This is a genomic window from Desmonostoc vinosum, from assembly GCF_059505385.1.
This window is the reverse complement of the sequence record NZ_JCACKM010000024.1, coordinates 1-57,671: the sequence shown is the minus strand read 5'-3', so window position 1 is coordinate 57,671 and position 57,671 is coordinate 1. Positions and strand designations below refer to the sequence as shown.

General features: G+C 41.4%; 49 protein-coding genes and 3 pseudogenes (1 of these 52 running past the window's edge). 34 read left to right on the top strand and 18 right to left on the bottom strand.

The genetic code is table 11. From position 1 onward, the window contains the following. From AC5JMF_RS02935 to AC5JMF_RS02895, 9 genes are all read left to right on the top strand, one after another. Positions 1 to 176, top strand: partial view of a glycosyltransferase family 4 protein gene (locus AC5JMF_RS02935; protein WP_495794229.1) — the 3' portion only. The gene continues 1,039 nt to the left of window position 1, outside the view; the window shows 176 of its 1,215 coding nt (coding positions 1,040-1,215); the start codon falls outside the window, past its left edge; it ends in the stop codon at positions 174 to 176. Positions 177 to 214: 38 nt separating this feature from the next. Then, complete coding sequence (locus tag AC5JMF_RS02930) at positions 215 to 1,405, top strand: glycosyltransferase family 4 protein (protein ID WP_495794228.1); 1,191 nt, start codon at positions 215 to 217, stop codon at positions 1,403 to 1,405. A 79-nt stretch (positions 1,406 to 1,484) separates the two neighbouring features. Next, positions 1,485 to 3,629, top strand: coding sequence for a GumC family protein (locus AC5JMF_RS02925; RefSeq protein ID WP_495794227.1), 2,145 nt, complete (start codon positions 1,485 to 1,487; stop codon positions 3,627 to 3,629). Positions 3,630 to 3,631: 2 nt separating this feature from the next. Then, positions 3,632 to 5,065 carry an O-antigen ligase family protein gene (locus AC5JMF_RS02920; RefSeq protein ID WP_495794226.1) on the top strand — a complete coding sequence of 478 codons (1,434 nt, stop codon included), beginning with the start codon at positions 3,632 to 3,634 and terminating at the stop codon, positions 5,063 to 5,065. A gap of 28 nt (positions 5,066 to 5,093) precedes the next feature. Continuing rightward, the gene (locus AC5JMF_RS02915) at positions 5,094 to 6,320 is read left to right on the top strand and encodes a glycosyltransferase (protein ID WP_495794225.1); all 1,227 of its coding nucleotides are present in this window, start codon (positions 5,094 to 5,096) and stop codon (positions 6,318 to 6,320) included. Between the two features lie 45 nt (positions 6,321 to 6,365). Then, on the top strand, positions 6,366 to 7,304 hold the full coding sequence (locus AC5JMF_RS02910; RefSeq protein WP_495794230.1) for a glycosyltransferase family 2 protein: 939 nt from the start codon (positions 6,366 to 6,368) through the stop codon (positions 7,302 to 7,304). A gap of 214 nt (positions 7,305 to 7,518) precedes the next feature. Then, positions 7,519 to 8,904 carry an oligosaccharide flippase family protein gene (locus AC5JMF_RS02905; protein WP_495794224.1) on the top strand — a complete coding sequence of 462 codons (1,386 nt, stop codon included), beginning with the start codon at positions 7,519 to 7,521 and terminating at the stop codon, positions 8,902 to 8,904. Between the two features lie 203 nt (positions 8,905 to 9,107). Beyond that, complete coding sequence (locus tag AC5JMF_RS02900; protein WP_495794223.1) at positions 9,108 to 9,917, top strand: hypothetical protein; 810 nt, start codon at positions 9,108 to 9,110, stop codon at positions 9,915 to 9,917. Positions 9,918 to 9,948: 31 nt separating this feature from the next. Next, positions 9,949 to 10,152, top strand: a complete 204-nt coding sequence (locus AC5JMF_RS02895; RefSeq protein ID WP_495794222.1) for a hypothetical protein — start codon at positions 9,949 to 9,951, stop codon at positions 10,150 to 10,152. Positions 10,153 to 10,171: 19 nt separating this feature from the next. Here the strand turns inward: AC5JMF_RS02895 and AC5JMF_RS02890 are convergent, their stop codons facing one another. Beyond that, positions 10,172 to 10,459, bottom strand: a complete 288-nt coding sequence (locus AC5JMF_RS02890; RefSeq protein WP_495794221.1) for a hypothetical protein — start codon at positions 10,457 to 10,459, stop codon at positions 10,172 to 10,174. Between the two features lie 63 nt (positions 10,460 to 10,522). On the opposite strand from AC5JMF_RS02890, the gene AC5JMF_RS02885 reads away from it, so the two are divergent. From AC5JMF_RS02885 to AC5JMF_RS02865, 5 genes are all read left to right on the top strand, one after another. Then, complete coding sequence (locus tag AC5JMF_RS02885) at positions 10,523 to 10,684, top strand: hypothetical protein (protein WP_495794220.1); 162 nt, start codon at positions 10,523 to 10,525, stop codon at positions 10,682 to 10,684. A gap of 94 nt (positions 10,685 to 10,778) precedes the next feature. Further along, positions 10,779 to 12,635: a tetratricopeptide repeat protein gene (locus AC5JMF_RS02880; protein WP_495794219.1), complete on the top strand. Its 1,857-nt coding sequence runs from the start codon at positions 10,779 to 10,781 to the stop codon at positions 12,633 to 12,635. 555 nt (positions 12,636 to 13,190) lie between these two features. Further along, positions 13,191 to 15,044: a tetratricopeptide repeat protein gene (locus AC5JMF_RS02875; RefSeq protein ID WP_495794218.1), complete on the top strand. Its 1,854-nt coding sequence runs from the start codon at positions 13,191 to 13,193 to the stop codon at positions 15,042 to 15,044. Positions 15,045 to 15,165: 121 nt separating this feature from the next. After that, positions 15,166 to 15,414, top strand: a complete 249-nt coding sequence (locus tag AC5JMF_RS02870; protein ID WP_495794217.1) for a hypothetical protein — start codon at positions 15,166 to 15,168, stop codon at positions 15,412 to 15,414. Next, positions 15,404 to 16,021, top strand: coding sequence for a hypothetical protein (locus tag AC5JMF_RS02865; RefSeq protein ID WP_495794216.1), 618 nt, complete (start codon positions 15,404 to 15,406; stop codon positions 16,019 to 16,021). Before AC5JMF_RS02870 ends, AC5JMF_RS02865 begins: the two co-directional genes overlap by 11 nt. Positions 16,022 to 16,161: 140 nt before the next feature. On the opposite strand, the gene AC5JMF_RS02860 is transcribed toward AC5JMF_RS02865, so the two are convergent. Continuing rightward, the gene (locus AC5JMF_RS02860) at positions 16,162 to 17,907 is read right to left on the bottom strand and encodes an ATP-binding protein (protein WP_495794215.1); all 1,746 of its coding nucleotides are present in this window, start codon (positions 17,905 to 17,907) and stop codon (positions 16,162 to 16,164) included. 211 nt (positions 17,908 to 18,118) lie between these two features. Next, positions 18,119 to 18,559 carry a response regulator gene (locus AC5JMF_RS02855; protein ID WP_495794214.1) on the bottom strand — a complete coding sequence of 147 codons (441 nt, stop codon included), beginning with the start codon at positions 18,557 to 18,559 and terminating at the stop codon, positions 18,119 to 18,121. Between the two features lie 385 nt (positions 18,560 to 18,944). Between AC5JMF_RS02855 and AC5JMF_RS02850 the strand changes: the two genes are divergently transcribed. Beyond that, a complete protein-coding gene (locus AC5JMF_RS02850) occupies positions 18,945 to 19,313 on the top strand; it encodes a hypothetical protein (protein ID WP_495794213.1) in 369 nt (122 codons plus the stop codon). A 156-nt stretch (positions 19,314 to 19,469) separates the two neighbouring features. Here the strand turns inward: AC5JMF_RS02850 and AC5JMF_RS02845 are convergent, their stop codons facing one another. After that, entirely contained in the window at positions 19,470 to 20,198 is a 729-nt protein-coding gene (locus tag AC5JMF_RS02845) for a phycocyanobilin:ferredoxin oxidoreductase (RefSeq protein WP_495794212.1), read from the bottom strand. Between the two features lie 706 nt (positions 20,199 to 20,904). Here AC5JMF_RS02845 and AC5JMF_RS02840 point away from each other — a divergent pair. Beyond that, a complete protein-coding gene (locus tag AC5JMF_RS02840) occupies positions 20,905 to 22,494 on the top strand; it encodes a pentapeptide repeat-containing protein (RefSeq protein WP_495794211.1) in 1,590 nt (529 codons plus the stop codon). Between the two features lie 67 nt (positions 22,495 to 22,561). Here AC5JMF_RS02840 and AC5JMF_RS02835 read toward each other — a convergent pair whose 3' ends face one another. The 4 genes from AC5JMF_RS02835 to AC5JMF_RS02820 all read right to left on the bottom strand — a co-directional run bounded on the left by AC5JMF_RS02835 (position 22,562) and on the right by AC5JMF_RS02820 (position 29,069). Next, complete coding sequence (locus AC5JMF_RS02835) at positions 22,562 to 24,511, bottom strand: response regulator (RefSeq protein ID WP_495794210.1); 1,950 nt, start codon at positions 24,509 to 24,511, stop codon at positions 22,562 to 22,564. Between the two features lie 489 nt (positions 24,512 to 25,000). Next, positions 25,001 to 25,378, bottom strand: coding sequence for a response regulator (locus AC5JMF_RS02830; protein ID WP_495794209.1), 378 nt, complete (start codon positions 25,376 to 25,378; stop codon positions 25,001 to 25,003). Between the two features lie 54 nt (positions 25,379 to 25,432). Then, positions 25,433 to 27,658 (bottom strand): PAS domain S-box protein, encoded by a 2,226-nt coding sequence (locus tag AC5JMF_RS02825; RefSeq protein ID WP_495794208.1) that lies wholly within the window; start codon positions 27,656 to 27,658, stop codon positions 25,433 to 25,435. 799 nt (positions 27,659 to 28,457) lie between these two features. Next, a complete protein-coding gene (locus tag AC5JMF_RS02820; protein ID WP_495794207.1) occupies positions 28,458 to 29,069 on the bottom strand; it encodes a TetR/AcrR family transcriptional regulator in 612 nt (203 codons plus the stop codon). A gap of 611 nt (positions 29,070 to 29,680) precedes the next feature. Here AC5JMF_RS02820 and AC5JMF_RS02815 point away from each other — a divergent pair. After that, positions 29,681 to 29,797: pseudogene (locus AC5JMF_RS02815) on the top strand (GNAT family N-acetyltransferase); the annotation flags it as partial. Positions 29,798 to 29,837: 40 nt separating this feature from the next. Beyond that, the gene (locus tag AC5JMF_RS02810) at positions 29,838 to 31,031 is read left to right on the top strand and encodes an NAD(P)/FAD-dependent oxidoreductase (RefSeq protein WP_495794206.1); all 1,194 of its coding nucleotides are present in this window, start codon (positions 29,838 to 29,840) and stop codon (positions 31,029 to 31,031) included. Positions 31,032 to 31,084: 53 nt separating this feature from the next. Here AC5JMF_RS02810 and AC5JMF_RS02805 read toward each other — a convergent pair. Then, positions 31,085 to 31,453: pseudogene (locus tag AC5JMF_RS02805) on the bottom strand (precorrin-8X methylmutase); the annotation flags it as partial. Between the two features lie 124 nt (positions 31,454 to 31,577). Here AC5JMF_RS02805 and AC5JMF_RS02800 point away from each other — a divergent pair. Continuing rightward, positions 31,578 to 32,459, top strand: a complete 882-nt coding sequence (locus tag AC5JMF_RS02800) for an Rpn family recombination-promoting nuclease/putative transposase (protein WP_495794205.1) — start codon at positions 31,578 to 31,580, stop codon at positions 32,457 to 32,459. Positions 32,460 to 32,591: 132 nt separating this feature from the next. Here the strand turns inward: AC5JMF_RS02800 and AC5JMF_RS02795 are convergent, their stop codons facing one another. Further along, positions 32,592 to 33,824: an FAD-dependent oxidoreductase gene (locus tag AC5JMF_RS02795; protein ID WP_495794204.1), complete on the bottom strand. Its 1,233-nt coding sequence runs from the start codon at positions 33,822 to 33,824 to the stop codon at positions 32,592 to 32,594. Positions 33,825 to 34,232: 408 nt separating this feature from the next. On the opposite strand from AC5JMF_RS02795, the gene AC5JMF_RS02790 reads away from it, so the two are divergent. The 5 genes and pseudogenes from AC5JMF_RS02790 to AC5JMF_RS02770 all read left to right on the top strand — a co-directional run bounded on the left by AC5JMF_RS02790 (position 34,233) and on the right by AC5JMF_RS02770 (position 39,747). After that, a complete protein-coding gene (locus AC5JMF_RS02790; RefSeq protein WP_495794203.1) occupies positions 34,233 to 34,943 on the top strand; it encodes a pentapeptide repeat-containing protein in 711 nt (236 codons plus the stop codon). A gap of 204 nt (positions 34,944 to 35,147) precedes the next feature. Next, complete coding sequence (locus AC5JMF_RS02785) at positions 35,148 to 36,623, top strand: pentapeptide repeat-containing protein (RefSeq protein WP_495794202.1); 1,476 nt, start codon at positions 35,148 to 35,150, stop codon at positions 36,621 to 36,623. A 422-nt stretch (positions 36,624 to 37,045) separates the two neighbouring features. Next, positions 37,046 to 38,350, top strand: coding sequence for a pentapeptide repeat-containing protein (locus AC5JMF_RS02780; RefSeq protein ID WP_495794201.1), 1,305 nt, complete (start codon positions 37,046 to 37,048; stop codon positions 38,348 to 38,350). Between the two features lie 87 nt (positions 38,351 to 38,437). Then, a pseudogene (locus AC5JMF_RS02775) lies at positions 38,438 to 38,572 on the top strand (Uma2 family endonuclease); the annotation flags it as partial. A 71-nt stretch (positions 38,573 to 38,643) separates the two neighbouring features. Beyond that, positions 38,644 to 39,747, top strand: a complete 1,104-nt coding sequence (locus AC5JMF_RS02770) for a TRAP transporter substrate-binding protein (protein ID WP_495794200.1) — start codon at positions 38,644 to 38,646, stop codon at positions 39,745 to 39,747. Positions 39,748 to 40,025: 278 nt separating this feature from the next. Here the strand turns inward: AC5JMF_RS02770 and AC5JMF_RS02765 are convergent, their stop codons facing one another. Both AC5JMF_RS02765 and AC5JMF_RS02760 read right to left on the bottom strand, forming a co-directional pair. Then, positions 40,026 to 40,787, bottom strand: a complete 762-nt coding sequence (locus AC5JMF_RS02765; RefSeq protein ID WP_495794199.1) for a PEP-CTERM sorting domain-containing protein — start codon at positions 40,785 to 40,787, stop codon at positions 40,026 to 40,028. Between the two features lie 152 nt (positions 40,788 to 40,939). Continuing rightward, positions 40,940 to 42,364: a cobyrinic acid a,c-diamide synthase CobB gene (locus AC5JMF_RS02760; RefSeq protein WP_495794198.1), complete on the bottom strand. Its 1,425-nt coding sequence runs from the start codon at positions 42,362 to 42,364 to the stop codon at positions 40,940 to 40,942. Between the two features lie 264 nt (positions 42,365 to 42,628). Here AC5JMF_RS02760 and bioB point away from each other — a divergent pair, with 264 nt between their 5' ends. Beyond that, positions 42,629 to 43,624 carry a biotin synthase BioB gene (gene bioB / locus AC5JMF_RS02755; RefSeq protein WP_495794197.1) on the top strand — a complete coding sequence of 332 codons (996 nt, stop codon included), beginning with the start codon at positions 42,629 to 42,631 and terminating at the stop codon, positions 43,622 to 43,624. A 133-nt stretch (positions 43,625 to 43,757) separates the two neighbouring features. Here bioB and AC5JMF_RS02750 read toward each other — a convergent pair whose 3' ends face one another. Next, complete coding sequence (locus AC5JMF_RS02750) at positions 43,758 to 44,552, bottom strand: alpha/beta fold hydrolase (protein WP_495794196.1); 795 nt, start codon at positions 44,550 to 44,552, stop codon at positions 43,758 to 43,760. 71 nt (positions 44,553 to 44,623) lie between these two features. Further along, positions 44,624 to 44,971, bottom strand: a complete 348-nt coding sequence (locus AC5JMF_RS02745; protein WP_495794195.1) for an ArsR/SmtB family transcription factor — start codon at positions 44,969 to 44,971, stop codon at positions 44,624 to 44,626. An 80-nt stretch (positions 44,972 to 45,051) separates the two neighbouring features. On the opposite strand from AC5JMF_RS02745, the gene trxA reads away from it, so the two are divergent. From trxA to AC5JMF_RS02720, 5 genes are all read left to right on the top strand, one after another. Further along, on the top strand, positions 45,052 to 45,381 hold the full coding sequence (trxA, locus tag AC5JMF_RS02740; RefSeq protein ID WP_495794194.1) for a thioredoxin: 330 nt from the start codon (positions 45,052 to 45,054) through the stop codon (positions 45,379 to 45,381). A gap of 119 nt (positions 45,382 to 45,500) precedes the next feature. Further along, positions 45,501 to 46,310, top strand: coding sequence for an SDR family NAD(P)-dependent oxidoreductase (locus AC5JMF_RS02735; RefSeq protein ID WP_495794193.1), 810 nt, complete (start codon positions 45,501 to 45,503; stop codon positions 46,308 to 46,310). Positions 46,311 to 46,393: 83 nt separating this feature from the next. Beyond that, the gene (locus AC5JMF_RS02730; protein WP_495794192.1) at positions 46,394 to 47,059 is read left to right on the top strand and encodes a nitroreductase family protein; all 666 of its coding nucleotides are present in this window, start codon (positions 46,394 to 46,396) and stop codon (positions 47,057 to 47,059) included. A gap of 66 nt (positions 47,060 to 47,125) precedes the next feature. Then, positions 47,126 to 47,893, top strand: a complete 768-nt coding sequence (locus AC5JMF_RS02725; protein WP_495794191.1) for a class I SAM-dependent methyltransferase — start codon at positions 47,126 to 47,128, stop codon at positions 47,891 to 47,893. A 171-nt stretch (positions 47,894 to 48,064) separates the two neighbouring features. Continuing rightward, the gene (locus AC5JMF_RS02720) at positions 48,065 to 48,760 is read left to right on the top strand and encodes a glutathione binding-like protein (RefSeq protein WP_495794190.1); all 696 of its coding nucleotides are present in this window, start codon (positions 48,065 to 48,067) and stop codon (positions 48,758 to 48,760) included. Positions 48,761 to 48,878: 118 nt separating this feature from the next. Here AC5JMF_RS02720 and AC5JMF_RS02715 read toward each other — a convergent pair whose 3' ends face one another. Further along, the gene (locus tag AC5JMF_RS02715; RefSeq protein WP_495794189.1) at positions 48,879 to 50,129 is read right to left on the bottom strand and encodes a protein kinase domain-containing protein; all 1,251 of its coding nucleotides are present in this window, start codon (positions 50,127 to 50,129) and stop codon (positions 48,879 to 48,881) included. Positions 50,130 to 50,745: 616 nt separating this feature from the next. Here AC5JMF_RS02715 and AC5JMF_RS02710 point away from each other — a divergent pair. From AC5JMF_RS02710 to AC5JMF_RS02700, 3 genes are all read left to right on the top strand, one after another. After that, entirely contained in the window at positions 50,746 to 51,294 is a 549-nt protein-coding gene (locus AC5JMF_RS02710) for a PM0630 family protein (protein WP_495794188.1), read from the top strand. Positions 51,295 to 51,479: 185 nt separating this feature from the next. Then, the gene (locus AC5JMF_RS02705; RefSeq protein ID WP_495794187.1) at positions 51,480 to 51,734 is read left to right on the top strand and encodes a hypothetical protein; all 255 of its coding nucleotides are present in this window, start codon (positions 51,480 to 51,482) and stop codon (positions 51,732 to 51,734) included. Further along, positions 51,724 to 52,098 carry a pentapeptide repeat-containing protein gene (locus tag AC5JMF_RS02700; RefSeq protein ID WP_495794186.1) on the top strand — a complete coding sequence of 125 codons (375 nt, stop codon included), beginning with the start codon at positions 51,724 to 51,726 and terminating at the stop codon, positions 52,096 to 52,098. The genes AC5JMF_RS02705 and AC5JMF_RS02700 overlap by 11 nt, the downstream gene beginning before the upstream one ends. 301 nt (positions 52,099 to 52,399) lie before the next feature. Here AC5JMF_RS02700 and AC5JMF_RS02695 read toward each other — a convergent pair whose 3' ends face one another. Both AC5JMF_RS02695 and AC5JMF_RS02690 read right to left on the bottom strand, forming a co-directional pair. Beyond that, entirely contained in the window at positions 52,400 to 52,624 is a 225-nt protein-coding gene (locus tag AC5JMF_RS02695) for an amphi-Trp domain-containing protein (RefSeq protein ID WP_495794185.1), read from the bottom strand. Positions 52,625 to 53,237: 613 nt separating this feature from the next. Beyond that, entirely contained in the window at positions 53,238 to 54,047 is an 810-nt protein-coding gene (locus AC5JMF_RS02690; RefSeq protein WP_495794184.1) for a prohibitin family protein, read from the bottom strand. A 227-nt stretch (positions 54,048 to 54,274) separates the two neighbouring features. Between AC5JMF_RS02690 and AC5JMF_RS02685 the strand changes: the two genes are divergently transcribed. Continuing rightward, a complete protein-coding gene (locus tag AC5JMF_RS02685; RefSeq protein ID WP_495794183.1) occupies positions 54,275 to 56,941 on the top strand; it encodes a CHAT domain-containing protein in 2,667 nt (888 codons plus the stop codon). A gap of 246 nt (positions 56,942 to 57,187) precedes the next feature. Here AC5JMF_RS02685 and AC5JMF_RS02680 read toward each other — a convergent pair whose 3' ends face one another. Next, positions 57,188 to 57,334 carry a hypothetical protein gene (locus AC5JMF_RS02680; RefSeq protein WP_495794182.1) on the bottom strand — a complete coding sequence of 49 codons (147 nt, stop codon included), beginning with the start codon at positions 57,332 to 57,334 and terminating at the stop codon, positions 57,188 to 57,190. Positions 57,335 to 57,671 lie beyond the last annotated feature (337 nt).

The window sequence follows — 57,671 nt, the reverse complement described above, 5'->3', positions numbered from 1 at the left end:
GTACACCAGAGTGCATCGCAGATGCTTTACGTCAGGTAATATTGCATCCGGAGAATTATCCAGTGGCGTCTTGTGTAGGAACTGCACAACCCTATAGCGCTCGTACTGTTATTAGGGATATCTACAGCAAAATGCTAAGTCGTTGGGAGTTAGCAGGTAACTTAGCTGTTAGCTAATGACTTGATCAATTATTTTGAGAAAAGAACCGATTGTTATGAAAATAGCCGTCATTGGTGCGAAGGGTTTGCCTCCCAAACAGGGAGGAATTGAGCATTATTGTGCAGAAGTCTATCCGCGCATGGTTGCACAAGGACATTGTGTTGATTTGTTTGCTCGGTCTTCTTATACAGACTATTCTTGGTTTGATTATTACGACTTTTGGGGTGTGCGCGTTGTCTGTTTACCTAGTGGCAATTGGCGTGGTATAGATGCTTTTATTGCTTCAGCGATGGGAGCGATCGCTTCTTGCACCCAGCAATATGATATAGTCCATTTTCATGCTCTGGGGCCATCTTTATTTACTTGTTTACCCAGAATTAGCACCTCTGCAAAGGTTGTAGTTACCTGTCAAGGATTAGATTGGCAACGTGCCAAGTGGGGTAATTTATCTAGTCGGCTAATTTTGATGGGAGAAAAGGCAGCAGTACGCTTCGCTCATGGGCTAATTGTAGTATCAAAAGACTTGAAAAATTACTTTCTCCAAACCTACGGTAGGGAGACAGTTTATATTCCTAACGCTCCTGCTAGCTATGCTGGCTCAGATCCAGAGTTTTCTTATGGTAAAGCTATTGGTTTAACAAAAGGACGCTATATTCTATTTTTGGGCAGACTTGTACCAGAAAAGCGTCCTGATTTACTCATTGAAGCTTTTCTGAAGTTGAAACCGACAGGATGGAAACTAGTTTTAGCGGGCGGTGTCAGTGATACTCAATCCTATAGCGCCAAACTCCTAGAAACAGTTGCTAGTAATCGAGATGTCGTATTTGCAGGCGAACTCAAAAGAAATCGTCTGTGGGAAATTGTCCGGGGGGCGGGTTTATTCGTCTTACCTTCTGATTTGGAAGGACTACCTCTAGCAATGTTAGAGGCGATGCGAGAAGGTATACCAGTATTAGCGAGTGATATCGCACCTCACGAGCAATTAATTAGTGGTAAGCGGGGGATGCTATTTGAGGCTGGAAATGTAGACTCTTGTGTACATTCTTTAGACTGGGCAATTAATCATCCAACTGAACTAGCAACAATGGCTGAGAACGCACAAAGATATGTGCAGCATCACTATAGTTGGGATCAAATTACTTCTGAAACTTTGAAGCTATATACAACAATCTTGAATTCACCTGAGCCAGTAAATGTACCAGATTTGAGTTTCAACAGAGTTTTTGGGTTTGTTAGCAGGAAATAGTCATTGGTCATTTGTAATTCTCCCCATTCCCCATTCCCTACTCCCTACTCCCCATTCCCCATTCCCAAGGATATACGTAATGGAAAAAGGCATTTCAACTTTACCAGCGATTTTGAAGCGGCGAAGTTTGCCAGCTTTGGCTACCTTTGCCGCCGTGATTGGCGGAGCATTTGCTTACTTAGCTTTTGCCCCACGTTTATATCAATCGACGGCGCGATTGATGCTTGATGATAACCGGGTGAGTGTTTCTGAGTTGGGACGCGACCTGACGCAAGCGCCTGTAGGCATCCCTGGTGGCCCTAGCCCAGTAGCAGATCAAGCGGAGTTAGTGAAATCACAACCTGTTTTGGAGCGATCGCTACAGAAGGTTTTTCCTGATTCTAATAGCCCACTGACAGTTAAGCAACTAGGTCAAAAGTTACGGGTGAAAATTGCTCCGGCTACGAATATTGTAGTTTTGAGCTACCAAGCTAAAGACCCTGTTTTGGCCGCAAAGCTTCTGAATGCGATTTCTCAAACGATGGTTGAGGATAGCGCTCAATATGTCCGTAAAGAAGCTGCGAACGTGCGGATGTTTTTAGAGAAGGAAGTACCATCAGCTCGTCTGCGTCTGCAACAAGCAGAAGTTATAGAAAACAAATACAGACAAGCCACTGGTATTGTCTCCTTTGAAGACCAAAGCAAAAGTTTGGTTGATAGTTTAGCTAATCTCGAAGATCAGGAACGGACTTTAGTCGCCCAACTCCAACAAACGCGATCGCGGGATGCATCTCTGCGAGCAATTACCAACTCCCCCAGCCTCAGCAATGCTTACGCAGCTGTTCGCGGTGGTCAAGACGAACAACTCCAGAAGTTACGCACTAAGTTGACAGATTTGGGGACACAAGTCATTGATATGCGTTTACGCTTTACCGAGAACCATCCCACTTTAATTAAACTGGTTCAGGAACAGCAAGCGATCAAGGCTTTATACAATCAAGAACTGGCTCGCTTTTCACCTGGAAACCCGGCCATCTCTCCCAGAAATGTGGCATCCGATTCTCTCAGTCAGAATCTGACTTCTGAACTCATTAACAATCAAATTGAACGCTTAGGAATAGAAAATCGGTTGCGAGTGATTCAATCTTTGAGGGCTAACTTACGCGATCGCCTCGCCCGATTGCCGGTTCTCCAACAACCGCTGACAGCACTTACCCGCCAACAAGACGAAGCCGCCGCATCTCTCAAGTTGCTGCAAAGCAAACTAGAAGAGGCGCGGATTGCTGAAGCCCAACTAGTTGGTAATGTCCGGATCATCGAAGAGGCCAAACCTGCCACTTCTCCTGCTTCACCACAGCCTGCGATCGTATTGGTACTGGCAACTGTGTTGGCAACTATTTTAGCGATCGCTGTAGTCTTGTTGCTGGAGATGATGGATAAAACACTCCATAATGCTTCAGAAGCTGAAGAACTACTCAAGACACGACTGTTAGGAGAATTGCCTTCCCTACCCGCAAAGACACTCACCTTAAATCCACCAGGAAATTTTCTCGATAACATTGCTCTAGTTGAACCTTACCGGATGCTGTTAAAAACCCTAGAGTTTCGCAATTCTCAGAAGGTGCGAAGCATTGTAATTAGTAGTACTAAATCCGGGGAAGGTAAATCGGTAGTGGCTTCACACCTAGCCGCTGTCTGTGCCATGTTCTCTCGACGGACATTGATTATTGATGCAGACTTGCGTTGTCCTATGCAACACAAACTGTTCAACTTAATTCCTCAACCAGGAATTACAGATATACTCGACGGACATCTGTCTTTAGTTGAAGCTGTACAGATTACAGACATTGATCATCTCTCAGTATTGACCTGTGGAAGTCTGCATACCCGTCCCTCACAATTACTAGAGTCAGACGCGATGAAATCGCTCATGGCAGAGGCGATCGCTAAATATGATTTAGTAATTTTAGATACTCCATCTCTCAATGATAGTGCTGATGCTACTACCTTGGGACGATATAGTGATGGCGTAGTGCTAGTTACACGTCCCAGTTTTACACACAAAGAATCATTGCAAAAAACTGTATCAGAGCTTACACACAATCGCATAGCGATTTTAGGAGTAGTTGCAAATGGTACAACAAATCAAACAGAAAAGTCTTACCGCTATTCATCCCGTCTTCTCCAACGTGTCAATGTTCTGAGTGATACCGTCAGTTCCAAAAACGGTTCGAGGTCAAAGTGACGATGTTAACTAATCAAAGTTCAAATTCTCCGTTGTCACTCTGGGTAGGGTTGGCAGGTGTGGGAATTGGCATACTCATAGGCATCCTCACAGGTGCCCAGCCGCTTTTCCTTACCTTAGCTGTCGGTGCAATACCGTTTGTTTTCCTATTTTTTGCCAAATTTGAACAAACGGTTATTGGTTTATTAATCCTGCGTAGCGCCCTCGATCCTTTCTCTGATCAGCAAGTACCGGCTGCATTTGCCCTTGGTCTTGATGCTCTGATTTTACTTTATGTAGTGGTAGCATTATTGACAGGTCGGATAGTACGTACTGATCGATTTTGGTGGTTGTTTGCAGGCTGGGTAGCTTTACAGGGTTTGTGGGTGATATTTATTATCTTACCTGTGGGAGGAATGGAGTTTGATAGTACTGTTTTGCTAGACAGTATCCGCGAGTGGGTGCGTCTTTTTTCCTGGTTGATGGTTTATTTGCTGGTAATGCAGTTAAAAGACCGAATTCATCCACGACAAATTATCTTTGCTTTATTTTTTGCTCTTGTAATACCTCTGACGGTGGCGTTCATGCAGGTAGTTCTTCCGGCTTCGCTCTTACCAAGTGTACTTCAAGGAACCGCAGATCCAATTTCAGGAGTAATTTCCAGGGTTAATGGCACTCTCGGTCTTTCCAATACCTTCGCCACTTTTTTGTTGTTGTTCATTGGTTTAACTTACTGGCAATTGGGTCAATCTCAGCGGCGTTGGCCTTGGCTGGTGCTGCTGGGCTTACTTTGTTTTTTCTATGTCAGTACTAAAGCCTTGTTTAGCTTGATGATGTTGGGCGTTTTTATTCTGGTTTTGATTGCACCAAGATTGAACATAATCAATCTGATTGCTGGAGTGTTGTTATTTGGTGTAGTCATAGCCCTATTTGCCAGTACAGAGTTTGGACAACAACGTCTTCATTCGTTGTTGCAAACACCACTTTTCAACCCAGATATGGATATATCACGGGCGTTGATTCTGTCGAAGGGAGATAATAACAGCTTTAACTGGCGGCTATCTCAGTGGAGTTATCTACTACAGGCTTGGCAGGAGTCTCCCTTTTTTGGCCATGGCTTGGCAACTAGCCGTCATTTAACTATTTACAAAAACTATGCCCACAACGACTACATGATGGCTTTAGTAGAAGGCGGGGTTGTAGGTTTTATCATTTTTCTGACCTTTCTCGGCGCTCAAGTTACACGTTTAGTTTATTTATTGCACACTTCTAGTAACAAGGCTCAGCAAAAACTGTGTTGGGTCTTGTTAGCAATGCTTTTGTCTATACTTGTCGGCATGATTACTGAGAATATCTGGACTCACACAACTCTCTTTTTCTACTGGTGGACTCTGTTTGCAGTTGCTGCTTGGAATTGGAATCAGTCGGAGCATCTGGATAACTCTATGTCACAGTAAAACCTCTTTTGTAATCGTGTACGTAACAATGACCCAGCGCTTGATTAACTCTAGCTATCACGCTCAACTGAAACTAGAACATCAACGACCATTACGGGTAGTTTTGGTGCATCCAAGTGCGGGGGTTAACTGGAGTGGTGGCTCAGAAATATTCGCCATTGAACTTGCTCGTCGCCTGAGTGCTGACTTTGAGGTGGAATTATTAGCAGGCGCTCCTTGTAGCCCTTTTTACTATCCAGCTGGTGGGATTCCTCGCACACAAGCGCGTCAGATTCTCAATTATTTACCGATCGCTTCTGTACTGAAACGTTTTATCACTCATTTTGACATTGTTATTGAACACCTGACCAGTTCTTTACCTTGTGCTATGCGACTGCTGACACGCCCTGCTGACTTGATTTTTCCCTGTAATGATTACGGTGGTTTGGCGATGGCTGCTTTTGTCCGCGCACTGATTGGTACACCTATTCTTTATACTGAACATACGGGATTGTTAAATCAAGGGCGATCGCTTGCACGTAACTTACAATTTTGTCCCAACCATCTCGTAGTTTTTTCTGAGGCAATGGCTAATTTTGCCCGCACTTTACGACCTTCCCAAGACATCACCATTATTCTCAACGGTGTAGACACTAACCGCTTTACACCAAAAGGAGAGCAGATGGCTTTAGGTTTAAACAAACCTTTAGTTTTATGTGTAGCTTCTCTTAACCGCGAAAGTCACAAGCGAGTTGAACTAGCAATTAAGGCTGTAGCCAGCTTGCCAAAAGTCAGTTTTCTGATTTGTGGAGATGGGATTGATCGTGCATATTTTCAATTTTTAGGTGAGAAGTTATTAGGAAGCGATCGCTTTGCAATTAAGACATTTACCAGCGAGCAGATGCCTCAAGTTTATCGTAGTGCAAATGCATTCACATTACCTTCTATTAATGAACCATGTGCGCTTTCTTATTTAGAAGCAATGGCTAGTGGTTTACCAGTTGTGACTACAGACGATGAAATGCGTCGCCATGTAATTGCAGATGGGGGAATTCTTTGTGATGTCACAAATAAAGATGAATATGCTGCTGCCATTGTCAAAGCCTTAAATGGAAATTGGCAAGATAAAGCTAGACGAAATGCCTATCGTTTTAGCTGGGATACTGTGGCATTACATTACCGTGATGTCATTTTGCAAACAATTCTGCGGTCTCAAGGAGTGGTGAGTGGGGAATGGGGAATTGGGAGACGCGGGGACGCGGAGAATGACAAATGACAACTAACAACTTGGGTTAATCTTTGAAAATCAAGGATTTTTATGATGCCAAAGGTTTCTATAATAATTCCTGCATATAATGCTATGAATTATCTGCCAGATGCTTTAGAAAGCGTTCTCCAGCAGACTTTTACAGATTTTGAAGTGTTAATTATTGATGATGGTAGTTCGGATAATCTTGTGCAATGGGCAGGTGAGTTAGCCAACTCACAAGTAAGGTTAATTGTACAAAAAAAACAAGGTGTAGCGGTGGCACGTAATACGGGTATTGCTAATGCCAAAGGTGAGTATATAGCTTTTTTAGATGCTGATGATTTGTGGAAACCAACTAAGCTGGAAAAACAAGTATGTTATTTGGACAATCATCCAGATATAGGCTTAGTACACACAAATATGGTGTTAATTAATCAGGAGGGAAAATCATCAGGTAGAGTTATGAAATCTCATGCAGAAGGTGATGCTTTAAAACAATTATTAGAGAAAAATACAATAACCACTTCTTCTGTAATAGTTCGTAATTGTTGCTTGACAAATATTGGTGACTTTGATATTAGCTTACGCTACTCTCAAGATTGGGATATGTGGGTTCGGATTGCTGCTCGTTATCGATTTGCTGTAATCAAAGAGCCTTTAGTTTGCTATCGCCAACATGCCAATAATGCTACTAAGAATTGGCAAATGTGGGAAAAAGGTTTAGGAGTGATTGAGAAATTATTTCAATCTGCTCCTAAAGATTTAATCTATTTAAAAAACCACAGCTATGGGTATGCAAATATCTATTTAGCTTGGAAAGCTCTCCAAAATGGCGATCGCCATCAGGCTATGTGTTTTCGCACAAAAGCGATCGCCCACTATTCCCAACTACGCTACTCTTTGGGATATATGCGTTTGTCTGTAGCGATCGCCATTATGCAATGGTTAGGATTTGACAGCTTTAACAAAATACTAGCACTTATCTACACTGTGCGTCGGCATATTGCGTGAATAAGCAGGGGATGAGGGGGATGAGGGAGATGAGGGAGATGAGGGAGAAAGATAATTCTCCCAGTCCCCATTCCCCATTCCCCAGTCCCCACTCCCCACTCCCCATTCCCCACTCCCCATTCCCCACTCCCCACTCCCTACTCCCCACTCCCTACTTCCTACTCCCCACTCCCCACTCCCCATTCTCCTTGATTCGATAATTAGGAAAGTCATTATGGGATTACGCCATCAAGCTTTTAAAGGCGGATTTATCATGCTTGTCCGTCAAGGTTTGGGTATATTACTCAGCTTGGTAGGCGTGATATTTATTACTAGAGTTATTGGGCCTACTGATTACGGACTTTTTGGAGCAAGCAGCGGTATTGTGATCTTTTTTTACCGTTTAGCTCCCTTGGGTTTGAATATTTACCTGCTTCGCAAAAAGACTAATCCAGAGCAACAGGAATACGAACAAGCCTTTACTCTCTTGTTATGTATCAATATTATTTGTGTCACTGCTATTGTATTAGGACGACAATTTATCGCTCAGTTGCTAAAGCTGCCAGACGTTGCGCCTCTTTTAGGAATCTTAGCTTTAACAATACCTTTGAGTACTTTAAATGTGCCTTGGGTAGTCAAGTTAGAACGCGATCTCAACTATCAACGTGTAGCATACATTGAGCTAATCAGCCAGATAGGTTACTACTTAGTTGCAATACCATTAGCATTACATGGAGCTGGTGCTTGGTCTCCTGTTTTTGGCTTATTTACACAGCAAGGCAGCCAATTGGCTCTCAATTACTGGAGTAGCAATCTGCGACTCAACTTATGTTGGCACCCAAATACAATTCGGACGATGCTCAACTACGGTTTCGGCTATACAAGTTCAATGTGGATTTGGGAATTGCGTACATTAGTCAATCCAGTCATTGTAGGACGTTTTGCTGGTGCGGAAGCTGTTGCTTTTGTGGCTTTGTGCATTCGTTTGGTAGAGATGCTTTCCTTTGCTAGGGCAGTAATTTGGCGCTTGGCAATGGCTGCACTTGCTAAATTAGGAGATGACAAAACTCGCCTACGCAAGAGTATTCAAGAGGGAATGCGCTTACAAGTATTAGCAGTTGGTTTACCAATGGTAGGGTTTGCGCTGGTGGCTCCTGTAGTCTTAACATTGGTTTTTGGAAAAGATTGGAATCCAGTACTGCAAATATTTCCGCTGATTACTATTAGCTATCTTTCTTATGCAGTTTTCAATTTACATTGCTCTGTATTGTATTTACAGGGTAAAAATCTTTTGGTGACATCGTTTAATTTAATCCATATAACCCTGTTTATAGGAAGTGCATTTTTGCTAGTGCCGCGCTTGGGTATTGTTGGTTATGGCTGGGCGGAAATTTGTACATTAGCTAGCTATTTTATTCTTCACTTTTACATAGTTAGAGAGATTGGTGAGCTTAATTACACTGATGTGGCAATCTGGTACTTTATCATAGTTATTATTTTAATTTTAAGCACATTTCATGATGTGGCTCGCTACTTGTCTTGCTTAATGTTACTGCTGCCCTTAGCATCAACTAAAGAAAGAAAAAACTTGATTAGTTATTTCCAAATATTAAAATTTTAGACATATTGTCAAAATTAAATCAAACTTCAATTAAGATTTATTTGCTTGCGATCGCTCACAAGATATCCGTCTGTCTTCCCCTAGCCCCTATTTTCACTTTGTCCTCAACAAGCGATCGCCTGCATCTCCTAAACCAGGAATAATATAACCATGTTCATCGATTGCAGCATCATGGGAAACTTTAAAGGAGTTAATACAAATACATGAAAGGAATAGTTCTGGGATTTGACCCGATAAATGGGGGATTGATCAGTGCTGAAGATGGGAAACGGTATACATTACAACTGGATGCCTGGAGAGGATTGCAACCGCCTCGTGTTGGTGAACAAGTAGATTTTGAAATCAATGGCGATGCTGCTAGTGAAGTTTACCCACTCGTTAACGAGACAGAATCAACACAAGATGATATTGGTAAGACACTTACCGCAGCAGGCAAATCGCTAGCAGATGCCACAAGTCGTGCAGCAGCAGAAGCTTCTGTTAGGCTTTCTGAACCACCATCTAACCCAACTGCCCAAAAACTACTAGAGAATGGCAAAAAGGTCTCAGCTTCACTATTTGCTGTGATCTTAATTTGTTTTTTCCTACCTTTCGTTACCGTTTCTTGTGACAATCGACCTGTTTTTCAAATGTCAGGTGTTGAAATGGCTACTGGTAAAACAGTGAGTACACCAGATATATTTGGTAGTCAAACGCAGAGTCAAAAAATTCCTGGTGATAGCAGAGCTGCTCTTGTTTTTGCTGCTGCGGCTTTAGGTATTGGAACTAGCCTGATCAAGATTCGTAAAAGTTCGCTAATTTCCGCAGGTATCGGAGCATTTGGATTAGTTATGCTTTTGTCTCTTAAGTCAGAAATTGATAAACAGATTATCAATAATGGCGCTAGTTATGCGGGGTTTAAAGCAGACTATGGTGTAGGCTTTTGGGGTTCAATTTTACTATTTATTTCAGCAGCTTGTCTTAACATTTGGCTATTTTTTCAAAAGAGAACAGATAGAGAAACCACTCCATAAAAAACCATCCCGACTTTAAAGTTCCTCTGAAGTGGCGCAACTTGCCAAAGCAATTACGGTGCAAATTGACTATAAAAATGCCCCTGGTTTGGGAGTCATGGACAGCGTTATGCACTCATTTAGCCGTTGTTGGGCAATTTATTATATGTGCGTTTACACAGTTTTGCTAAATTCTTTTCTGCAAATCTCGATTATTCAGTTAGTTGAGCGAAGTCGAAACCAACGGTTTTGGTAAATTATTTCCTAGAAATCACCTAATTTACTAAGTGTTCGAGCTTAGTGAGCGAGTATTTTAGCTTCACTTCAACTAACGAGCCTTTCACTTCAACTAACAAGCCTTTCACCTCAACTAACGAGCCTTTCACTTCAACTAACAAGCTTTTCACTTCAACTAACAAGCTTTTCACTTCAACTAACAAGCCTTTCACTTTAACTAAAAGGATTTTCAAAGCTGGTATCGCTCGAAAGATCCTGGTTCTGTTGCGTGGCGCTTTGCTCAGGGACTGTTCTACCCGATTATAATGATGTCGGTAATCCTCCAAAGGTTTTTTGCACACTAGGCAAGAAGAGACGCGCTTTGGAAGCGCGTCTCTACAAGAGACCTCTTGCAAAAGTCGGATACTCGCCAGAAAATAAATTTTCTGGCTGATAACTCAAGTCGGTTTCAACCGACTAATAACAGTATTTTTAGTCCGTTTCAACGGACTTTTGCTATTAGGCAGAGACTTGAGTCTCTGACGGTTCAAGTATTTTTGCAAGAAGTCTAAGGGTTTCGGGTAACGCAGAATTAATTTCACCAATAGAGTTGACAGGATAACTCATTTCCTGTATTGAAAATAAAAGCTGATAAAAAATCCAATTATGAAACTTCATTATGCACTTGCACCAGTAGCTGTGGTCGGGGCGATCGCTTTTATCCAACCACAAACTGCTATAGCATTATCCTCAGCGGAAGTAGCTCAACTTGCCAAAACTATCACGGTGCTAATTGATAGTAAAGATGGTTCTGGAACTGGGGTAATTATTAAAAAAGAAGGCAACACTTACACTGTTCTGACAGCTAGACATGTCATTGAGGCTCAAACTAAATATGAAATAGTCACTCCAGATGATCAGCGTTATGCACTCAACTACAGTACTATCAAAAAGTTACCAGATGTAGATTTAGCTGTTGTACAGTTTACTAGCAATCAAAGCTATCCTGTTGCTAAAATCGGGAACTCAGACGAATCTCCCGAAGGAACAACCGCTTATGTAGCTGGGTTTCCGCAAGTGACAGCGGCATTTTCTCAGGCGATTTACAATTTCACCGATGGGCGGATTACTGCCAATGCTAACAAGGCGCTGCGTGATGGTTACGCTTTGGTGTATAGCAATAATACACTACCAGGGATGAGTGGCGGCCCGGTGTTGAATGAGAAAGGCGAATTGGTAGGAATTCACGGCAGAGGTGACACAACAGAGAATTTTCAAATCTCAGATAAAAATCCCAACATAGTGATTAAGTCAGGCTTTAATTTGGGAATTCCCATTAATACTTTTTTGCGATTGTCAGCCAAAACAGGAGTAGTAAATGTAGGAGTTAAACCTTTTAACGCACCAATAGTCACAACACCAAAAGCTGACGATTTTTATATTCAAGCTTGGGATAAATATAATAAAGGGGATTTTCAAGGGGCGATTGTGACTTTTACAGAAGCCATTCGCCTCAAGCCTCAATATGCTGCTGCTTATCTCTGGCGGGGATATGCTAAAAACAATGGTCGAGAAAATAAACAGGCAGTGATTAAAGATTTCCAAAAAGCAGCAGAGTTGTTTTTTGCTCAAGGAAATAAAGTCGATGCTTACATCAGCCAAGGAACTTCTCGTTGGCTATCGCAAGATTATCAAGGTGCAGTTACCGCACTGACTCAAGCAATTCAACTTAATTCTAAAAATCCCTTAGCTTACAACGAGAGGGGAAATGCTCGCACTGGATTGGGAGATTTTCAAGGTGCTGCTGCGGATTATACGCAAGCAATTAGTCTAAATCCTGACTTAACTGTTGCTTACCCTAACCGAGCTAATGCTCGCCGGGGTTTAGGAGATAGCCAAGGAGCGATCGCAGATTTAAACGAAGCAATTCGCCGCGCTCCTAACTATGCTATTGCTTATAAAAATTTGGGATTTATCTATAGTGAATTGGGACAACAAAAAGAGGCGATCGCCAATTTACAAAAAGCTGCCGACTTGTTTCTCAAGCAAGGTAACAAAATAGAAGCTTACCAAAGCCAAGGGTCGATTCGCTTGGTGATGAAAGATTATCCGGGGGCCATTGCCCTGTTTACACAAGCAATTCAACTCAATCCCAAAGAAGCTGCACACTACCTAGACAGGGGTTTTGCTCGCTCACAGTCGGGAGATCAGCAAGGAGCGATCAAAGATTACACTCAAGCTCTGCAAATTGATCCTAAAAATTTTAATGCGTATGAAGCGCGGGGTTTTGTCAAGCTGGAATCTGGAGATCAAAAAGGAGCGATCGCAGATTTTACCCAAGCTGTGAAAATTAATCTCAAAGATGCCAACGCTTATGCCGGTCGTGGATTTGCCCATAATCAATTAGGAGATAAACAAAGTGCGATCGCTGATTTACAAACAGCAGCTAAACTTTTTCAAGAACAAGGCAATACAACAGCGTATCAACAGATATTAGACAGCATTAGCAAGATACAACAGTAGGGAATAAGGAACAGCAATAGTGGGTGTGTTGTCACCCATTGATGTCAAGTTAAGCTAGTTAAGCTAAAAATAGCTTCGGTGTTGGCTTCCTCATCCGCCAGAGAATAAATTCTCTGGCTAATAGCTCAAGTCTACTGAAGTAGACTCAAAATCTTGGAGGATATTCAGTCATCTAAAGATGACTTTTGCTATTAGCAAGAAACTTCAGTTCCTTGCGGGACATAACTTTTACGTTAAGTTGACACCAATGGTTGTCACCAAGCACTGCACCATTAACAATTTAAGATTCTCTTAACCACATTGCGAATTGAGATTACTTTATGAAAGAAGGTAAAAGTTTAAAGCCAATCTGGGCTACGCCCCGCTCCAAAGATCGCCCGCAAGTGTCGCGAAAGAATCCTTGTCATGCAAGGTAGATTGAAACCTTGTCCCTGGTGAGCGACATAGTTTTCCCTGTTCCCTTTTATAAACTACTTGAGGAATTAAGAAAAAATGATTGTATAAAAATACGGAGATATTTTCCAGTAAAGTCAAAAAAAGCCTCCTGGGAATTGAATGATGAAATTTCATTATCTACTTGCACCAGCATTGATGGGAGTAACAGTTGCCTTTGTGCAACCACAAGCTGCTGTGGCGTTATCCTCAGCAGAAGTGGCAAAACTTGCTAAAACAATCACAGTACTAATTGATAATCAAAATGCTTCCGGGACTGGGGTAATTATTCAAAAACAAGGCAACACTTACACTGTTCTCACAGCTAGGCATGTAATTGAAACCCAAGCTAAATATGAAATTGTCACCCCAGATGGTCAGCGTTATGCACTCAATTACAATACTGTCAATAAGTTACCAGATGTAGATTTAGCCCTTGTACAATTTACCAGCGCTCAAAATTACCCAACTGCCAAAATCGGCAACTCAGATGAATCCCCCGAAGGGACAACCGCTTATGTTGCAGGTTTTCCACAAGTGACAGCAGCCTTTTCCACTTCAATTTACAATTTTACCGATGGGCGGATTACTGCCAATGCCACCAAAGCGCTACGTGATGGCTACGCACTGGTTTACAGCAATAACACACTACCCGGCATGAGTGGTGGCCCGGTATTGAATGACAAAGGGGAACTAATCGGCATTCATGGCAGAGGCGACACGGCAGAGAATTTTCAAATCTCTGACAACAATCCTAATGTGATTATCAAATCAGGCTTTAATTTGGGAATTCCCATTAATACCTTTTTGAGATTATCAGCTAAAACAGATACAGATGTGGGTGTTAAGCCTCCTAGCACACCCGTAATCACAAAACCGAAAGCAGACAACTTTTATCTTCAGGGTTTGGATAAGTATCAAAAAGCAGATTTTCGGGGTGCTATTACTGCTTATACCGAAGCGATTCGTCTCAATTCTAAATATGCCTCTGCCTACTACAGACGTGGAGATGCCAGAGTCAATCTCAGAGAAAATGAAAAGCTGATTATTGGAGATTATCAAAAAGCCGCAGACCTGTTTTTTGCTCAAGGAAATAAAGCCGATGGCTACAGAAGCCAAGGTTCTGTGCGTTTGTTCTTGAAAGACTACCAGGGAGCAATCACCGCTTTGACTGAAGCGATTAAACTCAATCGTAACGATTTTGCGGCTTATGGTGAGAGGGGTCGTGCCCGTTCTAACTTGGGAGATTGGCCAGGTGCGATCGCAGATTACACTGAAGCTATTCGCCTGAATCCTAACGATATTGATTCATACATCAACCGGGGTAATGTGCGCCGCTATTCAGGAGACAGCCAAGGAGCAATTACTGATTTCCAACAAGTAATTAATCTCTCTCCCAACTCTGCCTTTGCCTACCTCAGTCTAGGATTTACCTATAATGAATCAGGACAATCCCAAGAAGCGATCGCTAATTTGCAAAAAGCTGCTGACCTGTTTTTTCAGCAAGGAAATAAAGTTGAGGCTTACCAAAGTCAAGGTCAGATTCGTCTAATTAAAAAAGATTATCAAGGAGCAATTGCTCTATTGACGAAAGTTATTCAACTCAATCCGGAATCTGTACACTACAATAACCGGGCTTATGCTCGCTTACGGTCGGGAGACAAACAAGGAGCGATCGCGGATTACACCAAATCTCTGCAAATTAATCCTAATGATATTAATGCTTATAGTGGGCGGGCTTTTGCCCGGTTGCAATCGGGAGATGCAAAAGGAGCGATTGCAGATTACACCCAATCTATACGAAGAAATCCCAAAGATGCCAATGCTTATGCAGGTCGGGGATTTGCCCGTAATCAATTAGGAGATAAACAAGGAGCAGTAACCGATTTACAAACAGCAGCCAAGCTCTTTCAAGAACAAGGCAATACAACAGCGTATAAACAAATACTAGGCAATATTAGAAGGATACAAGAATAAAGAGTGAGTAAATCGCGTAACATTTGTTAATAGTAGAAATTGTTGCTGCCTGTTTGATTTGCGAAACAGAGCGATCGCCACGATGGAATTAAAAAACCATGGACGGGTCAAACTAGACCTCTTGCAAAAGTCGGATACTCGCCAGAAAATAAATTTTCTGGCTGATAACTCAAGTCGGTTTCAACCGACTAATAACAGTATTTTTAGTCCGTTTCAACGGACTTTTGCTATTAGGCAGAGACTTGAGTCTCTGACGGTTCAAGTATTTTTGCAAGAAGTCTACTGTTTACCACGCCAAAAAACAACTGTTATGGTGGATATGGAAATGCTATTTCCACACTCAACTCCCCAGTGTTTTCATGACTGTTGATTTAACTACTTCATCTGATTTTGTCGCAGTATTGGCACAAGCTGCGGCTGCGTATCGAGGACAAAATCGCGATCGCCCTTCTGCGGGTATGTTAGTCGAGGCATTGCTGCAAGCGGAAAAAGCTGCCAAGCAACAGCGTCTAACTTATTCTTTTGCAGCCTTACTCGGTCAATGGCAATTGTGCTTTGTAACCGGAACTCGCAAAGTTAGAGAACGAGGAGGAATAATATTAGGTAAGGGTTTTTATTGGCCAAAATTTACCCCGACCTATATTTCTTTTGCAACAACCCAAGCTTTAGAAGAAACTCCAATCAAAGGAGAAGTTGCTAATCAAGTGCAATTTGGTTCAGTTTTAACAAAACTAACAGGGCCTGGACAATATTTAGGTAAAAAAAACCTATTAGCTTTCAATTTTACCCATATACAAATCAGTTTATTTAATCGCGTTGTATACGATAAACCCTTTAGTAAAGCTAAAGCGCAAACTGATAATTTTTATAATCAACCCATAGCTAAATTACCTTTTTTTGCCTTCTTTTTAATAACAGAAGAATTCATTGCAGCCCGCGGGCGTGGAGGCGGGTTAGCACTTTGGGTTCGGTTTTGAATTGGGGACTGGGGACTGGGGACTGGGGACTGGGGATTGGGGACTGGGGACTGGGGACTGGGGACTGGGGATTGGGGAATTGTCATTGATTATTCTCCGCGTCCCCCCGTCCCCGCGTCCCCGCGTCTCCCCCGTCCCCCTCATTCCCCTAAAAAGCCAACATGACGCTTTGGTAAACTGACTGTTACTTTGGTTCCTTGCCCAACTTGACTGGATAAAACAATACTGCCACCATGTAACTCTATGCAGGCTTTAGCGATCGCTAGCCCTAAACCTGTTCCTGGGATGGTGTCAACGTTACTCCCTCGACTGAAGGATTGAAATAAGTTTTGCTGATCGGCAGTGGGAATACCAATACCTTCATCTTTGATGTGAAATATTACCTGTGATTCTTTACCAATTAGGTGAAATTCTACATTGCCCCCATTTGGGGAATATTTAATAGCATTAGAGATTAAATTTATAAATATTTGCTGCAAAAGCCCGCGATCGCCACAAAAACCTCTAATACTACCAGTTATTTGAAAAACTAATTCGTGATGTTCGGCTAATGTTTCTCGTTCTTGTTCTATGAGATCGGAGAAAAATTGCAGCAAATCAAGTGATACTGGCTTAAATTTGATTTTGTCTAACTCAATTTGGTTAACCAAAAGCATGTTATTGACAAGTTTGGACATGTACCTTGCTTTTTGGTCAATAATTTGCATAAATCTCTGTTGTTTAGACTCATCAAGTTGTTGGCTATGTTTTAGCAGAGTTGATGCCGCCGTGAGGATGGAAGTTAGCGGTGTTCGATACTCGTGAGAGACTGTGGCTACGATTTGGGATTTAAAAGCGTTGAGTTGCTGTTCTTTCTTGAGTGCTACTTGTGTCTGAGTTAGCAATTCTGCCTGCTGGATAGCGATCGCTAGTTGCACTGAAACTTCATGAAGCATCTGTGCATCATCAGTTTGCCACTGTCGTTCTCCTGAACTTTGCTGAGCAATTAATAAACCCCAAGGCTTGGGAGTTGACTTGCCGTTGTTGCTGAGATTGATCGGAACCAGCAGATTCGCCTTAGTCTTAAATTGTTCTTGTAAAGTGCCATAGCAATTACTCAAGCCAGCCTCATAGATATATTGAGGATTGGAGATTGAGTACTGGGTATTGGCAAAAAAAGCAGGTGAGTAGGGAGCAGAAACCAGAGGCCCTCTTTTTTCTATCCCTAGTTCTGCTCGTTCCTCATGGTAGATATATTGACCGTGATTTTCCAAAGGAGACTCTAAGCGATCGCGCAGTACTAATGTATTGCATGACTCAATCGAGGAAGCGACTATCTCACCATTCATCTCTGACAAAAACTGATATACAAGCACGCGATCGCACTTCAACATTTGCTGTACTTCTGATACAGCCGTATTCAGTATTTGCTCTATGTTCAAAGACTGGCGAATTCGCAAAGCCGTCATAGCTATTAGGCGCTGTCGCTCTTGAGTTTTGCTGAGTTGTGTTTGCAAGCACAACTGCTTGATAGCATTACGAACTGCTATTTGCAGTACATCTGATTGCAGGTGTTGTTTGACCAAATAGTCTAAAGCACCCCTTTTCATCGCTTGTACCGCGACCTCTTCATCACCATGCCCTGTCAATATAATCACAGCAACAGGGGTCTCAAATATCTCCCGCTTTAGCCGATCAAAAAGCTCTAAGCCACTCATATCAGGTAGGCAAAAATCAAGCAGAACAACATCAAAGTGCATTTCTTGACACAAAGCAATTGCGTCTTCTGCACAATCTGCCTCCAAAATTTGGTAAGACTGGTGCGGATCTTTCAAGAGATATCGACGATAAATTTTTCGATCCGCTGCACAATCATCAATAATGAGTAGCGTCCATGTGTTTAACATAGAGAAGCGGGGAGCAATTTAGACTTTTGTCTATTTAGATTGTGATTTTTTAGATGATTCTAAAGAAAATCTAAATCAATTATGAATAAAATCTAAAATTTCTTTACTAATCTTATTAGGAATGGGGAATTGGGAATTGTCTTTTGTTATTGGTTATTTCTTCCTCATCCCCAGTCCCCAGTCCCCAGTCCCCAGTCCCCAGTCCCCCAAATCAAGGCGAAATGTTAGCCTCTAGCCAATAGTTTACGAATGCTTGAATGGTCTTTTTTAGCTCCTGAGCATCCATGGGCTTGACTAAATAGCCGTTTGCGCCTTTTTGGTAACATAATTCAATGTCTCTAGGGTTAGATGATGTAGTAAAAATTACTACGGGAATTTCCTTGAAACTTTTGTCCTGTTTTAGGCGCTCTAGAATGTCGCGACCATCAATACCTGGTAAATTCAGGTCAAGCAAAATTACTGAAGGTTTCAGTGTTGCCTGGGAATTGCGATCGCTCCCGTTTTGATAGAGAAATTCTAAAACCTCATCCCCATTCGTACAACGATGTATGGGATTTTGGACAGACATCCGCTGCATGAGGCGTTGTAGCATCTTAAAATCTTCATTGCTGTCTTCAACAACGAGCAGCGGTTCATGAAGTTTTGTTATCATCCTGCAATCTTAAAAAAACTTAACAAAAAGAAATATTTTTAAACTATCTTACAGCGATTTTTAACCAAATGAAATACACCCAATTCCAAAAGCAGGGGGAGATGAGGATTAAAAGGAGTCTGACAGGTATAGGTTATGACAAGAACGCTTGTAAAAGATAGGAAGGACGGGATCATAAAGTAAAAATTAAATTTTTGTAGTAGCGCGAGATGGTTAAAATAGTAAGGATATTTGAAAAGTTTTGGGCGAATATAATTCGCTACTACACAAGCGAAGTCCACCTCCTTTGGAAAACACGGAAAATCGAGTTATTGAAACCCACGGAGGTGGGTTTTGTCTATATAGTCGCGATTTCTAATCGCCGGGGTTAGTATTATCTTAAATCATGAATCAACCATCAAGCTTGCAGGTTAAATACAAAAAAATCTTTCCTATTTTTATGTTAGCGGCTAGTATCTTTATACTTTATGTAACCTTAGTTGCAGGATTTACACTAAATAGCATCACAGGTTTAGTACTTTTAGTTGTAAGTATTTTGATGTTGACACGCAATATAGCGGTAATTACACCAAACGAAATTCAGATGATGAATTTATTAGGAATGACATTGAAAACATATTCCTATACCCCTGACCAAATTGTCATTACAAATAACAGTATTATTATTAATAATAAAAAAGTGCTTTCAACATTATGGGCAGATATCAACATTAAAGAAGTAAGAAAATTGGTATTACAGACAGAAGATGAATAGGGACTGGGGACACGGGGACACGGGGACGCGGGGACACGGGGACGCGGAGAAATTTTCTCCCTCATCTCTCGGTTGGTGAGTTTCGGCTACGCGGAAATCGAGTGAAGTCGAGATTCAACTACCGCGAAGTCGAACCACATCCCCTCTCTTAGCTAACTAAGCAGCACAATCAAATAGCATAGTAGTCATATACCGCTCTGTCCATTCTGAGCCAAAGGATTTTTCTAAAACCCGGCGAGTTTTATCATTTTGTTGCTGCCTAGTGCAATAATATCTTTGTCCTGCTAGTATTTTTGCTACCTCCAGACGCGAAGTTAAAGGATTTGTTGTACTGGCAATTTGACAATGTAATGTTAAAAATTCCCGAACTTGTGTTAAAAAAGCCTCTTCTTCCTGAGTACCGACGGGACGTACAAACAAACAAAATTCCGAGAAAATATCGCCCCACTGAGGCAAGGCACGTGGTTGAGAAAACTCTGGTTTAGAAAGTGCCGATAAAGCAGTATAGTAACTCTTTGGTAAAGACCGATCTACATTGATTGGAGATAAATCAGCGATCGCTGCACTAATACTATCTCGCCCTCCCACTAAATCTGAACCAAAAATTGGTAATGCATATTCAGGATTAGGGAACATCACACAATGGAGAATATCTAACGATTTGCCTAACTGAGCTAGTTCTAAGTGGAGTTTCCGAAACTGCGGTGTTTGGTAACAGTGATTTTCGATAATCAGCCGCTCCCCTTCCAAGCAACCCTCAACATAACCTAAATCATCTGGAACCAAGTAGGGAGATAAATCTAGGTATTTCTGCCAAATTTCTTCAATACAGTTTGCTAACTTGTGAATTAGAGGATTTTGACGCGATCGCAATGGCGTTTGCATAGATTTAGGTATACGCTTCTATTTGAGTAAAATCTTTATATCCTTACATTGGCGCATCATCCGTGCAAAATGTGTGCAAATTGTCTGAGGGAATGAGGGAGTGGGGAGTGGAGGGATGAGGGGAATGAGGAGGGTGAGGGAGACGCGGGGACGCGGGGACGCGGAGAATAATCAATGACAATTCCCCAGTCCCCAGTCCCCAATCCCCAATCCCCAATCCCCAATCCCCAATCCCCAAAAAATTTTCCCACTTTTTCCGGAGAGTCTCAAGCTCTGGCTGTAGTCAATTACATACTGAAACTCTATACCGAACATGGGGCAACATATATATCTGGCCCCTATATAAACCTCCTCTTATTAAACACTGCTCTGGCCTGCCCCAGAGCAGTTTTTCGTTTACGAAAAAAGTCAAGTACCCTACGGAAAGTCTTCTCTACAAGACGCCCAACAAAACCGGACTTCGTTTGTTCTTGCTCCGATAGGAGAAGATTGCCCGCAAGTGGCATCAAATAATCTTTATTTCTGAAGGTAGGTAGAAACCTTTGTGGGTGGTTTATTTTTCCCTATTCCCTATTTCCTCTTCTCTTTCATAGTATGTATAAATTTTTATTCTCTGAATCTTAACTCAGGAAGATTGCACTGCACACCGGAAAATAGCATACTCAATATATATCAGAGTATCAATCCAAGCGTCTGCTAGACCACCATGACCAACGACTTTTCCAAGCAAAATCTCAGAGGTCATTCCTTTAAACGTCAAGACTTAACTGGTGCTGATTTTAGCTATGCAGATATTAGAGGTGTAGATTTTACTGGTGCTAATCTCAAAGAAGCCAAATTCATTGGTGCTAAAACTGGACTGCGATATCAATGGACGATGGGGTTAGTACTCATCTCACGCTTAATCTCAAGAATATCAAAAGCTTTTTCGGCATATATTGACTATTTATCATCGTTTAATTTTTACAATTCTACTGCTAACAACTTTTATGCGGGTGTTGTTTGTTTAGTTTTGCTGACAATCTTCTGGGTGTTCACTGTCAATAAAGGCATTGTGGTGGGTTTTGCAGCTTTTGTTATAGCTGTGGTTGGAGCTTTTGTTTTTGCCAAAGCCTTAGCTAAAGTAGGAATCCAAGCCGGAGCAAGAGCTATTACTGGAGCTGTAGCTTTTGCATTTGCCTTTGCGACAGTAGGAATTTTAGCTTTATTTTTTATCAATGCTGGATTCTTGGCTTTTGCCGCAGCGCTGCTGATTTTTTACATTGGATGGCGTGCTTTGAAGGGAGATGAGAGACAGGCTTGGACTCGCTCGTTTGAAATTATTTTTGCTGCTACAAGAGGTACAAGCTTTCGTGATGCAGATTTAACAGATGCAGATTTTACCAGAGCTACTCTCAAGAATACAGATTTTAGCAATTCAATTCTGACTCGTACTTGTTTTCACCAAGCTATAATACTGTCTTTTGTTTGTCCCGGCGCAACTTACTTGGGACACACACAAATACGTAATTTGTTAGTTACGGGACAAGGGCAAGGTCAAAATTTTGACTATCAAGACCTCTGGGGAATTAATCTCAAAGGAGCTAATCTCACGGATGCTAGCTTCGTTGGTGCAGATTTAAGTAAGGCTAATTTACATAAAGCTAATTTATCTAGAGCAAAGTTAGTAAAAACGCAATTGAACGGTACTGATTTGACAGATGCTACTGTCACCGGAGCCTATATTGAAGACTGGGGTATTACCAAAGACACTAAATTTGATGGGGTGAAATGTGAATACATTTATACATGCTTACCCACTTCAGAAAACCCTCATCCCTTTCGTAAACCTTACAATAGCCAGAAAACTTTTGTAGACGGTGAATTTTGTGATTTGATCGAGCAAATTTTTGACACCCTCGACCTCTACCACCAGGGTAATAATATACATGCGATCGCCACTTCACACCAGCAAAATGTTCGCAATCAAATACAAAGGCAACCAAGTGTAAATACTGAAGCATTCCTCACTCAAGATGACATTGGCAAGTTATTGGCAGAACTCGAAACTTTAATTCAAGGAGCAGAACTACCAGCCGATATCCAAGAAGAAGTAATTGAAGACTTAAGAGCAACCAAGAAAGCAATAGACAAAAAAGAACCAAATATCATCCGAGCATTAGACCGTTTAACAAACGTAGCAGAAATAATTGAAACGGCTGCTAATACTGTAGATGTTAATCAAAAACTCTGGTACACAGCTATGCCGATTATTGCCAAAGTTACTAACTTTCTAAGTGCTGCTGTGAACCCATAAACTCACCCAAATAAGTGAACAATGTTCATGTTTGCTATTTTGAACATATTCAACCAGAATACTGGGTTTAGCTGGCCCAAGTTCGCGCTCGCTGTAAACGATTGCGAATGCGGTTTGCCAAATCTATGCCCATCACTGGTTTACACAAGTAATCGTCAGCACCTAGAGTAAAAGCTTGATTTTGAGTTGTTGCATCTGTGAGGGCACTGACAAATAGAACTGGTAATCGCCGCCAACACACATCACTCCGTAAGACTTGGCATAATTCCAATCCATTAATTTGTGGCATATTGACATCTAACACCAGTACATCAGGTATTACAGCTTGTAATACTGTCCAGAATTGTTGCGGTTCTGCAAGGGTTGTAACTTTAAATCCCCAAGGATTGAGTAGTGATGGCAGAGTGTGTAACCAATCACGATCATCGTCTACAATCATGACCTTTGGTTCTAGAACTGAGCCACTCAGCAATTGTGTTACAGCTGCGATCGCATCTTCGGGAGCAATAGATGGTTCCAAAAGGATTTTCCCACCCCGCCGCACTATTTCCAAGCGATTAATAAAATCGCTGCGATCGCCCACAACCAAAATTGGCAAGTCGGTGTAACTTTGCGTCAAGTTTTGCAAATATTCCAGAAAGTTTGTTGCTTGTGTCTGTGGGGCGAGCAAAAGCAGCATTGCTTGGGGAAATTGACTACCGTACTCAGGGATTAACCTAGAGTTTAACCAGGTTCTAGCCATCTCAATTGTCGGTGCAATCGCTGTATTAATCCCCCGATTTGATGCAACAGTAACTAAAGATTGGGTAAAGTGGGAATCTTGACCGACAATCAACAACAGTGGTGAATGTTCAGAAGGCGACTGCAAGCCAGGAATTAAGGTATTGTCTTGGATTTCTCGTTTTAAGGCGTTCACCAAAGTTTCCAGTAATACTGCCTGTTGTGGTTGCAAAAGTTTATGACTTTCTAGTAAATTCTCTAGTTGTCGTGCCAATTGCATTCCCTTTATGAGTCCAAAAGTTCCTAGAGTTCCTGCTAGTTTGTGAGCAGTTTGTTGAGCATGTGCTTGCAGTTGATGATCTAGTGAATCAGCTTGTAAGTCTTTTACAGTCTGAGATAGTACCGTCAATTGTTCAAGACTTTTTGGTCTGCTAACTGCCCAAGTCTCATTGAGAAATGCTAGATATTTAGCTTGTTGCTCAGGATGGCGTTCTGTTGAACTCACACATGGGGTATTCCCCATACTTCGACTGCTCCTATCAAAGACGCTCTTGCTGGCTTGCTTAAGCATACGCTCAGTACAAGTTCCCAATTCCCCATTCCCTTGAATTTTCGCTTCTTGGTTGGGCGCTTTTAAGTAATAACCACGCCCTGGCATTGTTGCAATAAAATCAGGAGATGCACCTACTGCTACCAGCTTATGACGCAACCGCCTAATATGCGATCGCACAGTTGCCTCAGCGGGAAATTCCTCTGATGACCATAATCTGTCCAAAATCTCACCAGTACTAAACACATGCTGGCTATCCCACAACAAGAGTTCTAGCAATCTATATTCTTTAGCTGTCAGACATAAAGGTTGACCATCATAAGTTACTTCACAAGTACTTGGGTTGAGCAGTAAATCTCCCCAAGTCAGTAACGGAAAGGGGTTGACGCTACTACGGCGCAACAATGCTCGAATTCGAGCAATTAGTTCTAACCGATCAAAAGGTTTAACTACATAGTCATCTGCGCCTGCATCAAATCCTCTAACTTTAGCGGTACTAGTATCCTGAGATGTTAGTAAAAGAATTGGTGTAGTGTATCCTTCTGCTCGAAAATGTTGGCATAAACTAATACCATCTAACTTGGGCAACATAATGTCCAACACCATCAAATCATACTCAAATGTTGAACCATAATTCCAACCCATTTCACCATCTTTGACGGTATCTACGACATAGTTATGTGCTACCAAGCTCTTTGTTAAAACAGTAATTAGTGCTTCATCATCTTCCACCAGCAATATTTTCATATAGGAATCCTATTTGATTTTTGAAAAAATCAGTACATTCCAAAAGACTTCTTCCCTACTTTTTTAGTATTTTCTGTCAATGCATAAGTCCTATAGCAATCATAAATCATTCGTGATAACTAAAATCCCCGACTTTTTTGGGAAGTCGGGGATCTAGATAACGCGGATTCTTACAAATCAGATAGAATTTTCACAATTGGAGAAATAAAATTGTAGTTAAAAAAATGTGGCGTTGCTGAATCATAGGATGAAATATGATAGATTGAAATCTCAAACTCTTTATTCTCTCTGCGCCTCTGCGCCTCTGCGTGTTAGCGTAGCGGGGCGTAGCGGGGCGTAGCCCGATAAATCATCCTGCAATTATGCAACGCCAAAAATGTTGATTGAAGAAAGAGAAATCACTTTATGTATCGATGAATTGCTGATTTTTTTTCACTTCAAGTAACAGAAGAAGTATCAGTACAAGTTCCCCATTTCTCGTTCTCAAAACTAGATCTGCCAATGCAGAATCCTGGCAATTTGATCTGGTAGATCAAGCGAATTGAAAGGTTTAGTAATCACACCACTGACACCCAAATCATTAAACTGTCGCTTTTCTGATGTCTGTGCTTTGGCAGTTAAAAAAATAACTGGGATGTGTTCAGTTTCGGGATGCGATTGTAGGGCTTTAAAAGTAGCAATGCCATCCATATCGGGCATCATCACATCCAACAGAATAACATCAGGTTGTTCGGTTTGAGCAGTTTCGATACCTGTAGGCCCTGAACTGGCAGTCATTACATCCCAACCTACTGCCATGTGGATGCCAAATTGCACGACTTTTTGAATTGTTTCTTCATCATCAATAAATAAAACTCGTTTAGTCATATCAGTTATCTAATTAAATAATTCGTAATTCGTAATTAAAGGGAACGTTCCCTTTCATTGTTTGAATGTTGGTAATGTAAAGTAGAAAGTACTGCCTTTTCCAAGGGTACTTTCTGCCCAAATTCGACCCCCATGTTGTTCGATAATTTTGCGACAGATGGTAAGCCCTAAGCCTGTCCCTCCTTTTTTACGGGAATCGGTTGAGTCAACTTGTTGAAATTTTTCAAAAATGCTTTCGAGTTTGCCTTGAGGTATTCCTTGCCCTTGATCGCGGACACAAAACAGAACTTCGATAGGTTGGGAATGGGAAATGGGGAATTGGGAATTGGGAGCTTGTACTGAGCGAAGTCGTTCGCGTAGCGTCTTTGACAGTAGAAGTATTGGGAATTGGCAATGAGTGTTTGTTGTTTCTCCCCCTACCTCCCCTGCTCCCTGCTCCCTAGTTCCTAGTTCAACCGTTAACCCAACTGTCGTACCAGGTAATGAGAATTTGATCGCATTACTGAGTAAATTGGTGAGTGCCTGGACGATATAATCTGAATCTACCCAAATCTGGATATTCGCAGGCTGTGTTACCAAACTCACACCATGCTGTTGGGCCATTGGTTGCATTGCCTCGGCTGCTTGAGTTATTAAATCTGCGGCGTTGCAAGCTTGCTTTTCCATTGTGACTTCACCTGACTCAATCCGCTGCAAATCTAGGACGTTATTGACTAGGCGGACTAATCGTACTGTGTTCTCGTCGGCGATTTCTAGCATTTGCTGTCCATCGGTTGAGAGAGTTCCCAATCGCCCTGTAGCGAGGATTTTCAAGGCACTGTGTAAGGAGGTGAGGGGGGTTCGTAATTCGTGGCTGACTACGGAAATGAATTCGTCTTTCATCCGTTCAATGGCTTTGCGATCGCTAATGTCACTGGTGAGGGAAAAGAACCCTTTGACGGTTTTTTGTTCATCGATATGCGGAATATAGGTGACGTTTACCGAGCAGAAGTTGCCATCTTTGAGGGTAATTTCATTTTCGTAGGTGACTACATGACCTGATAAAGCTGCTTTGACATGGCTGTGCATTCGTTGGTAACAGTCTTGTCCCCATACGTCCTGAAGATGGCATCCGTGAATCTCTAGTGGTGACTGTCCTAACCAATCTTCATAGGCTTTATTGTTAAAGCTATACCGTTGTTGGTTGTCTACGTAAGCAATCAATACTGGTAATGCATTGGTAATTAAACGCAGTTGTTCCTCACTCCGTCGCAGAGCTTCTTCTGCTTGCATCCGGTCATTGATTTCTTGATGCAGATTACGATTGGCATCTTTGAGTTCGGCTGTGCGAACTTCTACCATCTCTTCTAAGTGTTCTAATAATTGGGCTTGGGCTAGAGCAATACTGATTTGATCTGCTAGTTGTTGCATCAGCTCTAATTCAAAATCTACCCAGCGTCGAGGATGATGACAGTGATGGGCAATCAACAATCCCCACAACTTATTTTGGGTTTGCGATTCGTTTTGTTGATGGGAATTCAGATTTTGCAGAATCGGTACAATCAACTTAGCTTTGATATCAAATTGATCGATGAACTCTACCAAACAATCCGCTAAATTAGCATTGGAATCATGTACATCTGCGATCGCCCGCACACGTCCAGCAGCGTATAACTTTTGATACTCTTGGGGAAAAACTTCTTCGGGAAACTCTAACTCAAGAATCGCCGGATATTCTGGCAGAACAGCTTCGCTGATGGCTTTACCAGTACCATCTGGTAAAACTTGATATATCAGTACTCGATCTGCTTGGAGAATTCGTTGCACTTCTGTAACCGTAGCCCGGAGGATTTCTTTTAACTGCAACGATTGCCGAATTTTGAGGGTTACTTCTGAAAATAACTCAACCCATTGCCGTTGACACCATAACTCATCTTTTGCTGCTTCTTGACGTTCGGTGATGTCTCTTAAAATCACAAGATGGCGATGGGGAGCGACATTCAAGCTTAAGGTATATTCCACCTCTCGCCGACTACCATCGGGACGTAATAGATAAAGTTCTCCTGTCGGCTGACTACCGTTTTGAATGCTCAAACAAATCTGTTGAAAATCTAACTCGGCATCTGTCAAATCAGCCAAATTCCTTTTTAATAGAGCTTTTTGGCTTAAACCAAATAATTTGCAAGCTGCTGCATTCACCTCGACAAAAAAACCTCGCTCATCCGTAACAGCGATCGCATCACAAGCTCTCTCAAACATTTGTTGGAGAAGCCGCTTTTGTTCTTGCCGCTGATTTGCCATCGTGAAACTAAATCTCTAGTTGCAGGTCGGTAACGATTAAGGCATCAAGTAAAAATAAGTAGTGCGAGCATCTTGCTCGCGCGGGCAAGATGCCCGCACTACAAATATTAAATTGTTCAACTTATTTTTACACGAATCCTAAGCTGAGGATGAAGGTTTAGACATTGCTTTATAGATTCAAATTATAATACGGTCTGTGAACAAACCTATTAAAAAGCAATTAGGACGACCCCGGAGTACCCAATCCCACCAAGCCATTCTGCAAGCAACTCTATATTTGTTGGCATAAGTCGGATTTGAGCGAATGAGTATAGATGCGATCGCTACACGTGCTGAAGAGTGCTGAAAAGCAAAAGCCTTACCATGAGGCAAGGCTAGAAAAGTTGCATTTCTATGGTAAGTACTATACCGCTAATATAAAGCAAATAACAGTTTCATGTGTACTCATTTAGATAGAGAATTGGGAACTTGTACTGAGCTTGTCCTGAGCGGAGCCGAAGGGCAAAGTCGTACCCCTACGCGTAGCGTCTCCGACAGGAGAAGTACTGGGAATTGGGAATTGTCATTTGTCCTTTGTTATTAGTTATTCCACGTCCCCGTGTCCCCATTACCCCTAAGCTAATAATCATTCAAATTGCATCCCCGCGTCTCCCCTTAAGCGCGTCCTCCGAAGTTTGCTCAACGGGGGGAACCCCCGCACGCAACTTCTCTCCGCGTCTTTCTGAGGTAAAGGATTATGCAAGTTAAAGGCAGATTAGCTTAATCCCCAGGGGGCCACAAGTTCCCCAGTGCCTAGTCCCTAACCCCCTGCCTCCAATCTAATGCCGCGCACAAAAATCTCGACGCAAGTTTCAAGATAAGTTTCACGGCTATAGATGTTTTGGTTAAGCTTGGCATTGCGGCATAGCATTCCTGCCAGTAGCATCCCTGTAAACATATCGACTGCTGGCAACAGATCGATATCAGATCTGACAACACCTTGTTTTTGGCTAGATTGCAAATAGGCTAATAGTTTGTCTCCTAAAGGCTTAGCAGCTTCTTGGATTACTTGTTTTGCTGCTTGAGGATGACGTTTAGCTTCCCCAATGAAAGTACGAATTAAGTCTTCCTGCGCCTCCAGCATATTATTATAAAGCTGAGCATAACGCCTGAGATCAACGCTCAAATCCTGTGTCCATGCTTCCGGCTGAGAAAAAACTTCTATCTGGAGTGCTAAAGCATTTTCAATCACTGCCCCTAATAGTTGTTCTTTGCTAGCAAAATGACGAAATAAAGTCACTTCATTTAGACCAGCGACACGAGCTATTTCACGGGTAGTTGCTCCTTGAACACCTAAACAAGCAAAGATTTGTGAGGCAGCTTCTATTAAACGAACACGGGTAAGTGAGGACGAACGGACAGCTTTATTCATTGAATATGTAAGTACTTACTTACATTATAGTAGTCGATTTTTAAGAAAACTTTTTATTCTCTTAAATATTTTTACATTTTATGAACAAAAGCAGAAATGTTGAATGTTAAGAAAAATCAGATAAACAATATTGTTCATAGGGCTGTTCCCAAATTTCAGCGGCTCCAAATTGAAGAATTTCCCTTTTTTTCACTTGGCTTATAAGCTTATAGAAAACTTTTCGATATACTGAATTTACATTAAGATTTTAAGTAGTAACTAAAGATTGATGAAAAGTTAAAATTGTGTCTCTCAGAGAACAATGGAATGCTGCGCGATCGCAACGGCAACAAGAAGTACTAGAACGCTAACAACAAGTTGCTACTTTTTTATTAGAGACACGTTCCCAACTTAACGAAGTCTGGCTTGAACAGCGACAACAGCGTGTAGCATATGTAGCAGCTATCAAAAATTATGTCTGGGGAACAACGTTAGCGTAGCGGTAGCGAGTCATCGAGCGTCGGTACGAGCGTCAGCGTAAAGCCTGCGGCATAGCTTCGCTTAGAGCGACACAGGAGCGTCGCGTCATTACGAATTACGAATTGGTATAAGACAGACCCCAACACAAAACTTGCCGTGAGAAATGTGGCTTTGTTAAGGTAAAGCTGTTATCTGCACATGAATTGCATGAGGGAGAGTATTTTGATTGTTGGCTGATGGCAATAGAACTCAAGAAATCATTACACTGAGGTTAGTTGCCATGCTGAAATTGACTGTCCACTAGAATCAATGACTCAACAAACTCCTAGAATTTGTATCCTTGGTGGAGGCTTTGGTGGTCTCTACACTGCCCTTGGCTTAAGCCAGTTACCTTGGGAATCTACGCAAAAGCCCGAAATCGTTCTGGTAGATCAAAGCGATCGCTTCTTATTTTCCCCTTTATTGTACGAATTACTCACAGGCGAACTACAAACCTGGGAAATTGCCCCACCGTTTGCAGAACTTCTACAAGGCACAGGTGTACGTTTTTATCAAGCGGTTGTATCTGGAATTAACATCGAACAGCGACGCGTACACTTACAAGACGGCCCGGAAATTCCTTATGACAGATTAGTACTAGCTTTAGGTGGCGAAACTCCACTAGATTTAGTACCAGGCGCAACATCTTATGCTTATATTTTCCGTAGTATAACTGATGCTTATCGCTTAGAAGAACGCCTGCGAGTGCTAGAAGAATCCGATGCTGATAAGATTCGTGTAGTAATTGTCGGGGCTGGTTACAGTGGTGTGGAATTAGCCTGTAAGTTGGCAGACAGATTGAGAGAAAGAGGACGCTTTCGGATTGTTGAAATTAGCGATCAAATCTTGCGAACCTCCCCAGAGTTTAATCGTGAAGCAGCAAAAAAAGCTTTAGAAACACGAGGCGTGTTTCTAGATTTAGAAACCAAAGTAGAATCCATCGGGCAAGACACTATTTCTCTAGAGTACAAAAATCAGACAGATACGATCCCCGTAGATTTGGTAATTTGGACTGTAGGTACACGGGTGACTCCCGTAGTCAAGTCTCTGTCTCTCAAGCAAAACCAGCGTGGTCAAATCACTACCTCACCTGCTTTGCAAGTACCTGAACATCCAGAAATCTTCGCTTTAGGAGATTTGGCAGACTGTTGTGATGCTGAAGGACAGCAAATTCCTGCCACCGCACAAGCAGCCTTTCAACAAGCTGATTATGCTGCTTGGAATATCTGGGCATCTCTAACTCACCGTCCTTTGCTTCCTTTGCGCTACCAACAGCTAGGGGAAATGATGGCACTAGGAAAAAACAACGCTACCCTTGCTGGTTTAGGAATTAAATTAGATGGGCCTTTGGCATACGTTGCCCGACGTGCTGCCTATCTGTATCGGATGCCAACCTTAGACCATCAGCTAAAAGTTGGTTTTAACTGGCTTGTTCGTCCCATCATAGACACACTTTCTCAATGAAAGACGACAAAAAGCAAGCAACTCAGTTTCCCCCGTTCCCTGCTTTCTTGCTAGATGTCTACAAAAACCTCACAGCCTAAAGTCAGGGCTGCACGACTAGCTGCGATCGCACCTTTACTCAACTTCACAAATGATACTAAACTGACATCGCCACAAGCTAGAACCAATTGAGAGATCAGGTGTTGTTCAATTTCCGAACGGTTAGACAAGTCCGGTAGCAGATGTTGTAAAGATTCGGTAAAAACTTCTGAATGTGTATGCACTTGTGCATCTAAACCACTCCACAGTTTTTCTAGTCCTCCCAATCCTAGTTGAGTTTCTACATCTAGGAATTTGAGTTGGGCTAGCACTTCAGCTTGCATAATTTGACAATGGCGATCGCGTCCTAAAAGTCCTTCTAATGCTGAGGCTGTTTGCCGTATTAGGAAATTTTTATCCAAGGTGAAAAACTTGGTTTTGAACAAAGTACGCGATAGGTGTTAATTGGATTTAATGTCACACTTCAAGTTACGATAAATCTCACTTGTTGAGTGCATCTATACCGCGATGGCAAAACCTGCCGATGTCAGTACCAAAAAATTAATCAGCCTTGCGCCCAACAACTGGGCAAGATGGGTAACGCAGATTCCTGATGTTGTTGCCGAGGAAATTGTAACTGGTGAATTTCAGTGGATTAGTCGAGAAACTGATGTTTTAATCCGTGTCAACAGTTCTCAGTATGGAGAATTTTTGCTTCTCAACGAGTTGCAATTACGATACAAACCCCAAATGCCACGTCGGATACGTGCATATGCAGCACTAGCAGAAGAAAAATATCATTTACCAATATACCCTGTTCTGATCAACATTCTAAAAACTGGCAACAACGAAATACCCACGAGCTTTATCTCCAATCTTGCAGGATTACGGGCAATACAAGATTATCGGGTAATTAACCTGTGGGAAGTTGATGTCAATATTGCTTTTCAACAACCGTTACCATCCTTACTGCCGTTTGTCCCCATTCTCAAAGGTGGCGAAAATGAATCTACCATTAGAGAAGCATTACAAATTCTGCGTGCAGATGAACAACTAAACCAACTGGAAACGGTATTAGCTTTTTTTGCTACGTTTGTTTTAGAGAGTGGGTTAGTTCAGGAAATTATGAGGTGGGATATGACTGTGTTACGTGAATCGCCTTGGTATCAAGAAATTTTACGCGAGGGAGAAGCACGCGGAGAAGCACGCGGAGAAGCACGCGGAGAAGCACGCGGGGAACTGCAAGGAATACTTTCTGCTATTGAAATTAATTTAGAGTTGAAGTTTGGTGATAATGGGTTACAATTGATGCCACAAATCAACCAAATTAATGATTTGGAGCGTTTGAAAGCAATTTTACGAAATGTTGTAACTACAAATACTATTGAGGAATTGCAACAGGTTTTGTAATTTAGATATAGCAATCCTCAATCATTAGTGAGAAGTTGGGTATCTGAACACCGCGAAGTTTCACAAAAATGACCGCGAAGTTTCTAGCTTTTTCTTCGGCGCGATTGCTCAAGCCAACTAACTCTAATAATTCTAAGCCCCTAGCCCCTTCCCAAACTGTTCCATGAAACGGCGATCAAGCAAGTCTTTCCAACACCATAGTAGTTGGTGGGGTGGTAGAGTCAGGATACCTCTTGTGGCGATCGCTCGTCCATCTCCTGTACCAATTAAACTTAAATACTGTTTCTGTGGTCTATAAGGTTTCAGCGGTTTATTTAATAAAATCCGCTGCAAGTTCTCAAATAAAGGTTTACCTTGACGGACTGCAAACACCCCTGCTTTGGGACGGAGATGATTTACCATTGTGGCAATATCACCAGTCGCAAATACATGTGGATGTGTTTGAGATTGCAATGTGTCGTCTACTAAAATAAAGCCTTGCTCATCAGTCCCCAGTCCCGTTGCTTTTACCCACTCAGGTGCAGATGCCTGTGTTACCCAAAAAATTTTGTTACACTCCACTGTCAACCCAGACTCGCATTTAACCTCAAGCATTGCTTCTTTCCTTCTGTGAACTAGTAAATTAGGTGTGAGATTTGATGGTGCAACTTGGCAGACAGTTTCGCCCAAATGCAACTTGATGCCACGCTGAGTTAAGATTTGTTTCGCTTGACGCCGCGCTGAGGAATGATAACTAGGCAATAATTCCTGGTGACGCTGGAATAAATGAATTGCTAAATTTTTAACATTAGCGAGTTCTTGATCATCCCAACACCCTAAAATCCACTGTAGATGACTTTGCATTGACAGCGCCAATTCTACACCACCAGCACCACCACCCACAATTCCAATACTCAGAGGTTGTTGGGAATTTTTGGCTACATCTTCCAGTAGGTGATACCAATGTTCTAATAGGTTTGCTACTGGTTTTGCAGCAATTGTATATTCTGTGGCTCCTGATACAGATATTCTGGCTGGAGTACTGCCAATATCAATGGACAGCACATCAAAATCTACTGCGGGTCGGTTAGCACAAATAACTTTGTTGTTTTCCAGGTCAAGGGCAACTACTCGATCAATATACAATTGTGCTTGAGCAAAGTTTGCTAGCGATCGCAAATCAATATGACATTCATCGTGGCTGTAAAATCCGGCGATATGTCCTGGTAGCATTCCAGAGTAGGGTGTATCTGAAGCTAGAGTAATTAAAGTCAAACGTATTCCTGGTGACGGTTTGGTACCAAACATTTTCAAGACAATGGCATGGCTATGACCGCCACCAACCAACACTAAATCTTTAGTTCTTGGCTGTAAATTTTGCTGCATTCATCAATTATTAGCATACTAATTCGTAATTCGTAGAAAGGCTTGCTTTAAGACGTTTTCAACACTTTTAAGAGGATGTTTGAAAAGTTTTGGGCGAATATAATTCGCTACTACACAAAGCTTAGTCCACCTCCTTTGGAAAACACGAAAAATCGAGTTCTTGAAACCCACGGAGGTGGGTTTTGTCTATATAGTCGCGATTTCTAATCGCCGGGGTTAGTATTAATTTAGACTTTTCAAACAACCTCTAAAAGACGCTTCAAAAGCGCGTCTCTACACCGTCTGTATTTGTATCAGGATTTTCGTGAATTGGTATAACAGGGAAAACCCTTGCTTAAAAACATTGTTAAAATTTAAGCTAATCTTTTGATGGATATGTTGACAGTAATTATTCATACTTTATAGACGATGAAAAATATCTTACCAAGCAATCATAATTTATTAAAAAAAATCTTCCTTGAGATATATGCTGCTGCCAAAAAAATCAAACAAACTCAAATTCAATCACCAAAACAGCGCTTAAGCCTAGCGATCGCACAGCTACAGAATGCAACGATGGCAAGCAGTTTAGCTGTAATTAAAGATTTAGAGCAAATTTCCCAAGAGCATCCCCAATATCACTGGCTGATCATGGATATTCTTACTACTTTTATCCGAGATCATGCACCTTATATATCCCAGCTAGAAGTAACAAATAATTTATCAGCAAAAGTCTCTCACGAGATTCAAGCAGCCCTAACTGTTATTGCCAACAGAAATGTCAACAAAGACTCAGAAAATGAGCAGCTTGATTTAAGTCATACAGATATGAGAGGCGCAAACTTGAGTGGGGCAAACCTTGAACAAACAAATCTTTATCAAGTTAATCTCTCAGGCGCGAACCTCACAGGGGCAAATCTCAAAGGAGCAATTCTCACTGCTGCTAACCTCACTGGAGCTAACTTATACCGAGCCAATTTAGAGGGCGCAATTCTCAGTGCAGCCAATCTCGAAAAAGCAAACCTCTCTAAAGCCAATCTCAATCGAGCCAACCTATATCTAGCTAGGCTGCATAAAGCCACCCTGAATGATGCCATACTCACACACGCAAACCTCAGAGAAGCCAAATTTAGGAAATAGGGAACAATAATAACTAAGCCCGCCCACCCTCGTTGGGCTTGAGAGCATTGCAAAGGGCAAGGCTTTGTACTTAAAAAGAAATTAAATATTTCTCCTCAACAATCTAAATAATTATTCTGAGGCTATTAAAATTTTCAGCTAAATGCTATACTATTTTTCCCCATTACTAAGTAAAAATCCTGCTTTGTGAGGAATATTTCTGCCATGTCTGCTAAAAAGACAGACGCTTTGTTGAATTGGTTAATAACCATAACAGTTATATTCGCTCTCTTGTTGGCTCTAATCTTCTTCGCATTGTTCAATATCAAAGAACTATCAATTCAGGAACAAATACAGTATAGAAACCAAGCATTAACAGCTACTGCAATAGTTTTTTTATCATCAGCAGTCATGTTTAATGCTTACTATGCAGCGAAGCGTGCCCAAGCTATGCATAAAAATGCGATCGCCGCCGAAAAAAATCTGGAAATTGGCATTCAAAATGCCAAACTCAATCAAGACAGATTAGTTGCAGAACGTTTTATGAGTGCGATCGCTCAGCTGGGACATGAAAAGATTGAAACTCGCACAGGTGCAATTTACGCACTAGAACGAGTTGCCCAAGAATTTCCTAAAGAACATTGGACAATCATGGAAATCCTCACTGCCTTTGTGCGAGAAAATACACAAATTCAGCAGTTAGAGGGAGAGCCAAAAAAACTGGAATACTCGCCAGTAGTTTACTCAGGTAGGCGTAGAAGTGGGGTGCGTTCTGTACAGCATCTAGACCAAAACCTCCACGACGAATCACCAAAAATTCGCACCGATATTCAAGCAGCTCTGACTGTGATTGGACGGCGCAATTTGTTTGAAGATCCCAAAGATCAAAGACTTGATTTACGTCATACCAACATCAGGCGCATAGACTTACTAGGAGCCAACCTCCAACAGGCAGATCTGCGAGGGTCTGATCTGAGTGGGGCCGACCTGCGAGGAGCGGATCTTTCTGAGGCTAACCTTGATGGAGCTAAACTCGTTGGCTCTATTCTCTATGAAGCTAACTTAGTCAAAGCTAGCTTGTGTGGAGCTAACCTTTGTCGAGCCAACCTCAATCGCGCTAACTTCTCTGGAGCCAACCTGCGGACAGCTAACCTCTCTGGCTCAAGTCTGCGTGCAGCTAATTTACAAGGAGCAAACCTTTATAAAGCTAACTTGCAACAAGCCACGTTGAAAGTTGCCGACCTCTCTGGAGCTAAGCTATTTTTAGCTAACTTGCAAGGAGCAAAGCTTGGTAAAGCCAACCTGCACAATACAGGTTTGATCGGAGCCAACCTCAATGGAGCCAACCTCAACGGAGCCAACCTTTCTGGAGCCAATCTCAATGCCGCGAAACTACAACAAACAGAAGTTTATTTTGCCAACCTCTCAGAAGCCACCTTGACCGAAGCTGATCTGAATCTTGCCAATCTCATCGGAGCTAACCTGCAAAGAGCCATCTTTTATCAAGCCAACCTCACTAAAGCAAATCTCATGGGAGCTAACCTATTTGGTGCAAACCTTGGTGATGTCAAACTTGAAGGAGCAATTTTGACAGGAGCTAAAAACTTAGAATCACAACAAATTAGAATGGCACTGGGCGATCGCACAACTCGCCTACCGGATGATGTCGAAGCCCCAATACATTGGCGGCAATCTCTATAAGCCACCGTTATTTAGGTGCATCCTACCACTTTCGCTAATAGCATCTTTAAAATTCAAAATTCAAGTTGCGCTGGAAGCGCACCAAAGGTGCAACTCAAGATTCAAAGTATTAAAATTTCTCCCTTGTCCCCCCGTCTCTTCATCCCCGCATCTACCAGACGATATTAAATTTTCAACACATTGATAATAGTATTAGTTATTAAATTATTAAGCTTTATTAACTAAATAGTTAAAAATATTGAGAATCATAATTTATATTTTTTGTCAAGAGAATATATGATGAATAGATGACCAAGTTTTCATGGAGTAAATCTATGCATTTGTCAAGATTATCAGTGTTCTTACGGTATTAAATCTTTATGAAAGCTCATAGGATTGACCTAAATTAATCACCATAGGAGTCAAAGATGAAGACTCATGATATGTCTTTCATAAAGACTAATGAAATCACAAGTTTGTTGCTAGTTGTCTCAGTTATTTTTATTTTCTCTTTAACTTTAATTTTCTCATTTTTTGCAGACCTTCAAGGTGTTTCTACACTACCAAAGATAGAGTATATCACTCAAGGTTTAACAACCGTTGCAATTATTTTTGGTGGATTGTCATTTATTCTTAATGCTTATTATACATCAAAACTCTCTCTGGACATGGATCAGAGTGGTTTTACAAAACTATTGCGGGGTGAAATTAATTGGTATCATAATATCAATACCAATCACAATTTTCCACAGCCAACTACAGAGGAATTTATTCCAGACCGCTTTTCTAAAGCAATTGAACAGTTGGGTAACGAAAAGATTGAAACCCGATTTGCTGCAATTTATGCTCTAGAAAGAATTGCCAAGGATTTTCCAAAAGATCATTGGACAATTATGGAAATTCTTGCTGCTTTCATCCGAGAAAATGCACCAATCAAACAGGAATATGACGAAGGAATAGAAGAATTATCAAAACTTCCTACAGATATTCAAACAGCTTTAACTGTGATTGGCCGCCGTAATTTCCACAACGATTTAGCAAATCAGAGACTCGATTTACGTGATACAGATCTCAGAGGTGCAGACTTAATGCAGGCAAACCTCTCTAAGGCAATTCTCTCTGGGGCTAACTTGCAATGGACGACCATGAGTCGCGCCAACCTTGCTGAGGCAGATTTGACAGAAACTAATCTTTCTGGCTCAATTCTCTATGAAGCCAACCTTTCCGGTGCAATCCTTCCAGGAGCGAATCTCCAACAGGCAATCCTCAGAAAAGCAAATCTTTCTGGTGTAATCCTTGAGGATGCCAATTTAGAAGGTGCAAGTCTTTATGATGCCAACTTAGAAGATGCAGTCCTTAGTGATGCCAACCTAGAAGGAGCAATTCTTTGTGATGCTAACCTTTGTCGGGTGAATTTCGAGGGTAGTAACCTCCAAGCAGCCAATTTGATCGGGACTAACTTGCAAAAAGCAAAACTTATTGGGGCCAACTTAGAAAGTGTGTTGCTCAGTACAGCCAACTTGGAAGAGGCTAATCTGCAAGAGGCAAACCTCAACCAAGCTAAACTACAACAAGCAAATCTAATTGGCACTAACTTCCAAGATGCAACTCTGGAGAAAGCTAACCTCTGTGGTGCGAACTTGAGTGAATGTGAGAACTTGGAACTATACCAAATTGAAATGGCAATTGGCGATCGCACAACCACCCTACCCAGAAATCTCCAACTACCCAAACATTGGCGAGCATAGAGACATCGCAACGCCACTTCTCTACATTACAACAACGCCTGGGTCATGGATAATTGTAAATATCCATGACCCATTGTTAATTAGGATGTAGCATTTATTGGTAAACTTAAACAACCTACCTTTACTGTTTGTCAATTGGTTGAAGACACTTATATGCAACAACAATACCGACTCAACCAATCAATTAACTCACCGCTTTTGACTCGCCTTCAACTTCGCTGAGATGATATTCTCCCTCACTAATTGTTGCTGAATTAGCTTAAAATTTTCACTAAATTAAATAACAAAAAATCATGAAACGTCGCCAGGTTTTGAACACAGCTGCAATCGCCACGGCAACTGCTGCTACTTTAGTATCTTGTACCCGAACTAGTACATCCCCGAACGTCCAAACAGGACAGCCAAATGTGCGCTGGCGAATGGCGACTAGCTGGCCTAAGTCTTTAGGTACTTTTATCGGTGCAGAAACAGTAGCCAGGCGGGTTGCAGAAATGACCAATGGACGTTTCAAAATTACACCATTCGCAGCTGGGGAGTTAGTACCAGGGTTGCAAGTCCTTGATGCTGTGCAAGCCGGAACTGTCGAATGTGGTCACACATCTAGCTACTATTACATCGGCAAAAGTCCAGCATTAGCTTTTGCGACTTCCGTACCCTTCGGTTTGAATGCTCAACAACAAAACGCCTGGATTTATCACGGTACTGGACTAGAAACGATACAAAAAATTTTTACCAACTTCAACGTGATTAACTTTCCCGCTGGTAGCACTGGCGCCCAAATGGGGGGATGGTTCAAAAAAGAAATCAAATCTGTAACTGATCTCAAAGGTTTGAAAATGCGAATCCCTGGTTTGGGGGGACAAGTCATGTCTCGCTTGGGAGTCAACGTGCAAGTATTACCTGGAGGTGAAATTTACTTAGCATTGGATAGGGGAGCAATTGATGCTGCTGAGTGGGTTGGCCCCTACGATGATGAAAAACTTGGATTAAACAAAGCTGCTCAATTCTACTATTATCCTGGTTGGTGGGAACCGGGGCCAACCTTGGATGTATTAGTTAACTTGAACGCCTGGAAGCGTCTGCCCAAAGAATACCAGGAAATTTTTAAGACAGCAACTTTAGAAGCTAACTTAAATATGCTGAGTAATTATGATGCTTTGAATGGAGAAGCATTATCACGATTAGTTGCTGGCAACACCAAGCTGATTCCCTACAGTCAGGATATTATGCAAGCAGCCAAGAAAGCATCCTTTGAGCTATTGGATGAAAATGCCAGCAAAGACGCAACTTTTAAACAAGTTTACGAACAATGGAAAACTTTTCGCCAGAGTGTGTATAACTGGAATCGCATTAATGAATTAAGTTATGCCAATTTTGTTACATCAAATAATGGCTGATTGGAGAGAGTGCAGAAGCGTTTAGACAAGACGCTATAATCGGTAGGCGATCGCATTAGCTACAAGTACCAATCTCAAGCTAATCATAACGAATTTAATCACGAATTACGTTAGCGCAGCGGTAGCGAGTCATCGAGCGTCATTACGAATTACGAATTATTTAATGTGCTTATGACACATTTACAAATAATAAAAAAATCCCCTTAATTTATTTATGGGGATTTTTGTTACAGACATATTTTTAATTACGAATTACGTGTGATGTGAATTAGTAATTATTAGCATTGTTTTGATAGTTTCGAGACTGAACTTGCAGCGAAAGCGCCTAGTGCTAGCAAACCCAAAATTGATGTAGGTTCAGGAACTTTAGTTGCATCTAGCTTCACATTATCGAAATCGACTTCTATACCTTCGCTTTGTAAGTTACTAAGCAATCGGATTTCTAATGATTTCCCTAAATTGGCGTCATTGGCTGAAGCTAAATAGGATAAAGTTGAGGTGATAAAAGCTCCTTCCGCCACGCTTTGGCTATTAAAATCTTCTGCAATTACAGTTCCTCCAGCCAGTAGTTGAATAACGTAGCCAGGAAAACCAGCCAAAGTAGTAAAACCACCAAAGGGAGGAATATTACCAACCTCAACCTCTAAGGTATATTTTGTGTCTGCTGTTAAAATACTAGTCAGCGTCTGTGTGATGCCAACAATGCCACTTCCTGGAGGATTAGTTAAATATAGATATCCAACATTATTGCCCTCTGGTGCTTCGCCAGCAAAAGCATCAGCTGAAGGATTATAAGCACCAAAAACCGGAGTCGCACCCGGATCAGCAGGTATAATATCTGATGGATCGTATAATTCCCAACCTGGTAGCACATTAATAGTAAAGCCTTCTTCGCCAATTACAGAGTCTTCAAATCCTGCGTTAGAGATACTCAAAAGTACTGCTTGGGCTTGAGGGACTTCAAAAGCGATCGCCATGGTAAAAGCAGCACCAGTAGCTACCGTAGAAGCAATTTTGCGGAAGAGGTTTTTGATGATCATTTTGGTATAAGTTTTTGATTGCAGATTCAGATGACAGAATCCTAACATCAACTTTTGTTAATACCAGGGTTTATACTTAAGTTTTACAAAAAATTTAAATATTCGCTGATAGCAGTTCATAGTGACTTCAGCTACACCCTAGCCTCTAGCCCCTAATCTCTTCTTTGGCATTGCTGGAGAAAACGCAGCGGAATTTCTTGACTTTTTCCCCAATGCAAATGAATGTAAGAGGCGTGAATATTCATTGGGCAACCCCATCCCTCACATCCAATTTTTTCTTCACAATCGTAACGATAAGTTTCAAATAAAGGCTGATGGGGAGTTGAGGTTAAACGAGAACGATGAAACTCATGTCCGTAAATATTTATACTTACTGGCAATAGTAAACTATCTTGCAGAGCGACGGCACGACGATAACCCAAGGTAAGACGCTCACCCATGACAGCCGATGTAGGCAAAACTCCCACCATCGGCCAAACTTTACCTGCAAAGTCGATAATTTGCTCACACAAATACATCAATCCCCCGCATTCGGCGATCGCCGGCATTCCAGCTAAAATAGCAGTCTGCACTGCTTGACGAGCGCTGGTATTTTCTGCAAGTTGCTGGGCAAACACCTCCGGAAAACCACCCCCAAAATACATTCCCAGCACATCCGATGGTAGTTCCGCATCTACTAAAGGACTCCAGAAAATCAGTTCTGCACCCAACTGTTGCAGCAAATCGAGATTGTCTTGGTAGTAAAAATTAAAAGCGCGATCGCGGGCAATGGCGATTCTGATGGGATGTGGTATCCTGCGGGTTCTGCTTCGCAGTACGACTTCGCTCACCAACCGGGGATGTGGTTTGACTCCGCTCACCAACCGGGGATGAGGAAGAGATGTTTGCAGTAAAGGTAATAAATTTTGCCAGTCAAAGCAAGTATCACCCAAGTCTGCAAGGCGATCAATGAGAGTGTTTAGTTGGGGAAGTTCTGCTGTTGGTACTAAACCTAAATGGCGATCGGGAATTGTGATGTTATCTTGACGCCTTAGCACGCCGAGAATGGGTAATTGCAAAGGTTGTAGGGCTTCTTTGAGTAGGAAGAGGTGGCGATCGCTTCCTACGCGATTAAGCACCACTCCAGCAATTTTAATTCTCGCATCAAAGGAACGATAACCATGGGCGATCGCCGCTACAGAACCAGACAAACGACTACAATCAATTACTAATAATACAGGTAAATTTAGTAGCCGAGCGATGTGAGCTGTACTGGCAAAATCAGTTATCTGTTCTTTGTCTTTTGCAAATGACGAAACCCCATCAAATAACCCCATCACTCCTTCTACTAAAGTATATTCAACTAATTGGCTATGATCAGCAAAACATTGCTGCACGTAAGTTTCTGAAGTGAGAACTGGGTCTAAATTCCGACAAGCGCGTCCTGTCACATAAGTATGGAACATGGGATCAATATAGTCTGGCCCCACTTTAAAAGACTGTACTTGTAAACCTCGGCGACATAAAGAAGCTAAAAGGGTAAGCGTAACAGTTGTTTTGCCCACCCCACTGCGTTCTCCGGCAATGATCAGACCCATGAAAAAGTTAGAAATTTTGAGTTAGGCATTAAACTATTCTAAGAGATCAGGGGCTAGGGGCTAGATTATTTGGGGATTGGGGACTGGGGATTGGGGACTGGGGATTGGGGACTGGGGACTGGGGATTGGGGATTGGGGACTGGGGAATTGATTATTCTCCGCGTCCCCGCGTCTCCCTCATCCTCCTCATCCTCCTCATCCCCCGCGTCTCCCTCATCCCCCTCATCCCCAGTCATCAGTTATCTAATTTTGTGAGGTTGTTGAATGTCGCTAGAAATACGCTCCGATTGGCAGGAAGCAGAAATTCGTGCAATATATGATATGCCACTGCTAGAGCTGGTTTATCAAGCTGCTAGCGTGCATCGTCAATATCATGATCCCAGAAAAATCCAAGTCTGCAAGCTCATCTCTATCAAGACGGGAGGTTGTCCAGAAGATTGTAGCTACTGTGCCCAATCTTCTCGCTACAAAACAGAGGTGAAACCGCAAGCACTTTTAGAAAAGGAAACAGTAGTTAGCATTGCCCAAAAAGCTAAAGAAATGGGTGTAAGTCGTGTATGTATGGGTGCTGCTTGGCGGGAAGTGCGAGATAACTCACAATTTGAGGAAGTCCTAGAAATGGTTAAGGACGTAACCTCAATGGGTTTAGAAGTATGCTGTACTCTGGGGATGCTGAGCGCAAATCAGGCCAAGCGATTAGAAGCAGCGGGACTTTATGCTTATAACCATAACTTGGATACCTCCCAAGAATATTACAGCACTATTATTACCACTAGGACATATAGCGATCGCCTAAACACAATCGAGAATGTCCGGCAAACAAATGTCACCGTATGTTCTGGCGGCATCCTCGGTTTAGGCGAAAGTGTTGATGACCGTGTAGGAATGTTACACACTTTAGCAAACCTGCATCCTCATCCTGAGTCTGTACCAATTAATATTCTCTCGCAAGTACCAGGTACACCTTTAGAAAATCAGCCCGATGTCTCCATTTGGGAAGTCGTGCGAATGATTGCCACAGCACGAATTACTATGCCAACTTCCGATGTACGTCTCAGCGCCGGTAGGGCTAGACTCTCCAAAGTTGAACAAGCCTTTTGCTTCATGGCAGGAGCCAATTCTATCTTTTCGAGCGACGACAACAAAATGCTAACAGTGACAACCCCTTGTCCAGATTATAATGCTGACCGAGAAATGCTCAATTTACTCGGCTTAGAAACCCGTCCCCCCTCGAAGAGGGAGTTGGGAGTAGGGGGATGAGGGAGATGAGCAAGCAGGGGGAGAATAAATAATTACGAATTACGCGCTTCGCAGCGTAAAGCCTGCGGCATAGCTTCGCTTAGAGCGACACAGGAGCGTCGCGTCATTACGAATTACGAATTACCCAGACATTCTACCTTTTTGCTAAAAAATTGAGCATCACTGAAACCACAGCATCTGGGGACTCAACTAAGAAGCCATGACCCCCCTTTTCAATAATCACAAGTTCAGCATTGGGAATGTCTTGTACTAGTTGCTGAGCAAACTTTATTGGCGTCAGAATGTCCTGCTGACCAACTAAAACTAAGGTGGGACAGTGAATATCTTTGAGGCGGTCTGATGTATCAGCGCTAATAATAGCTTGACTGTGATGATAAAGTGTGCTGTTCGTCGGTAGAAAAGGATAGTTAATTGCAAACTCGATGAGCTGTTCTATCATTTGCGGAATTGCATAAAACTCATCTGTGAATATCCAAGGCAATATCACTTTTTCATAAAGCCTCAAATCTATACTGCTGGGAAGGTTGCCCCAAGTCTCTATGATGCTATGAAATCGCACATCACCCTTGGCCCAAGATGAAAGCAGCATCAGACTTTTTACCTTTTCTGGATGCGATAAAACTAGTTCTTGGGCAATCTGACTACCCATTGAATGACCCGCCAAATGCACCTTGTCAATCCCGATATATTCAAGCAATGTCGCAACATCACTCGCCATCTGTTTTAAACTATAGGGGCCATTGGGAGCAGAACTTCTTCCCATACCAGGATTGTCTAAACGAATCACTTGATAGTGCGAAACCAACGATGGCATGATTAACGACCAATAAGCATGATCACACATGAAGCCAGCAATTAATAATAATGGCTCACCCGCACCCTTAATGTCGTAGAACAAATCAATTCCATTAATTTGAATTTTTGTCATAGTTACACTAATTCGTAATTCGTAATTCTCCCCCTGCCTCCCCTGCTTTTTATCCCTCCCACTCCCCACTGTTAAACTTTTGAAGCTGTCTGTTTAGATGTTGTGGTATCTACTAATGGTTGTGCCGATCGCAATACTGCATCCAGCAATCCTGGAAACAATGCTTCTAAATCTTCACCGCGCAACTTATTGATATGCTGTGTCCCCTCTTTACGCGTCAAGACTATCCCCGACTCTCGCAAAATTTTAAAGTGGTTGGACATGGTGGATTTGGCGATCGCAAAATCAAATCCAGCACAGCACTCTTCACCCTTGGTGGCTAATAACCTCACAATCTCTAACCGTACTGGATCGCCTAATGCATACAGCACTCCCGGTAAAGATATATCTTTTCTATCTGGATGATATAGGAATCTCATAATTGCATTATCTCGTAAAGTGGCATATATTTTTATAATTCGATATTATCGAATTATAGAATTAAATCGGAAAGACAGTTATGTCATCCATTACAAATGTTACAGAAGCCACATTCAAGCAAGAAGTCCTAGAGAGTGAAATTCCGGTATTAGTTGACTTTTGGGCACCTTGGTGTGGCCCTTGTCGGATGGTAGCTCCGGTAGTAGACGAGGTTGCCGTAGAATATGCAGGACAGGTAAAAGTGGTGAAGCTAAACACAGACCAAAATCCTACTGTCGCCAGTCATTATGGTATTCGGAGCATCCCAACATTAATGGTATTTAAAGGGGGTCGGCAAGTGGATACCGTTGTTGGGGCAGTTCCCAAAACTACCTTGAATAAGACATTAGGACAGCATATTTCATCTTAACGATGAGAGGTAGGGGGCAGGGGGCAGGGGGAGATGAGGGAGATGAGGGAGAAAATTTCTCCGCGTCCCCGCGTCCCCGTTCCCAATTCCCAAAGTTTGTTTAATCCAAAATTCGCAAAATGGGGCAAAGCGAAATGGACTTGAAATTAGAAGGTAAATCCGCGCTAGTGAGTGGTTCGACCGCAGGTATTGGTTTTGCGATCGCTCAGACATTAGCACAAGAAGGTGCATCGGTGATTGTCAACGGTCGGTCTGAGAACAGAGTGGCACAGGCGATCAATAAAATTAAGCAAAATACTCCCGACGCTAAAGTTTTTGGTGTCGTTGCCGACACAGCAACCAAAGCTGGAGTTGAGCAAGTTTTCCAAGAAGTTTCTCACATCGATATCTTAGTTAATAATCTCGGCATTTACGAGCCAAAGGCATTTTTCGATATTACTGATGAAGACTGGCTTCACATATTTGAGGTTAACGTCCTCAGTGGTATCCGCTTAAGTCGGCAATACTTGCAAAAGATGCTAGAGCAAAACTGGGGACGGATAATTTTTATCTCCAGTGAATCTGGCGTTCAGATTCCTACAGAAATGATTCACTACGGTACGACTAAAACGGCCCAAATTGCGATTGCAAGGGGTTTAGCACAAATTAGCGCTGGCAGTGGAGTTACTGTAAATAGCGTCTTAGCAGGGCCAACCCGTTCAGAAGGTGTTGAAGACTTTATCGCCAAGATGGCACAAGAACGTGGTGTTAGCCCATCTGAAATAGAAGCTGAATTTTTCCAAAATGTGCGTCCAACTTCCTTAATTAAACGTTTCGCAACTAGCGAAGAAGTTGCAGCAATGGTAGTCTATCTTTCTAGTCCCCTAGCTTCAGCAACCAATGGTGCAGCTTTGCGGGTAGACGGTGGTGTTATACAGTCGATTGTTTAATTTGTCCTTTGTCATTTGTCCTTTGTTGTTTGTCTAAAACTAGTGACCAATGACCAAATAAATTAAAAAAACAGGAGCGTCTCATGAGTTCTATCACCCAAACCCAACCTTTAGATGTACCCAGCGCTATTATTCAGCGTCGCTCAATCAAAACTTTCAAAACAGACCCTATTGCTCCAGAATTGCTCAAGCAACTGGTAGATTTGACTGTAGCTGCACCTAGCAGTTTTAATCTTCAAGATTGGCGCATTATTATAGTGCAAGATGAAGCACAAAGAGCAGCCCTATCAGCAGCATCGTGGAATCAGAAGCAAATTGTACAAGCACCCGTCACTTTTGTCTTTGCTGCCGATTCGAGTGCAGGCGATAAAGACTTGACCCCAATTTTAGAGCAAGGACTGCAAACTGGTGCATGGAACGAGGGTACAACTAACTACTTTAAAAACTCAATTCCTCAATTTCAAGCCTCTTTAGGAGACAAGCGACGCGAATATGCCATCAAAGATGCGATTATTGCTGCCACCCATTTAGTATTAGCAGCTGAAAGTCTGGGGTTATCCACATGCTTTATGAATGGCTGGGTTGAAGAGAAAGTAAAAGAAGTAATTGGGGCGCTAGATAATCCAGATATAGCGATCGCTGTTTTAGTTCCTGTTGGCTATCCAGCAGAACCACGTTTAAATCCAGGCCGCTTACCCTATGCCTATAACGTTTCTGTAGACAGAATCGATAATCCTTATGAAGGTTAGTGGGGAGCAGGGGAGAAATCAAAAACACCCATTCCCAATTCCCAATTCCCCATTCCCAACTCACTTATGAAAATAGATTTTGGTGCGACTGCTGGTGATTATGCAAAACACCGTGCTGGCTTTCCTAGTTCGTTATTTGACAGACTCGCTGAACATGGTATTGGCTTAGCACAGCAGAATGTTGTTGATCTGGGCACAGGAACAGGCACGTTGGCGCGTGGGTTTGCAGCTAGAGGTTGTCATGTGATTGGTATAGATCCGTCAGTCTCACTTCTTGAACAAGCTAGACAGTTAGACCAATCTGCTCAACTTAAAGAAGTTGATTATCGCGTGGCTACTGCCGAGAATACTGGTTTACCAGACGCAAGTGCAGATGTAGTTACGGCTGGACAGTGCTGGCATTGGTTTGACCGTCCGCGTGCGGTGCAAGAAGTGGTACGTATCCTCAAATCAAATGGGTATATTGCGATCGCTCATTTTGATTGGATACCCTTAAAAGGTAATGTGGTTGAAGCAACCGAACAACTGATAGAAACGCACAATCCAGCGTGGAAAATGGGCGGTGGCAATGGTTTGCACCCTTTGTGGTTACAAGATCTTGCCGAAGGAGAATTCCGAGAAATCCAAACATTTTCTTACGATGTATTTGTGCCTTATACCCATGAAGATTGGCGGGGACGAATTCGTGCTAGTGCTGGTGTGGGAGCCAGCCTCACACCAGATCAAGTGGAAATATTTGACCGAGAACTAGCGGCATTACTGCAAGTAAAATTTACTACACCAATTCTTCAAGTTCATCATCGAGTTTGGGCTGCGATCGCCCGTGTTGATTGAAGAGAGGCGGGGATGCACTTCGACTTCGCTCAGTAACCGGGAGATGAGGGGGATGAGGGAGGGAGAAAATTTCTCCGCGTGTTTGCGTCTCTATTCCCCACTCCCCACTCCCTACTCCCTACTCCCTACTCCCTGTCTAGGCAAATAATTTCATTAATCAAGGAAACAATCATGATTGAGCTTTATTATTGGACGACACCAAACGGACATAAAATCACAATGTTTTTAGAAGAAAGCGGACTGCCTTACACCATTGTTCCTGTGAACATTGGTGCTGGAGAGCAATTTCAGCCCGACTTTCTCAAGATTTCTCCCAATAACCGCATTCCAGCGATTATTGACAAAGAACCAAAAGATGGGGGTGGGGCGATTTCGGTATTTGAGTCTGGGGCGATTTTGCTGTATTTGGCAGAAAAAACCGGTCAATTGATTCCTCAAGATTTGCGCGATCGCGTTGTAGTTTTAGAGTGGTTATTCTGGCAAATGGGAGGACTGGGGCCAATGGCTGGACAAAATCATCACTTTAGTATCTACGCTCCCGAAAAAATTGAGTATGCTATTGATCGCTACGTGAAGGAAACAGGACGCTTATATGCGGTGCTAGATAAGCAACTAGCAAATAGAGAATTTATCGCAAGCGATTATTCCATCGCTGATATTGCCGCCTATCCTTGGATTGTGCCTTATGAGCGCCAAGGCCAAAAACTAGAAGACTTTCCCAACCTCAAGCGCTGGTTTGAGACAATCAAAGCCCGTCCCGCGACAATTCGCGCCTACGAAAAAGCAGAAACCTTCAAAAATCAAGCATTGGATCTCGAGAAATCACGAGATTTGTTATTCAACCAGTCAGCAAAGACTGTTCAATAAACTTCTTGCATGAATCAGTTAGGGTGAGGGAGATGAGGGGGACGCGGAGAATAATCAATGACTATTCCCTATTCCCTATTCCCTATTCCCTATTCACTATTCCCTATTCCCTATTCTTTCAAGAATTATTTCCTAAATATTTAGCTTTTAGTTCTTCTAATTCTTCATCTATTTTGCTTTTGCTAGTAGGTTGAGATGTTGAATTAGAAGATTTTTGTTGAGAATTATTAGGAGATTTACCACCTTGCATAAATTGAGTTTTCATTTCTTCTAATTCTTGATCAATTTGACTATTAGATTTATTGACAAATAATGTGTGTGCAGAATTGGCAGATGAGATGGTAGTAGGTTGTGCTGATGGTTCTTGCTCTGTTTGACTATTAGATGTGTTGACAAATAATGTGGGTGCAGCAGTCGTAGGTGGGGTTGTGGGTTGTGCTGGTATTACCAATGTGGCAGGTGCTTCCCACGGTTGATTCAAATCGTTAAGAACTTCATCTACTGTCTGATAACGTCGAACAGGGATACTTTCTAGCATCTTGTTGAGAATACGACTCAACTGGCTGCTAACAGGAGTTGTGAGGTATTGCTGCCAAACCCAAGTATCATGACTGATATCATATGAATCGAAAGGCGATCGCCGAGTTAATAAGTTAATGCAAGTAGCGCCCAAACTGTAAATATCGCTGGCAAAAATAGCCTTACCTCTAATTTGTTCTGGAGCCATATATTCCGGGCTACCAATACTAGTCCCAGTTCTATTTAAGGCAGTGCCAGTGGCAGATTTAGCAGCACCAAAATCGACTAAAACTAGTTTGCGTTGGGCTTCGCCCTTCCCGTAGGCATCGCTTTTACGCAAAATAATATTTTCAGGCTTGATATCACGGTGAATAACTTGTCTAGCATGACAAAATTGCAAAACCGATAACAAATCATCCAGCAATTGCCGAATCTGTGTTTCGTTGAAAGCACCCTTGTGTGAAAGTTCCTGGGCTAAATTATGCCCATCGATAAACTCTTGTACAAGATACTGTCTATCATCTTGGGTAAAATATGCCAAGAGTTCGGGAATTTGTGAATGTTTTCCCAATTCATCCAGTTGCACTGCTTCTTGGTTAAATAACTCTACCGCCTTTTGCACAGTATTAGTGCCTTGGGCTTGAGGATAAAACTGCTTAATTACACAGTGCGGTTTTGAAGGTTTATCCTCATCCATTGCCAAGAAAGTTCTACCAAAACCACCTTGTCCTATTGGTTTAATAGCACGGTAGCGTTCTTTGAGGAGTAACTTAGAACCACAATTCAAGCAAAACTTAACATCATTCGGATTTTCTGGTTTTGAACAAGGGGGATGAAGACAGTAGCTCATGAAAGGTGGCGCTTATAATCGCTCTTACTTATCTTTTATTTTGCCCCCTCTTATGCACAAGGAGGTTTATTTCATTAAATATCTATATTTTAGACAATAACCCAATTGAGATGAAAAGGAATAGGGATTAAACAATTCGCAATTCCCCATAAGCTGCATCGTATGCTGAGCAAAGTCGAAGCCCATAACCAACCCCGTGAACTACGTGGGCTGAGCGAAGTCGAAGCCCATGACTAATACCAATTCTCTAAAACTCGGCTACACATTCAAACTCCGAAACCCATACTAAGATAAGAGTTTCTTAATTACGAACTACGCGCTTCGCAGCGTAAAGCCTACGGCATAGCTTCGCTTAGAGCGAGTCCTTGAGCGTCATTACGAATTACGTTAGCGCAGCGGTAGCGAGTCCTTGAGCGTCATTACGAATTGGTATAACCCCGTGAACTACGTGGGCTGAGCGAAGTCTTTCGCGGAGCGTCTCCAACAGGAGAAGCCCACTCCCCATTTTCAACCTACCAAGTGGTAATATTTGAATACTTTCAACTTACTTAAGCACCTTCAACCCGGAAAACCACCTAAAGTGACTGAATAAGTACCAGTACCTGACCAAAAAACTATGCTGATGAGAATTTGGACTGCTACAGTTGTGCTATCATCTTCTTGGCTGATATCTGGGGTGATAGCTTCTGAGCCACTCAACTCCAGTTCTAGTTTAGTGCAAAAACCTACAATATATTCTCAGTCAACAATTGCAAAACCAGTTATCGTCAGTGAAGCAGAGTTTGGTATCAAAAGGGTTGACTCTGAAGGCCAAACTATTCTTGTTGAAACCAACAAGATACCACTGATTGAGGGCAATGCTTACGGCTGGCGGATTAAGCTGAGAGATTATCAAGGGGAAGTCAAATGGCGCGAAGTTCTGCGCTTGCCAAAACGTCCGGAAACCTGGAGTACAGACAACGGTGAAAACTTTTCCATCTCAACTGATGGCACTACAGCAGAGACAAAGCGCACACAATCAGCTCCAAATGGTGTAATTGAAAATTTTTGGACAATTGCCCCCGGTGATCCAGCTGGTCAGTATAAAATAGAGGTCTTTATTGACGATCGCCTAATCAGTTCTTTTAATTTTGAAACGATTATAGTCGAGCAAAATCGAATGTAATAATGCAAGTTGTCATTTGGCAAATTTTCTTCCCATTCCTAATTCCCCAGTACCTCCATTCCCAAACAACTAGCCAAACCAAATAGTATCTTGGAAATAGAGGTTTGATACTTTTTGGGATGGCGATAGTGAATATAGAAGAATTCGAGCTATTGATCGAAAAACAACCCTCATGTCTCCAGACAATGCCGAAAGCTATGCAAGCTTTGTGGTATGACAACAAAGGTGATTGGCATCAAGCACATGAAATAGTTCAAAATGCCAACGATGCTGATAGTGCTTGGGTTCATGCCTACCTGCACCGACAAGAGGGTGATTTGAATAATGCCCGTTACTGGTATCGACGCAGCCACCAGCCAGAGTTTTCAGGAGAATTCCGTCAAGAATGGGAGCAAATAGCTTCGGTACTGCTGAATAAGGTTCACTCCTATGGATGCTGAGGAATTAATGCGACGTTACGCTGCTGGAGAAAAATATTTTCCAGCAGTCAATTTGAGTAGAATCAAGCTAATAGGAGCCTACTTACCTGGAATTAATTTATGGGGAGCCAATTTGAGCGGAGCTAATCTCGCCAAAGCCAAACTTTGGGGTGCAGATTTGAGTAGAGCTAATTTAGCTAAAGCAAACTTGACTAGAGCAAATTTAAGCGGTGTTAAACTCAATGAAGCAAATCTCCGAGGAGCAAAGCTGAACCATGCCAAGCTGTATGGAGCGAATTTGACTGGAGCTTATTATGATGAAAGCACTCGATTTTCTAGAGGTTTTGATCCTATTAGCAGCAATATGTGTAAGTTAGAAATCTAGCAAAAAACAGCCTTTTACATATATATATACAAATTAAGCATTTACCATCAAAAACTGATAATTGATATCATTGAGCAAAATTTTTCAAATCAATGTTGCGTAAGGGATAGACGCATTATCTACAGATGTGTACCTTAATTATGTAACTAAAACGGAAACATTAAGCACCTTTTGACTGCATTTTGGTGGCTGTTCCTACCAAAATGCAGCTTTTATGGTTATTTGTCCTTTGTCAATACAAATGACTAATGACTTGTGCAATTTAGCTATGTTTTAATTGCTCAACTTCTGGCAAATAAACTTATGAGCGCTTCCATTTGAATTCAATTTCTAATTCCTGCTCATCCTCGGTACGATCATACTCAAATGTGATCGTCACCTCTGATGGTACATAAATGCGCTCTCCTGCAACAGAAATCTGAAAAGCTTTATTTTGCTCTAAAGCGTCTGCTAATCGCCGTAGCTTCGAGACAACTTCTTGTTTGGAGTATGATTTCTCAACATCAATATCCGCTTCGTTATTCATGGCTGGCTCTGCATATAATCAAAGTTAAATGTGATAATTCGCGATGTCCAGATCCCCGACTTCTTTGAGAAGTTAGGGATCTTAGTTCTCACGAATGATTCAGGATTGCTATAGTGATTTCGCTTCATTTAAATTTAAGACAACGAGCAAATTATGACATAAGATGAATTACGCTTCAATCTATATTAGAGATTTAGATGAATTGAAATAAAACTTCCTAATTGTGAGCGTTTGTCTGTGAATTTTTCAATCCCCAATATAGATTTAGGTTAATTTAAATTTAAAACTTGGTAAATTTGACCAATGTTGCAATATATTTAGTAGTCATGTAACCAGGTTAAAATGTTGTAATAAGTTTTCTTGTGGGGTGGGACGGAAAACCTGCCACGGACGAGCGAGACGTCCATTCCACAAGAGTTTTTTTGCATCATTTAAAGGTTGCCACACTACTATTTTCTATTAAGCTAATAATCATTCAAATTGCATCCCCGCGTCTCCCCTTAAGCGCGTCCCCCGAAGTTTGCTCAACGGGGGGAACCCCCGCACGCAACTTCTCTCCGCGTCTTTCTGAGGCAAAGGATTATGCAAGTTAAAGGCAGATTAGCTTACCCAACTATTTTTTAGATAACTTTAATAACTCGCTAATATTTAAAAGCTTAGGAGCATCTTTACTCATAACTAAAGGTAATCTTCCATCCCATTTTTCTATTGTTTGTCTTTCTAAAATCTCAGCAGTTAAACTATCATGCAATAATCTATTTACTTCTGCTTCACCTCTTGCTAAATTAATCTTAGCTTCAGCTTGCTTTACGGCTTTTAAAGCAATAAAATCTGCTCGCTTCGCATCTTGTTCAGCAATTTGTTTTGCTTCTACTGCTTCGCTAAATTTCTCCGAAAAGTTAAAATGAACTAGTGAAATATCATCAACTAAAATATGATAATCGCATAATCTAGTTGTCAATGTAGCGTCAACTATCGATTTTACTTCTCCTCGCTTGATAACTATTTCTTCTGCTGTATAACTTGCCATAACCGCTTTTAAAACTTCTTCTACTGCGGGGTTAATAATTTTGGTGATGATATCTTGTTCATCACCAATCTCTTGAAAAACTATATTTATTTCATTAGGTATGATGTGCCAGTTTAATGCCACATCAGTAAAAATTTCTTGTAAATCTTTAGAAGAAGCCTCAGCAGAAATTTCTTGCTTTTGCACCCTCACGCTGATTTTTTTGACTGTATTGACAATAGGAATTATTGTATGTATGCCTTCTCCTAAAACTTGCTCTTGTACCTTGCCAAACTGCATTAATACGCCGCGTTCTCCAGCACCAACTACCACAAAAGGTGTAAGTAAAATTGTAATTAAAAATAAAATTGCGGTTAGTTTACCAGCATTATTTGTCAATTGAAACTGTTTCATATTGAGTCAGATAATTTTTATTGTGTTTCTAAAAATTTCTCAATAGGTATTCTATAATACTACATTAAATTGGTAGGAATATGCTAATTAATAATTTTAAAGTTGGCGATCGCAGTCTTGGCTCAGTATACATTTAATAAGCTGTGTAGCCAAAAAGATAATAATTTCAGTCCAAACCCCATGTATGATATTTAATGTAAATATACTTATATAACTTAAGCTTAACAATGTTCAACCAATTTTTAAAATCACTGATCCGCTATTGGTTAATAATTCTATTTATTATCAGTTTTACACTTTGTTTTTGCTTAAATAATTTACAGTTTACAACTCTGCAAGCAATTGCTCAAACTCCTAATGCTTCTCAATTAGTCAAGCAAGGTATTGCCAATTATAAAAGTGGAGAATTTCTGGATGCAATTCAACCTTGGAAAACAGCTTTGGAGTTATACCAAAAAAGTAATGATTTTCCAAATGTAGCAATTATTAATGAAAATTTAGCAAGAGTATATCAACAGTTGGGTGAATATGAGCAAGTGCTGAGTTATTGGCAGAAAGTAATTGCTCACTATCGCTCTATTAAAGATTTTACGAAAGTGGGAAGAACATTAACAGAGATAGCACAAGCTTATATTAGTTTAGGGCAAACCGGAAAAGCAATTGGTATTTTGTGTAGTACGGTTGATGCAGAAAACCAAGAAGAATTAGGATGTCAAAAAGCAAGTGCATTACAAATAGCTCTCCAACAAAAGGATAAGCAAGGGGAAATTGCAGCATTGGGAAGTCTTGGTGAGGCTTACCGTTTGCAAGGTAATTATGATATTGCCATTAAGCGTTTTGAAGAGGCTAAAAATAGTCATCTTTATAGTTCTGCGATTTTCAATAGTTTAGGTAATACTCTTGTAAGTCGCGCTCAATTATGGAATCTCCGCGCTAAATCTGCTCAGAAACAAGGCATTATTAAAGCAAGTGAATTTAAACGAAAAGCAACAGAAGATTATCAACAGGCACTGGGATATTTTCTGGCAAGTTTTGAGGAAGCTAATCAACAAAAAAATAAATCTGATGAGATGCGGAGCTTGCTGAATTTAATTCAACTTTATTATTCAGCTAGAGGCATCAATTTATTTGATCTAGCTAAAGTCGATGTATATATTCAAAAAGCTTTAGAAATAATTGATCAATTACCTAATTCTGTAAATAAAGTATATGCTGCGATCGCCATCGCAAATTTACCTGCACTCAATGTTGAATATACTTCACCGTTAACGGAATGTTCAGCAAAATTAAAACAACCAGAGCAGATAAAAAAACTATTTAACAAAGCCATAAAAGTCTCTCAAACACTACGAAACTCACGCTCGGAATCTTATGCTTTAGGAGCGCTTGGTCATTTCTATGAGTGTCATCAGGAATATCAAAAGGCTTTAGAATTAACTAAAAAAGCTCTTTGGATGGCAGATCAGAATTTGCAAGCTAAAGATAGCCTATATTTATGGGAGTGGCAAGCTGGGAGAATTTTACTCAAAGATAGAAACAAAAATCCTGAAGCGCTTGCTTTTTATAAGCAAGCATACAATAATCTAGAAAAATTACGCAGCGATATTTTAATTGCAGACCGCGATTTACAATTTGATTTTCGAGATATCATTGAACCTTTCTATCGCCAGTTAGCACAGTTGCAATTAGAACTAGCTGTATTAGATACTACTAACTTACAAGAACGTAATCAAGTATTAAATAGTGCGTTAACAACAATTAATTCACTGCGATTAGCAGAAATTCAAAATTACTTTGGTAATGATTGTATTCTGACAGCAGTTAATAACACAACAGTTGATGATATTTTAGAGAAAGATACTGCGTTTATCAGTTCAATTATTTTGAAAGACAAAACCGGAATATTGTTGACATTACCCAATCAAGAAAAATATTTAAAATGGATCAATCAAAACCAAGAAGTCTTTCGAGATAAAATCGACAAATTTCGTCAGAGTATTATTGCTGGACAAGAAACATTTACTTACGATACTACACAAGCAGAAACTTTATATGAGTTAATCATTAGCCCCTTTGAAAAATATTTAAATGCACAGCAAATTAAAATTTTAGTATTTATCCAAGATAGTTTTTTGCGTAACGTCCCAATGGCTGCACTTTATGACAAAAAACAAAATAAATATCTCATCCAAAAATATGCCATTGCTACAACTCCTAGCTTACAGTTAACTTCAACAAAAAAACTCAAAATCCAATCAAGTCCAGCTCTAATTTTGGCTGTGAGTCAATCGGCGAAGGTAGATGATAAATTGTTTGATAGCCTCACTAGTGTTCCTTTAGAAATAGAAACAATTCAAAAGCAATTTTCTGATAGTAAAAAGCTTGTAGACCTAGATTTTACGGCTAAGAATTTAGAAAAAGAAGTTAAAAATAGAGTTTATCCTATTATCCACATTGCAACCCACGCACAATTTGAAACAGTTCCAGAGGATACATTCTTAGTTACAGGAGACAATAATAAACTAACAATTAATCAACTAGAAAATTTATTAAGACAAGCTGGTAATGGTTCCAATTTAGTTGAACTATTAGCATTAACAGCTTGTGAAACAGCGGTTGGTGACGATCGCGCCACCTTGGGATTAGCAGGTGTAGCTTTACAAGCTGGTACTAGAAGCGCAATGGCTTCATTATGGTCTGTGGGAGATGAATCTACAGCAGATTTAGTCACAGAGTTTTATAGTAGATTACGTAATTCAGACATGACTAAAGCCCAAGCTTTGCAAGCTGCTCAGTTAAAACTAATTAATGCCAAGAATATTGCAGAGATTAATGACCAATACGATCACCCATATTACTGGGCACCTTTCATTATTATCGGTAATTGGTTTTGAAGCAACAAGAGCTTTTCAAGTGCCTGTATTGCAGACTTACAATCATCTTCCCACTAGGCGATCCTTAGATCTTGCACCTGCCCAATCTCCCGCCAGAGAATAAATTCTCGCTCTTATTAGGTTAAGTCCACTTAAGTGGACTTAAATCTATGCTTTTTGTGAGATTTAGTCTTCTTGAGAGGACTTTTGCTATTAGCCATAGGTTTCTAACCGAATGGCACTAAGAAAAGCGGAAACGCTTATCGATTAAGCAGTCTGCAATTGTTTACGTAATTCTTGCCGGGGTTTGGTCAATCTGGGGTAGGCTTTGGGGCGGCGTTTGGTGACTCGTGGTTCGCTGCGTGCAGGACGTTGACTCAATTTATCCTTGAGGATTTGTACTCTTAGTGTCACAGTATTAGTTATGGTATTGGCTTACTTGTATCAAAGAAAGTATTTCATGAACGAGTAAGCTTTTTCTACCTAAAAAAATTTTTGCACACCCCCTACATACTTGGGGACTTCCATTTTACCGACATAGCGATCGCACTATGGGTCGGTACAAGATCCCAAAAAGCTCTCTCAACAAATCGATACTGCGGCACACTTTGTGAACGCAACTCTTGCACTTTGCATCAAGCACAATCTCCTGAGCCATACATCCATCGTTTAAGAACGTTAAAAGCTCTGGTGCTTCAGCAATTCTCATTTTAAGAATGATAATTATTACCACTAACAACTATGCAAAATT

Bases quoted from the DNA above. Each gene is read 5' to 3' on its own strand.
- AC5JMF_RS02930 (WP_495794228.1), top strand. From the start codon at position 215: ATGAAAATAGCCGTCATTGGTGCGAAGGGTTTGCCTCCCAAACAGGGA.
- AC5JMF_RS02925 (WP_495794227.1), top strand. From the start codon at position 1,485: ATGGAAAAAGGCATTTCAACTTTACCAGCGATTTTGAAGCGGCGAAGT.
- AC5JMF_RS02920 (WP_495794226.1), top strand. From the start codon at position 3,632: ATGTTAACTAATCAAAGTTCAAATTCTCCGTTGTCACTCTGGGTAGGG.
- AC5JMF_RS02915 (WP_495794225.1), top strand. From the start codon at position 5,094: ATGACCCAGCGCTTGATTAACTCTAGCTATCACGCTCAACTGAAACTA.
- AC5JMF_RS02910 (WP_495794230.1), top strand. From the start codon at position 6,366: ATGCCAAAGGTTTCTATAATAATTCCTGCATATAATGCTATGAATTAT.
- AC5JMF_RS02905 (WP_495794224.1), top strand. From the start codon at position 7,519: ATGGGATTACGCCATCAAGCTTTTAAAGGCGGATTTATCATGCTTGTC.
- AC5JMF_RS02900 (WP_495794223.1), top strand. From the start codon at position 9,108: ATGAAAGGAATAGTTCTGGGATTTGACCCGATAAATGGGGGATTGATC.
- AC5JMF_RS02880 (WP_495794219.1), top strand. From the start codon at position 10,779: ATGAAACTTCATTATGCACTTGCACCAGTAGCTGTGGTCGGGGCGATC.
- AC5JMF_RS02875 (WP_495794218.1), top strand. From the start codon at position 13,191: ATGATGAAATTTCATTATCTACTTGCACCAGCATTGATGGGAGTAACA.
- AC5JMF_RS02865 (WP_495794216.1), top strand. From the start codon at position 15,404: ATGACTGTTGATTTAACTACTTCATCTGATTTTGTCGCAGTATTGGCA.
- AC5JMF_RS02860 (WP_495794215.1), bottom strand. From the start codon at position 17,907: ATGTTAAACACATGGACGCTACTCATTATTGATGATTGTGCAGCGGAT.
- AC5JMF_RS02855 (WP_495794214.1), bottom strand. From the start codon at position 18,559: ATGATAACAAAACTTCATGAACCGCTGCTCGTTGTTGAAGACAGCAAT.
- AC5JMF_RS02850 (WP_495794213.1), top strand. From the start codon at position 18,945: ATGAATCAACCATCAAGCTTGCAGGTTAAATACAAAAAAATCTTTCCT.
- AC5JMF_RS02845 (WP_495794212.1), bottom strand. From the start codon at position 20,198: ATGCAAACGCCATTGCGATCGCGTCAAAATCCTCTAATTCACAAGTTA.
- AC5JMF_RS02840 (WP_495794211.1), top strand. From the start codon at position 20,905: ATGACCAACGACTTTTCCAAGCAAAATCTCAGAGGTCATTCCTTTAAA.
- AC5JMF_RS02835 (WP_495794210.1), bottom strand. From the start codon at position 24,511: ATGAAAATATTGCTGGTGGAAGATGATGAAGCACTAATTACTGTTTTA.
- AC5JMF_RS02830 (WP_495794209.1), bottom strand. From the start codon at position 25,378: ATGACTAAACGAGTTTTATTTATTGATGATGAAGAAACAATTCAAAAA.
- AC5JMF_RS02825 (WP_495794208.1), bottom strand. From the start codon at position 27,658: ATGGCAAATCAGCGGCAAGAACAAAAGCGGCTTCTCCAACAAATGTTT.
- AC5JMF_RS02820 (WP_495794207.1), bottom strand. From the start codon at position 29,069: ATGAATAAAGCTGTCCGTTCGTCCTCACTTACCCGTGTTCGTTTAATA.
- AC5JMF_RS02810 (WP_495794206.1), top strand. From the start codon at position 29,838: ATGACTCAACAAACTCCTAGAATTTGTATCCTTGGTGGAGGCTTTGGT.
- AC5JMF_RS02800 (WP_495794205.1), top strand. From the start codon at position 31,578: ATGGCAAAACCTGCCGATGTCAGTACCAAAAAATTAATCAGCCTTGCG.
- AC5JMF_RS02795 (WP_495794204.1), bottom strand. From the start codon at position 33,824: ATGCAGCAAAATTTACAGCCAAGAACTAAAGATTTAGTGTTGGTTGGT.
- AC5JMF_RS02790 (WP_495794203.1), top strand. From the start codon at position 34,233: ATGAAAAATATCTTACCAAGCAATCATAATTTATTAAAAAAAATCTTC.
- AC5JMF_RS02785 (WP_495794202.1), top strand. From the start codon at position 35,148: ATGTCTGCTAAAAAGACAGACGCTTTGTTGAATTGGTTAATAACCATA.
- AC5JMF_RS02780 (WP_495794201.1), top strand. From the start codon at position 37,046: ATGTCTTTCATAAAGACTAATGAAATCACAAGTTTGTTGCTAGTTGTC.
- AC5JMF_RS02770 (WP_495794200.1), top strand. From the start codon at position 38,644: ATGAAACGTCGCCAGGTTTTGAACACAGCTGCAATCGCCACGGCAACT.
- AC5JMF_RS02765 (WP_495794199.1), bottom strand. From the start codon at position 40,787: ATGATCATCAAAAACCTCTTCCGCAAAATTGCTTCTACGGTAGCTACT.
- AC5JMF_RS02760 (WP_495794198.1), bottom strand. From the start codon at position 42,364: ATGGGTCTGATCATTGCCGGAGAACGCAGTGGGGTGGGCAAAACAACT.
- bioB (WP_495794197.1), top strand. From the start codon at position 42,629: ATGTCGCTAGAAATACGCTCCGATTGGCAGGAAGCAGAAATTCGTGCA.
- AC5JMF_RS02750 (WP_495794196.1), bottom strand. From the start codon at position 44,552: ATGACAAAAATTCAAATTAATGGAATTGATTTGTTCTACGACATTAAG.
- AC5JMF_RS02745 (WP_495794195.1), bottom strand. From the start codon at position 44,971: ATGAGATTCCTATATCATCCAGATAGAAAAGATATATCTTTACCGGGA.
- trxA (WP_495794194.1), top strand. From the start codon at position 45,052: ATGTCATCCATTACAAATGTTACAGAAGCCACATTCAAGCAAGAAGTC.
- AC5JMF_RS02735 (WP_495794193.1), top strand. From the start codon at position 45,501: ATGGGGCAAAGCGAAATGGACTTGAAATTAGAAGGTAAATCCGCGCTA.
- AC5JMF_RS02730 (WP_495794192.1), top strand. From the start codon at position 46,394: ATGAGTTCTATCACCCAAACCCAACCTTTAGATGTACCCAGCGCTATT.
- AC5JMF_RS02725 (WP_495794191.1), top strand. From the start codon at position 47,126: ATGAAAATAGATTTTGGTGCGACTGCTGGTGATTATGCAAAACACCGT.
- AC5JMF_RS02720 (WP_495794190.1), top strand. From the start codon at position 48,065: ATGATTGAGCTTTATTATTGGACGACACCAAACGGACATAAAATCACA.
- AC5JMF_RS02715 (WP_495794189.1), bottom strand. From the start codon at position 50,129: ATGAGCTACTGTCTTCATCCCCCTTGTTCAAAACCAGAAAATCCGAAT.
- AC5JMF_RS02710 (WP_495794188.1), top strand. From the start codon at position 50,746: ATGCTGATGAGAATTTGGACTGCTACAGTTGTGCTATCATCTTCTTGG.
- AC5JMF_RS02705 (WP_495794187.1), top strand. From the start codon at position 51,480: ATGCCGAAAGCTATGCAAGCTTTGTGGTATGACAACAAAGGTGATTGG.
- AC5JMF_RS02700 (WP_495794186.1), top strand. From the start codon at position 51,724: ATGGATGCTGAGGAATTAATGCGACGTTACGCTGCTGGAGAAAAATAT.
- AC5JMF_RS02695 (WP_495794185.1), bottom strand. From the start codon at position 52,624: ATGAATAACGAAGCGGATATTGATGTTGAGAAATCATACTCCAAACAA.
- AC5JMF_RS02690 (WP_495794184.1), bottom strand. From the start codon at position 54,047: ATGAAACAGTTTCAATTGACAAATAATGCTGGTAAACTAACCGCAATT.
- AC5JMF_RS02685 (WP_495794183.1), top strand. From the start codon at position 54,275: ATGTTCAACCAATTTTTAAAATCACTGATCCGCTATTGGTTAATAATT.